Here is a 57,671-nt window from a genome sequence, read left to right on the forward strand (position 1 = left end):
CATTCGTCTCTTCAACCTCAGTTTCTAATTGAAGAACGTCAGCTTCAATCTCTGGAGTTTCAAGTTGTACTTCTTCCTCTTTCAACGGAGTTTGTATTTCATTTTGATGTACTTCAGCATGTAAATCTTCTTTTTCAACTTGATTAGCTGAAGTTTGAAGTTCTTCTTTTTCTACTAGATTAAACACATCAATTTTTTCTTGATTTTGATTGCCGAAACTTACTTTTTCGAAAATATTGCTTTCAACTTTTTCAAACGAATTTTCAAGTACATTAGAAGATTCAACTCTCATTTCTTCTATAGTTGAAGAAAGATTATAATCAGTTGCATTTTCTTCTTTTATCGGAGGCTTTTGATATCCATAAATTGGTGAAATATATTCACTTGGTCGAAATGGTGTTTTTCTTTTTGGACGAAATACAATATCGACCTTTTCTTCTTTTTCTACTTTTACTGGTTCTTCTTCACTTTTTGAGACCTGATTTTTTTCAAGTCGACTAGATAAATTACTTTTATCGAATTGATTACTTTGAAAAGTATTTCTTACAAAGTTATTACTCTGGTTATATGTAGGTTTATATTCTTTATTTAAATTGTTTAGTGACTTTTTCCAAATATCATCATTTTTTTCTTGTTTAAAAACTGTTTCAATTTTTGTTTCCTTTATCGGCTTTGGTGATGGTAATTCTTCATCTAATTCAATGGGAAATCTAAATTTTGGACGCTCTTGTAAAGCGTTTCTCTTTTTTTCGATAGAGTGTGATTGATATACTTTCTCCTTAACAGGCTTTTCTTCAAACCCTTCTTCAAACTCTTCTTCAATCTCATTAAGGCTATTCGCCTTAAAAAGGCTTTTTAACCATTTTTTCATTTTTCTCACTCTCTCTATTTCTTTTCATACCTTTTATTTTACCATGTGACATAATGACAAAAAACACATTATTATTACAAATTGCGCTAGTTCAATCATATTTCGATATCAAATATATAATTTAATCAAATTAATATTAAAATAATAATTCTTTTATTGAAAAACAGAAAAAATACTAGACCAATTCATGGCCTAGTATTTATACGAAAATATATATTATTTAGTTAAAAAAAGCTTTTCCAACTTCAGCATCAGCTTCAAGAACTAAGATTCCTTTTTCTTGCGGAGCATCAGGTAAATCAAGTTCACGTGCAGAGCAAATCATACCGAATGAATCCACTCCACGTAAATTAGCATCCTTAATGACTAATCCTGATGGCATTACTGCACCAACTTTTGCAACAACTACCTTTTGTCCTTGTTCAACATTCGGAGCACCACAAACAATTTGTAATGTATCTGTTCCAACGTCAACTTTGCAAATATTTAATTTATCAGCATTTGGATGTTTTTCTTTTTCGATTACATATCCAATAACGAATTTAGGTGAAAGGTCTAATACTAAAGTATCTTCAAACCCTTCTTTTGCAAGTAATTCATTAACCGAATTAACAATATGTTCAGTAATCGTAACGATACCATTTTCTTGAACATCTACATAAGTAGATGCCTCAAACACATTAATAGCAACCGTTTCATTCGTAACTGCACTATATACGCGTGCTATATTCCCTTTTCGTTCAACTTTACGATCTTCTGATGGAATTTGTTTTAATGTAATTAATAGCGTATCGCCGATTCCTTCTTTGTTATAAAAAATATTCACTGATTTCTTCCTTTCTATTGCTTCTTTTGTTTCCCTAGAATAAATACTGGCATTAGCTTTTCATTTTCGTAAGCAAATGACAATGATGTAATTGGTATTTTCCCACTAGCAAAGAAACTCATATTCATTTGCGCCATTATATCATAACCTATGTTATTTCGAATGTCAGCAAGGATTAGTACATCTCCATGAGGAATTCCTACTAATAATTCACCTTTTACTTTTGATTGAATTTCTTTTATAAATGTACTGTTTAGTACTCTACTCGCATCGTATCCATCATTTGTACGTACAAAATAAAAAGTATTATCTGCAACAATATCTTCTTTTACTTGAACGGGCATTTTTCTTAAATTAAATAAAGCAATAGAATGGAGCTGCTCCTTTGTATAACCTGATTTTACTAATAAATTTTCATCGATTAGTTGATACGTTTTTTCAGAATCAATAGCGTAGTAAATTCTAGTTTCTGCAGTATGCTCATCAGTTACAAATAAATTTCCTTCTTCCTTTTCTGTCGGAAACGATGTAGCTCGAATAACTGGTCGAATTTGTTCTTCTAGAAATACAGTTTCAGAGTGCATAGCAGAAAGTGCTTCTTTTACATAATAAATTAATTCATTAAAAGCCTCTTCACCTTCTGCTTCATACTTTGCTACTGCACTATTTAAAGAGACACTCATCCCTTTATTACTTTCAATCCCTTCAATTCGAAGGTCTTCTTTTTCACGATCATAGATAAAACGCCAATCTTCATTTCCAAGGCGATTTTCTATCATTTTTTTTAAGTCTAGTGTTGTTTTTTTAGCCAATTGTTTTACCTACCTTATTAGCCTCTTAATCCTTCAAGAAACTCTTCTACTTGTTCTTTTGTTTTACGATCCTTATTTACATAACGACCAATTTCTTCACCATTATTAAACGCTACAAAGCTCGGTATTCCAAAAATATCTAGATTTTGGCATACCTCAATAAATTGGTCACGATCTACGTAATAAAACGTAAAATCTTTATTTTCATCAATTATTTCTTGAAAAAACATATCTAAAAATCTGCAATCCGGACACCAATTTGCTGAAAATTGGAAAACCACTTTTTCTCCTTGTTTCGCTTGTTCGAATTGTTCAACTGATGTAATTTTTTCCATTCTTTTTCCCTCGCTTAATTCGTTTTCTTTTATTTTATCTTATTTTTATCGATATGCAAAAAGGACGACCTCAATTGTTTTCTTCTTTTCGTTTCTTGAATTCATATTGTCCAAATAGTAATTCACAAATATGTTCAAAGATTTCTGTCCTAGTAATTCGACCATTTGTAAATACCCCTACTGCCCCTTCTTTACTACGTATATCTTTTTCATTCGTATATCGTTCCATTAATACGGAGAGCTCAGTTCCATTTCTTAGCTCATTAATAAATTCGCTAGGTAATAAAATTTTTGCTCCGCTTGCTAGTATTACCTCGTTTTCATACACAAGTGCTCCCCAGTTACAAAGAAAAAGCCGATCGTTTTCTATAATGACACCACCTTCTAATCCAATACCGATTTCCGACTCACCTGCGATTCTAGCATTATATGCTCTATTTATAGCACCTTGCATAGTTTCTTGATCAGTCAAAGGTTGATTCGAAACATTTGATGGAACATTTAGTCCCTCAACTTTATACTGATTAAAAACTTTTTTAACAGCTCCTACTTTTGTGGGATTTAAAGAACCAATAATTATTTTCATTGTTTTAACTCCATTCACTAGTCAAACGCTTTATTAAGTTATATTTAATTTTAACATAATCAGGCAAGAAGTCTCCTTCCTCAAGCGTGTGAAGGACTTTAGTCCAACGGTAGGTGGGAGATGAATTGCCTTTTATTCGATAGAAAAACATATGGTTATATGCTTTGATTTTCTTATGAATTGTTCTTTGAGAAGTAGTTATATAAGGTTGAGTGGACAAATAAGACATCGTGCGAAAACCAAGCCCGTCACCCTTCCACTCGTAAAATAACTAAGGTAACGAAAGAACCTCCATTCGTTGGACATCTACCGCAGGAACTGTGGGAAGTAACGCTCGTGGAGATGAAAGGTTGCTTTCATCACGGAATCGAGAAGCCCCCACTTCAAGCGTTAGCTAAGTGGTGGGAGTGGTTCGCTATACAATAAAAAAGACACTTTCAAAATGAAAGCATCTTTCCAATTATCTCACCTAATAAAATCTATGACATATTTCCATTTTTAATCAACTATTACCTCATTCATGCCTTAAAATTCTTTACTAAGTTAACATAAAAACATTACATGCCCTAAAAAATAGTTATCATTTAACTACAAAAGTATCAATATATCGATAAATAGCATGGGCAACGCCATTTTCATCATTATTTAGAGTAGAGGTTGTACAAATTGATTTGATATCTTCTTTTGCATTCCCCATTGCAACACTATATGCGACTTTTTCGAACATTGAAATATCATTATTACTGTCGCCAATAGCCATGGATTGGTCTAATGAACCATTCAATAAAAAAACTAATTTTTCTAATGCTAATCCTTTTGATGCAAAACAACTCGTAATTTCAATATTATGCTCCGCAGAAGAAACAACCATTAACTCTTTACATTTATTAAACCGATTTCTGGCTTCTTCTAATTTTTTCATATCAAACGTACATACTAAAATATTATTAACTTCTTCATTTCGTTGTATGATTTCTTGACAATGATCAACTAATACATACCCAAACTGATCGAATTGTCTTTCCGCAACATTAACTAATTCTTTCATTTCTTCATCTAACTCAACTCTTTTAAGGCTATTAATCTCATTTTGAAAAATTTCTCTTCTTTCTTTAAGAGCATAAATGCTTTTATCTGTAAAAACTTCAAAATAATAATTTCGTTCATCAAGCCACCTTAATATCTGTTCAACATTCGTTTTTGAGATTGTAATTGATGAGATACATTCTCCGTATTTTGAATGGATTGTTGCCCCATTTGTTCCGATCACATATGGCGATATCCTGAATCTTTCACAAATTTTCTTGGCATCAAAATGAGCTCGACCAGTTGAAATAACGATTTCAATTCCATTTTCCCCTGCAAATTTAATTGCATTAATATTTTCTTCACTAATTTCATTCTCATTATTTAATAATGTTCCATCTAAATCTATTGCAATGAAACTCATTGATTATATCCCCTTTAATTTATTATGCTTTTCAGATAGTTTTATAGTGTTCAGTAATCGGTCATCACCAAAATGGCAAGCTTAAGAAGGCAATAACGATTCATTCATTACGTTATTGGCTACTTAACAAAAAAGAATTTATAGAATATAGTCCGTCGTTTTTAATTTGCTTGAATCCATTCGATTTCTTCTACTATTGAATGCTCTTTCCATTCATCTGGAAATGAATGGTCACATACTATTGCATCAACCTTTTCAAGAGAACAAACTTTACAAAATGTATCTACACCAATTTTCGAGTAATCTGTTAATAAAATCACTTGCTTCGACACTTCCACCATTTTTCGAGAAACTAACGTTTCATGGAAATGATAGTTGCTAACTCCATTTTGAGCTGAGACACCACCCGCTGAAATAAATGCCTTATCAACATTAAATTGACTTAGTAATTGTTCTGTTATACTCCCACTCATTGACTGTTGTTTTGGATCAACTATTCCACCTAGTAATAATATTTGTCCGGTAAACTTATTTTGATTTAATGATTCTGTTAACAGGGAAGATACCGGTAATGAATTAGTCAATATAGTAATGTCTTTTTTATTTTCAATACACTGAGCAAATTCAAGCATTGTTGTGCCTACATCAATCGCAATGACATCTCCATTGGAAATTTGGTCCATGGCCTTTTTACCAATTTTTACTTTCGCTTCCTGATTCACAGTCGTACGCTGCATAAAAGGAGGTTCCTCATTTTGGTATACTGTTTTAATTGCTCCACCATACACCTTTTTTAAAAGACCTTTTTCCTCTAATATCATTAAATCTCGACGAATGGTTTCTTCTGATACATTAAATTGTTCAACTAAATCGATAACTTTAACTTTTCCTTTTTTATTAAGTTCTTTTAAAATCTCGTTTTTTCTTTCCTCAGGTAAAACAGACATTTTAATCCTCCAGAAACTTTAAAAATTTATAAGATAACGCATTCTTTTTTAGGTACAATAATGTTCACATGTTCTCCTTGCTGGAACATTTCACCTCGGTGGTTAAGGTTGTCTACAAGAAATGCAGATTCTTCGGTTTCAACTTCGTATCTTAAGACATTACCAGTCATAGTAACATCTGAAATAATCCCCTTTATTCCCCAGTTTTGTTGTAAATCCATGCTGTCATTTCCTACAGCTACTAATTTTAATACTTCAGGTCGAATTGCTACATCATTTCCAATTAATTCATTACTACGTACAAGTTTATGGAAAGCTTCCATCTCATAAACATTATAATTTCCGATGAATTTTGCTACGAATTTATTTACTGGTGTTGTATAGATCTCAGAAGGTGTACCTTCTTGTACTACATTTCCATTATTCATAACAAAAATTCGATCCGACATTGTCATTGCTTCTTCTTGATCATGTGTAACAAAAATAGTCGTAATATCTAGTTCTTGTTGTATTCTTTTTAATTCTTTTTGTAAGCTTTTTCGAATTTTTGCATCTAATGCACTTAACGGTTCATCTAATAATAGTACTTTTGGTTCCATGACAAGCGCTCGAGCTAAAGCAACTCTTTGTTGTTGCCCTCCTGATAATTGGTGAGGGTATGATCCTTCTTTACCTATTAAATCAACAATTTCAATCATCTTTTTTACTCTTGCATGTATGTTTTTAGCTTTTTTCATTTTTAGACCATATGCAATATTTTCAAATACTGTCATATTTGGAAAAAGTGCATATGACTGAAATACCATACCTACCTCGCGTTGACGCGGAGATAAATTAGTTATGTTCTTCCCATCTATTAATATATTTCCTACATCGACGTCTTCCAGTCCAGCGATCGAACGTAATAAAGTACTTTTCCCGCACCCACTTTGACCTAAAAGCGTTACGAATTCTCCTTTATTTAATGTTAAGGAAATATTATTTAAGACGACTTGATTTTGATATTGTTTAGTCACTTGATCAATATTTACGTAGCTCATTTAACTTCACCTTCTATTGCAGTATTTTTTAAATGACCTTGTTTTTTTAAAATAGACCGCCTTTTATTAAATACGGCAGGATTTTTTTTAGTTTTAAACGTGAGTTTTAAGACTGTTCCAGTTAAAAGTAAAATTACCAAATAATAAGTAATAACTATGGCACTTGTTAAATGACCACTACTATTTAGTTTATCGGCAAGATAGATTTGAAGGGTTTCAAATCTTCCACCTACTAGTAAATTTGCAAATGCAAACTCACTGAATAAAAGCGCTACGGACAATAAACTTGATACTAATATTCCAGATAAAATATTCGGAAGCACAACCGTTCTAAACGCTTGAAATTTAGTTGCACCAAGTAATTCAGCTGCATCTACAAGTTGAATGGCATTTATTGTTCTAAGACTATTACGAATACCTTGATACATAAAAGGTAGAATGGTTATAAAGTAAGCTCCAACTAGTATCCATGGAGTACCGGCAATTTGTAATGGCCCATTAGAATATAGCTTAATTAACCCAACTGCTCCTACAATAGGTGGGATACCATACGGAAGCATCGCAATTGCTTGGAGAATTCCTTCAAATTTTTTAAAATATACAGTTATAATAAAGATTGTTGGGAGCATGATTGAAACACTTAAAAAGACAGTTATGATAATTAAAAATAATGTTCGTTGAAAAGCCTCAAAAAATCGTCCATCTTGAAATAATTCAATATACCAATTTAATGTATAGCTCTCAGGTAAGATTGAATGATCCCATTTAGTTGCAATTGAAAATAAAAATGTACCGACTAGTGGAATTAATAAATAGATTACAAGTAATCCAACTATTACTTTAAAAAATGTTGTTTGTAATTTCATCGTAAATCCCTCCTAATCCGACGCATCATTCTTTCATTAATCCACATCGCTCCAATCATGGTAACTGCTAGAAGGACTCCTAGTGCGCTTCCTAATTGTGGTTTTAATGTAACGTCACTTGAGACTAGTGAAGCAATTTGTAATGACAATAAATTATAATTGCTACCAACTAATGCGTAGGCTGTTGCATAAGCACCCATAGCGTTAGCAAATAAAATACTAAATGTGCCTACTATACTTGGTAATAGTACTGGAATTCCAATTCTTAGCCAAAATGATATTGTTGATCCTCCTAATAATGCAGACGCTTCTTTCCATTGTTGCTTTATTCCTTGAAAAGAAGGGTATATCAACAAAATTGCTAATGGAATCTGAAAATAAATATAGACAAGGATCAGTCCGGTCCAAGAATATAAATTAAAATCCGCAAATAGATTCCAACCGAGTTTTGCAAAAAGCAAAGTAAATAGTCCATTGTTTCCAAGTAAAATAATATATGAGAAAGAAAGAGGGATTCCTTCAAAATTTGAAGTCACATTAGCAATCATTAATAGACGATTTTGTATTTTACGTGAAAACTTTGTAAAGGAATAAGCTGTGACAACAGCTATTAGGATCGAAATCACTGCCGAAATAATTGAAATAACTATACTATTTTTGATAGCTTGTAAGTAAAACTTACTTTTAAATATAGTTATATATTGATTCATAGTTAGATGGATTCCGTCATCTGCGTAAAAACTATTCTTAAACATTGCCATCATTGGCCCTAATTCAAATCCTATTACAAACAATAAAAATGGCAATAAAAGAGCTAGTAAGTAAATCTTATGTTTTTTTATTTTTTGCAAAGCTTCTCGCTCCTTAAAATTCTTTAAACGTTAGAGAATTGGTAAAATTTTCACTAAACCAATTCCCCTTCCATAAAAATCTTCATATCATTAAAACGTCAATTAATTTCTTTATATCCGGGTAGCTGATATGAAATCATCTTATCTGATGGCTCTATATTTAAGAGCTCACAAACAAGTGGAGCAAAAGCTAACTGAGGGATTACTTCTTTATAAACATCAGGCTCAACTTTTGGACTGATGATAAAAAGTGGTACATCTCGTTCGCCCGCTGTTATTCCTCCGTGATTACCAGTTTCGCTCATTCCATGATCAGAAGTAATTAAAATGTGATACCCTTCTGACATCCAAATTGGAAGAAGTTGCGCTAACAAACTGCCTATTTTTAAAATTTGTTCACGATATTCTTTCGATTCCGATCCAAATAGTTCTCCTTTAACATCTACACCTAAAGGGTGAATGTATAAAAAGTGTGGATCATATTTTCTACGTAAAGCTTCTGCATCCATAAACACGTGACTGTCTGGATAGTCATCATCCCAATAGAATTTTCCGTATTGAATCGCTTTAGATAGATCATCTTGTTCTCGATCTTCAATAAAATTAAATGGTGCTCGATTATATAGTTCGCTTACCCAGTAATACGAAACCGCTCCATTTCTTAAACCATTTTCCTTTGTAAGATGAAAGATACTTTTTTCATTCGATAAACGAACTGCTTGATTAGATGTAATTCCATTTACAGATGAAGGTGTTCCAGTTAATAACACCTCATATAATGGGCGAGAAAGACTCGGAAGCTCCGATTTCATCTTGTATAGTGCTGCTTGATTTAATTCCACTAAATGCTGAACATATCCAAGCGCTTCGCATGCTTTGTCATATCTCATTCCATCAACAACTATAGCTATAACTTTATTTGACATTTACTAACACCTCTTCTTGCCATTTTTGAGGTAAAGTTTTTGCAGTTTCTTCCCAAGCCTTAAAATCTCTAATTGGCTTTGCATTTTTGTATTCCTCTTTTGGAACCATTTTTTCAGCTACATCCTTTGGAAGTTCAACATTACGAATTGGTCGAGCAAATCCTTTTGCTAAGTTTATTTGTCCTTCATCGCTTAGAATATATTCCCTTGTAGCCATAGCAGCATAAGGATGTTTAGCATATTTATTGATAATAGTTGAGTATCCACTAACAACTGATCCATCACTTGGGATAGATACATCAAATTGACTACGCTTAATTGCTTCAGCATAACCAAGCGCATTAAAGTCCCAAACAAGTGCTACTTCAACCTCTCCTTTTTCGATATTTGCTGGTTTAGCATCTGTTAAGCTTAATCGCCCTTGCTTAGCAAGCTTTTTAAAAAAGTCGATCCCTGGTTGGATATTTTTTTCATCTCCACCGTATGCAATAGCAGCAGCAAGTACGGCCATTTGGTTTTGTGTACCACGTTGAACATCTCCAACTGTTACTTTATAATTCCCTTTTAAAATATCGTCCCAAGATTTAGGAGGTGTTTTTACTAGTTCTTTATTTGTCAGAAAAGAAATAGTTCCTTGATATCCGACTACCCAGTCACCATTGTCATCTTTTGCCCAATCAGGAATCTCCTCCCAGTAAGATGTTTTGTATGGAATAGTTAAGTTTTTTTGTTCAGCGATTGGACCAAAAGACATTCCGACATCTCCAATATCAGCAGTAGCATTCTCTTTTTCAGATTCCATTTTTGCAATCTCTTCCGCACTAGACAAATCTGTGTCAGTATGTTTCAAATTATAATTTTTATTAACTTCATTCCAAGTTTCAACCCAGTTAGCCCATGAATCGGGCATACCTACACTATTTATTTCACCTTCTTTTTTTGCTTTTGTTTCAATTTCTTTAAGAGTTAATGAATTTGGATTTAATACAGATTGACTTTTCGTTTCCACGGCTTTTCCGCATGCTGTTAGTCCTAGAACTGTCATACCCATAACGACAACTTGCACTGCCTTGTAACTTTTCTTTTTAAATTCAGTTTTCATTTTAGATCTCCTCACATTAATGTGGTTTGTTTAATGTTTATTACTGGTTATTACGGTTTTATCATAAAACAACATCGTAAAACCCACATTAACTGTATGTTAAGAATTTATTAATAACATTAATTGAAAGACGAGTTAAGGTTCTAGGTAATAGATAAGAAAAGATGTGAAGTGTAGGGATTTGGGAAGGCAAGGTAAGGATTTTCAATAAAAAAAGAAGCCTCTTTTTAGGGCTTCTTTTTTTACTTTCTTAATAATTACGTAATGTTTCAACAGTTGTTTTATCAGTCGCTTTAACTAGCTTAACAAGTAATTCCTTTGCAGCTAAATAATCATCAACATGAATAATCGATGCCGCAGTGTGAATATAACGAGAGCAGATACCAATTACAGCAGATGGTACGCCATCGTTTGAAACATGTACTCGTCCAGCATCTGTTCCACCTTGTGAAACAAAATATTGGTAAGGAATTTTATTCGTTTCTGCAGTATCTAAAATAAATTCACGGATTCCTTTATGAGTAACCATCGTGCGGTCTAAAATTCGTAATAAAACACCTTTACCTAATTGACCGAACTCGGATTTTGATCCTGACATATCATTAGCTGGGCTTGCATCTAATGCGTAAAAGATATCAGGTTTAATCATATTTGCAGCTGTTTGTGCTCCTCTTAGTCCAACTTCTTCTTGAACAGTAGCACCTGAATATAAAATATTTGGTAATGTTTCGTTTTGAACTTCTTTTAATAATTCAATCGCAAGTCCACAACCGTAACGGTTATCCCAAGCTTTTGCCATGATTTTTTTCTCATTAGCCATAGGAGTGAACGGACATACTGGTACAATTTGTTGACCAGGACGAACGCCAATATTTAGTGCATCTTCTTTGTTATCTGCACCAATATCGATTAGCATATTTTTCATATCCATTGGTCTAGCTCTTAACTCATCGCTTAATAAATGCGGTGGAATTGAACCGATCACACCAATAACTGGTCCTTGATCTGTCATTACTTGAACTCTTTGAGCAAGCAATACTTGGTTCCACCAGCCACCTAGTGGTTGAAATCGTAACATCCCGTTTTCTGTAATTTGAGTAACCATGAAACCAACTTCATCCATATGACCTGCCACCATTACAGTAGGTCCATCTTCAGCTCCACGTTTCACTCCAAAAATACTTCCTAAACGATCTTGCACAATCTCATTTGTATATTTTTCAAGTTCTTTTCTCATGAAGTGACGAACTTCATGCTCAAATCCTGATGCACCTTGTAATTCTGTTAAAAATTTAAAAAGCTGTAGAGTGTCTTGATTCATAATTAAAGTTCCTCTCTGTACAAATCATATCTTCTTTTTTTATTTTATCTAAAAATAACACATAATACCAATGCTAACCGTTGAAATGTTGCCCCAGTTTGACTAAGATAAGTAGTAGAATATTTTTTCAAGCGCATAATACATAAATAGAGGTGGTACAAATGAAACTTAAACGCGTCTTAATCGGCTTAGGTTTAGGTGTTGCTGGTGGACTATATTTACAAAAAAAATTATCTTCACAATATATTCCAGCAGAAAAAGCATTAAAAACAATTAAACCAGTATTTCTTTCATATGGTAATGTAACTGGAACTTGGATTCATTCAGAACCAAAGTGGGCAGATTTACCTGATTATGAAGGTGATGTTTATGAAGGTGGTTTTACAGTAGTAGAATCAGATAATGACACTACAAACTATTCATTCATCATTAATGCTGTAAATGGTGAGCTAATTTCTGCTCAAATTGTTTAACAACAAAAGCCAAATTATTTGGAGCGTTCGATCGACTGTAATACTTGTCCTTCAGCGCTCCATTTTATTGCTCGAAATACATCGTCATGATAGAACGTAAACCAAGATTTTTTTTGCATACCAAAATTAACCCATTTTTCTTTTGCGTAAATAGATGTCATTGGGTAATCATCATATGCCATAACCCATAATGGTGACTGATGTGCATGTGTAGGCATTAAATCCCCCATATGCAATAATAGCTCATCTTCAGTTTCAATTTTTATAATACTGTGCCCATCGCTATGTCCACCTGTGTGAATAATTGTTATTTCATCTGTTAAAGAATATTCTTTTTCAAATGCTATTACTTGGTGCTGAATTGCTTCCCAATTTTCTTTCCAATATGTATTACTTGAACGAATATTCGGATTTCTCATTTCATCCCATTCAATTTGAGATGTGATAATTTTTGCATTCGAAAATACAGATTTGAATTCATCATTTTCAAATTTAGTTAATCCACTAGCATGATCAAAATGCAGATGCGTCATTATGACATAATCAATATCGTCTAGTTTTAAACCGTGCCTCGCTAATGATTTTTCTAACGCTGAATCCTCGGTAACGCCAAAATTTCTTTTTTGTTTCTCATTTAATTTATTAACACCGATGCCGCTATCAATGATAATGTTTAAACCATTTGTTTGAATAAATACCGGGTCAGTACGTAAAGGAATTTGGTTTTTCTCATTAACAATATATTTTTTTGACCAAAGCGCCTTTGGAACAACTCCAAACATTGCTCCACCATCTAAATGGGTATTTCCTCCAGTAAGCCACTGAATTGTACAAGTTCCAATTTTTAACTGTTCCATACTTATCCCCCTTCTTTTTTACTAGACTTAAATATTATACCACTTTTACGAATTTACTGAATATTTAAAGAGCAGGAATAGGTAAAAGAAAGGGAACAATAGTGAATATGAAATGTAAATTCGTTTTAAATTGCCTAAAAATCAACAATCATATTAAAATTTCGTGTGTTGTAGCAAAATAAAAAAACTATCATGATAAATATATCACGATAGTCTTTTGATTAGATTAATTTCTATAAGCAGCTTCAACTCGGTAAATACGGTTACCTTTTGAAGAAAACTTTTCTTCGTATTCAGTCATAATATTTCCTTCAAAATCACTTTTATGAAGATCTAAGCTTAAGAAATGCATAGTCATTCCGTAGTTCGCCATACTCATGATTGAAAACTCGAATAAATCTTGATTATCTGTTTTAAAATGAATTTCCCCATCATTTTTCAAGATTTGTTGATACATATTTAAAAATGTTTTATATGTTAATCGACGTTTTTCATGACGAACCTTTGGCCATGGATCAGAAAAGTTTAAATAAACTCGATCTATTTCCCCGTCTTCAAAGAAATCCGTTAATTTTTGAGCATCTACATTTAACAGCTTTAAGTTTGGAACTTCAGCTTCGATTAATTTATCTAATGCATCAGAAATTACACTTGTATATTTCTCAATGCCAATATAGTTAATATGAGGATTGGCTTTAGCCATACCGACCATAAAACGACCTCTACCCGTACCAACCTCGATATGAATTGGTTGATCATTTTGGAAAACTTCTTGCCATTTCCCTTTTTGTTCAGACGGATTTGGAATTACATAATGAGCATTTTCTTTAACTTGATCTGCCGCACCTGGCTTATGTCTTAATCTCATAAGATTTTACTCCCTCTCGATTTTGCAATTTATATTTACTCAAAGAAAAAACCAAGCACGATGGCACTCGGTTATTCACGTATAGTATAAAATCATTTCTTGTAACACAAACTATTTCAAGTGTACCTAATAAAAAAAGGATGTGAATTTATGCCTTTAAATCATGAACATCAATTAACAATTTTACGAGATATTTTAATGAATCATCAATCTGACTGTTGTGGAACTATATCAGAATGTGAGCAATTAGAAAGACTTGTTCAATCCTTATTAACGAACGACCAAATAACAGATGATGTAAAAAGCATGTTAAATGACGTTTATTATTATAGTCAGTCTGGAAAGTATTCTGCTGATTTAGATCAGCACATTACAAACCACCAAAATCAACTCTCTCAATGGGTGACTGATTTCAATACTTATTCCTAATCTATATGACAATTTCCGAGGAAATTTTTATTTAATTAATATCTTCTCTAGCAGGCTCTTCATTTTTTGAGTCTGCTTTTCATTTTCTCGAAGAGTATACCATTTAATCCAAATGATTGTTTGAGCGACTACATACCAAGTCATTCGATTTGATAGGTCTTCAGTTAATTTTATTCCATAATTTCGAAGCCATTTGTCCCAATCATTCTGTTCTACATAGGTGAATAAAAACATGCCCAAATCAAATGCTTTATCAGCAATGATTGCCTCATCCCAATCAATTAAATATAAATTATTTGTCTCAGTAAGTAGCCAATTATGATGATTTAAATCACTATGACAAACGACTAAATCCTCTGAATCAAAAGATGGCATATTTTCCTCTAAATATTCGATACCTTTTACTATGATCTGGCTTTGTGTAAACTCTTCAGTAAGATTACCTACGATTGTTTGTAGTAAATCCTGTGGTTCTAAAGGATTAATCCCTAGCTTGGTTAACATATATAACAATTCTTTGGAAGAATGGATACGATATAAAAATTGCGCAACCCCTTTCGCAGAGAGCTCATAAGGTTCTAAACTACGTGCAATCACCCACTCTTGAGCAGTAAGTACATCACCATTTTCTAGTCTTCTAGTCCAAACTAATTTTGGAACAAAGCCAGCTGCTGATAAAACTGCTAAAAAAGGAGAAGAATTTCGTTTTAGAAATAATCTCTTATCATTATTTTCTGCTATATACGCTTCACCAGTAAATCCACCGGCTGGCGAGATTGTCCATTCTTTTCCGAGTATTTCTTGTATATGATTATCCATTGTTCCCGTTCCTTGTTGTTATATATGTTTGTATTTAAAATTATTTTATTACAAAAAGAAAGATAGCCTATTACAATCAGCTGTAATAAGCCATCTTTTACAAGTTTACATTGTTTAATTAGAATCTGCAAGTAGTTGCTAGTATTTTACTAATACAACAGTCGAAAGCGATGGCATTGGTAATTTATTACAATCCACTTTCATCCCTTTATTAACATAATGATTATGGCCATCCCATATAAATTCCCAATTGTCTTCTTCATTTCCTAAATCAATATATATATCAGTAAGACCATTATGAAATAACACCATTATCTCTTTAACTTGGTCGATTTCTTCTAATCCGCTAATTCGGTACCCAATTAGATCTCGATGAATATTGACTGGCGTTACATACTTTTCTATTTCTTCTTTTAAAGAAAAACGGAAACTATTAAAGCGCTTTCGAATTGCGATAAATTCTTTAACTATTTCAATCGATGACGCTTCACGTTCTGCTCTTGCCCAATCAATACTATTTATTGTGTCGCCTGAATTATAACTGTTTTCGATCCCCTTTTTTGTTCGAAAAAACTCCTGGCCACTATGCAGAAACGGTACACCAAACGAAAATAATACAATACTAGTTCCAAGTAAATGCCTTTTCTTAAGTATTTCCTCATTCTCTTTCTGATTGGAAAGCTTTAATCTGTCCCACATAGTGTGATTATCATGTGATTCAACATAATTAATCGATTGATATGGCTCTTTAAATAAATTTACTTGTTTATTAATCCCAACGCTTCCTAAAAGTAAATCGGATAAGTAATCATTATGAATATTATTGCCTTGTATAAACCCTATTTCTTGAAATGAAAAAGTACTTCCTTTTATTCCATCGCGAAATTTATCATTAAAAAACCCAACCATTGATAGTTGATGACTTTGGTTTATCGTTGCTTTTCGAGAAGATGGACTTAATGATGTATTTAAATCCCAACCTTCTCCAAAAATGATTATTTCTGGTTTTAAGATTGTCAGTTCCGATACAATTTCATTCATTGTATCCGTATCCAATATTCCCATTAAATCAAACCTAAACCCATCGATGTCATATTCTTTAGTCCAATATTTTATTGATTGTAGAATAAATCGTCTAGCCATCAATCTTTCAGATGCAAAGTCATTCCCTACTCCTGTTCCATTCGATGGTAAACCACGTTCATCTTGTCTAAAATAATATCCTGGTACAATTTTTTCGAATTGGCTAGTTTGTAATTCATAAACATGATTGTAAACAACATCCATAATAATCCGTAAACCATGTTCATGATAAACTGAAATAAGTTTCTTTAATTCATTTATTCTTTCGATTGGTTCATCCGGTTTTAAACTATAACTACCTTCTGGTGCATTGAAATTCAATGGATTGTAGCCCCAATTATAGCTTTGGAAAGGGTTATTTTCATCTATTCCTTCAAAATCAAAAAATGGTAATAATTCAATATGTGTAGCTCCTAGCTTGCATAGATAATCCAAACCTGTTGGAAAACCATTGTACATCGTATCTTTTTCATGAAATCCTTGAAAAGACCCCTTTTTTTGAATCCCACTTAGTGGATGTGAAGTAAAATCTCGAATACTGGCCTCGTAAATAATACAATCAGTATACTTACTTGGTGATGTACTATTTACCTTACTAACTTTGCTACTCTTCGATAAATCAATTACTACACTATGTTTACCATTTACAGTAACTGCTTTTGCATAAGGATCGACAGCTTCTCGCCAAATCAGATTCACACATACTAAGAAATTATAAACTAATCCGTCACAATCACGATCGATTACTGCTTTCCATGTCCCTTTTCCATCTCGAACCATAGACATTTCAGTAAACTTTTCTTCTTCACCGTATTCTTGATAAATTCTTAACTTAACCTTAGAAGCAGTAGGTGCCCATAATTTGAATTGTGTAGATTTACTTGTGTAAACCGTACCTAAATCCTCCACATCATAGGCATATTTTTCATCAAAGTCCTTCGAACGAATAACTCCACCTACTTGTAAATCTGTGCGAATACCAAATTCGTCTTCAATCTCATACTTTTTTTCTAACAAAAGGACTTCAGTAGTCAAAACAGTATATTTAAAAAATCTATCAAACTCTATTCGAGATACGACAGGAAGCCTAGTTTTCCGACCATCCTCTTCAATTAGTTCAAAATATGACTGCACTGTATGTTTGTTCGATTTGGGAATAATCATTGTTATTTCTTGAAATCCATCTATATAAGCTTCAAAAGCCCTTTTAATATGAAACAACGCTATTCACCATCCAGACTATAAATTTAAAACTTTTACATAATAACTACGCATTTCGTTATTAATTAAATCGATATGATTAGTCTATTCACAAAGAGTTAAAATGGATTCAAAACAAACATGCTGTTACCATTTCGCTTTCATGCTTCTTCTGAAAGTATTCGTTAGTTTCTTCAAATATTTCTTATATTTCATCAAATTGTTCAAGATTTTAAATCTTATTTTTTACTTTAATGAAACGGATTCAGCAATATGGTAACTTGGTTTTTGGGAAGGTTGAATCTTATATAAAATGACTTCATTCACTTTAAATTTTAAAGGTTCTTCTTCCCAACTAAGTGGGATTTCAAATTCTTTATCGAACCTATCATTATATTTCTTTGCGATTGTAATATGCGGATTATATGGTCGTTTATCAATTGAAAAACCGCTTTCTTCACATATCCTACTAATTCTATTTTGTAACTCCAATAATTCAACACTATTCTCTAAACCAAACCACCATACACGTGGCTGTACTTTACTCCCAAAAATACCCAACTGATGAATAGACAAATCAAAACTTTTAAAATCGTTCAGCTCTTTTTGTAGTTGATCCATAAGCTCTACACTTTTTGTATATGTAACTGGACCTAAAAATGATAAAGTAATATGAAAATCATCTTTAAATGTCCATTTCTTTAATGGTAGTTTTGAATACCATCTTTTTGAATAATCATCTAAAATTTCTTTTATTTGTATTGGCAAAGGAACAGCAAGAAAATAATGTTCACTCAAATTACGCAATCTCCTTTTTATCTTTTATGTTGGAATCCTTTTTTAAGTATTGCATGATTCCAACTGCAACTATACTTAGAGAACCAAATAAAATATAAATTGCTTTAATAGAAAATGCCTCTGATAAAAATCCACTTATGAAAGTACAGAACCACTCTCCCAATCCTAAGCCTAAACCAGAATAAATTGTAACAGCTGTTGCTTTTAAAGAATCCGGTGCTTGATCTCTTACAAACTGGAGAGCTGCTGGAATAAATAATCCAACCGATAGTCCTTGTGTAAGACAAGATAAATAAAGAATCGAAATCGGAGGATTTGTAAAATAAAAATACCATCTTAAAGCCGATACTAAAGCGGTTGCAATTAATATATTATATATCCCAAAACGATTAATTAATCTCTTAGCTACTTGCAAAAATGGTGCTTCACTTCCTGCAGAAATTAGAAATGCAATACCAACACCTGTTAATGTTCCACCTAAAGATTGAATATATAAACCGAAGTAAGTATTATTTGCACTAATTGGTCCAAAAACTAAAAAGGCACAAATTAAAAATAATAAAAATCTTTTATTAGATAGCAAAATTGGGACTCCTTTTAAGATTGGTTCCCTTTTGCTAATTGTCGTAGCGTTAGGAATAAAAATTGAAATACCTAAGCCGACTAGAATACAAAAAGCAAATACGAAAAATATAATGACTAAACCAAAAACTTCAGCTAATCTCCCTGAAACTAATACAGCTAATGCAAAACCAATTGAGCCATATAATCGAATAGCTCCGTAATTCCCACCTATTTTTTGGACATAATTCAGTGCAATACTATCTGAAAGAGGAATTAAAGCACTTTGTGTCATCGATAACATGATGACAACAAATAAAAGCATGCCATATGAAGTGATTGAAGAATAGAAAAGTGCAATTACAATTGTGGAGATTTGCGCTATAAGCAACATTTTTTTTGGATTAAGCGTCATGTCACTAACCATTCCCCATAGAGGCTGTGAAAAAATAGCAACGATTGGTGTTAAAGACATTAATATTCCAATTTGTGAAGTTGATAAATCCAACACATTTTTAAAGTAAGAAGAAAGTAAAGGTCCTAGCGATCCTATTGCAAAAAATAAACAAAAATAATAGCCCTTAAAAATAAGTAAGATGCTATTTTTACGTGCATGTAATGTGTTCAATATTATTCTCAACTCCCAAAAAAATACATAAAAAAGGGGAGGAAATTTCTCCCCTTACTGACGAAAAATGCTCGCTTTACCTTATTGTCTCAAAAAATCGAGTCGTTTAATCAGTCTAAATCTATATTACTTAACCAATTCAGCAATCGACTGTGCATAGATTGCAATTGCTTTTAATAAATCATCAATTTCAGCATATTCGTCTTTTTGGTGGGCTACTTCTGGTTTTCCTAAGAATAATGGTCCAAAAGCTACACCTGCACTTAATGAACGTGCGTATGTGCCACCACCGATTGTTAACAATGTTGCTTCCTCACCCGTTTGCTCTTCATATACTTTTTGTAAAGTTTGAATTAATGGGTGATCTTTTGGAACATGGTGAGGCTTAGAATTTTTAATTTCATTAAATTCAAAGCTATATTTATTTCCACGTTCAGTAAGTGTTGAAATAACAAAGTCAATATCAGTTGTCACTGGATAACGTAAAGTTAACCCAAATGACCCACCATTATTTTCTTCGTATTGCATAATTCCTAAGTTAATAGTTAAATCTCCAGTAATATCATCATTAAACGCAACGCCCATGTTTTTACCACGAGAGTCACCTTTGAAGTTTTCAACGATAAACTTTAAGAATCGATCAGCATTAACATTAAATTCAAATTGATTTAAGAAGCTTGCTAATGCAATACCCGCATTCTTACCTTTATCAGGTTCCATTCCATGTACTGAAACACCTTCTACTTCTAAAACTTGGTGTCCATTTTCTTCAGAAACTTGAGCTTTACATCCTAGCTCACTAATATGTTTTGTAAATGCTTCTTGATCAAAGCTTGGTCCTGAAACGATTGCTTTTGCATAATCAGGTACCATATTTACTCTTCTACCTGAAGAGAATGAAACTAATTTATATTCACTCTCGTTATCTTCATTTAACTGCATTTGTTTGAAATTAATATCTAATATTCCCTTTTCAGCGTAAATGATTGGGAAATCTGCATCAGGTGCAAAGCCCATTGTTGGCATTTCTTCTTTTTCAAAGTAGTGATCAACACAACGCCATTGGCTTTCTTCATCTGTTCCGAGAATCATACGTACACGTTTATTAATTGGTAAACCTAATTCTTTAACAATCTTCATTGCATAATAAGCAGCCATTGTAGGACCCTTATCATCAATTGCGCCTCGTGCATAAATATTTCCATCTTTAATAATTGCATCAAATGGATCATGAGACCAGCCATCTCCAGCAGGTACAACATCTAAGTGACAAAGAATTCCTACTAGTTCTTCGCCGCTTCCCATTTCTAAGTGACCAGCAAATCCATCAACATTTTTTGGAATAAACCCGTCTTTTTCACCTAAATTTAACATGTATGTAAGTGCTTCATTAATACCTTTACCCATAGGTGCTTCTTTTGTAATTGTCGCTTCATCATAAACGCTTTCAATATTAAGAAGTTCAATCGTTTGCTTTAAATAATCATCTTTACGTTTTAAAACTTCTTCCATCCAATTAATTTGTGTCATAGAAATACCTCCTTTAATATACATAGTTTATCACCTTTTAAAATTTAAACATAATTTATTCATAAATGGAACGAAAAAAGAAGGAATATGACACTCTTTGTAGAATATATTACCTTAAACTTGCAAAATGATTACGTTTGCGCAAATTTTCATTAAATTTTTGTATTTTTTTCATAAATTTCGTTATGAAACTACTGAAAAAGAGTAAAATGAAAATATAAGCTTAACTAGTAAAATACTTAACTAACCTGTTATGAAACAATGCGGTAGGTAAAGGAGTGGTTTTTTGAATTCTGGAACTTCTCGAATGCTGACTCGAATTAAAGCCATTTACATGTACATTAGTGAAAATGGCACCGTTTCTACAAAAGACCTAGTGGAGGAGTTTGGTATTACACCTAGAACAATCCAACGAGATTTAAACATTTTAGAGTTTAATAATCTAGTTTATAGTCCAAGTAGGGGAAAATGGGCCGTAACAGGGAAAAAAGTAAAAGCTTCTTCGTAAAAAAAGAAAAACAAAAACCTATGATTGTCTTGTCTGACGTCTAATCAAGGGTTTTTGTTTTTCTTTTGGCTCTCTATTAGGGATCCGATTAAACTTTATATTTACATTTTGAATCATCTTAACCTATTTATAAGTAACACTTTATTTCTCTTCGTTTACCGACTTTAATAGGTCAATCTCTTCATCAGTCAATTCTCGATATTCACCTAACTCTAATTCTTCATCTAACTTTAAAGGACCCATCTCAAGTCTTTTTAAGTAAGTAACTTTCTTTCCTACTGCTTCAAACATTCTTTTAACTTGATGGAATTTACCTTCCATAATAACTAGTTCGATCTCAGATTCTTCACCGGATTTAAGAATTGTTAAATAACCAGGTTTCGTTAAATAACCATCCTCTAGTGTTACGCCTTTTTCAAATGCTTTAATGTCAGCTTCAGTTACTACGCCATCAATCGTTGCATAATACTTCTTTGGTACGTGTTTTTTAGGAGAAAGTAATTGATGTGCCAAATGACCATCATTCGTAATTAATAACAATCCTTCCGTATCTTTATCTAAACGTCCAACTGGAAATGGCTCGAAAATGATATCTTCATATTCTAATAATCCGATTACAGTCTCATGCTCAGAATCTTCTGTAGCAGATATAACACCTGGTGGTTTGTTCATCATTAAATAAACAAACTCTTTGTACTCTACTACTTCACCATTTACCGTTACAACTTGCTGTTCAATATCAACATGCTCTTTCGGGCTTTTTACAATATTATCTCCAACTTTTACAACACCTTGTTTTAGTAGAGACTTTACTTCTTTCCTACTGCCATATCCCATATTGGCTAAAATTTTATCAATTCTCATTAATTAGCACCTTTTCTTTCTAAAATAAAAGTTTAAGAAAACTCGCCGATTAGCGAGCTTTTTTTGCGAAGTCAAAGGCGTAGTTGCATTTATAGTTAATTCCTTACATCAGCTTCTACGTCGTTTTTCTTCTCCGCTGTCAATTTATACACTCTTAATGTGTAAAAAAAGGTGAACCACTACAAAAGAAGGTTCACCATATATTTTTATCCTCTTTTTCCAAACTTAAAACGATTCTTTAAACGAGCTCCTAAAATAATTTCAAATAAGTTTAATTTGTATGCGACACCTAAATAAACAATGGCCCCTACAATTGCTCCAATGATGACAAGGAACATTGAAATCATTCGACCATCTTTATAAGTCCACCAGAAACCTAATAAGTATTCTACAGCATAAACCGCTCCGGCCATTAAGCCAGATAAGATAATCATAAAGATGATCCTTCTAAACACTTTATTGAAAGAGAACTCCGCATTTTTACGAATATAATAGAAATTGTAAACGATTGAAAATAAATAGCCTAATGCGGTCGCTGATACCGCGCCATAAGTTTTGAATAAATGAATTAATGGTACATTTAATATAATTTTTAATATTACTCCGCCTATTAAACCAATAATCGCATATTTTTGTTTATCTAAACCTTGTAAAATGGCTACATTTACTGTGAAAAGTGAATACAATAAAGCTACTGGAGCATAAAAACCTAGTATACTTCCACCAAGTGTACTTTTTTGATAAAAAGCACTATAAATCGGTTCAGCCAAAACTGAAATCCCTACTACAGCAGGAAGTGTTAAGAAAAATACAACCTGGTAGGTTTGGGTAATTTGACTTTGTAGCTTTTTATGATTTTTATTTACGAATGCTTCAGTTATAGCGGGAACAAGTGTTAAACCAAATGCCGTTGCTAATGAAACTGGAATCATTACTAGCTTGTGACTTGTGTATGAAAACATTACATAAGTATTCTCTGCAATATCTTTTAATCCAATTGCTTCCATTGCTCTATTGTAAGTAAACTGATCAACTAATTGATATAACGGGATAGCAAGTCCGACAAACACATATGGAATTGAATAAGAAAATAATTCTTTAAACATTTCTAATTTAGTAGGATAGATTAATCCTTTTGATTTTGGAAGAAGTTCATCTAAATGAACTTTTCGCTTTCTCCAATACCATAGTAAGTTTAAAATACCACCTACAGCACCAATTGTAGCTGCAAACGTCGATAACCCAACTGCTTGAGTGATTGTTCCACCCATAACTTTTAGAATGATATAACTTCCAACTAATGTAAATACAATACGTACAATTTGTTCAATTAGCTGTGAAACAGTAGTTGGGCCTGTTGATTGATGCCCCTGAAAAAAACCTCTATACAAACTTTGAGAAGGTACTAATATTAAAGCAGTACTTACTATTCGCATAACTGAAACTACATCCTCTACACTATTACCTTTTGTATCTTTAGGTATCATAAGAGGTGCGATATAAGGTGCAATGATATATAACGTTAAAAACGAAAAAATACCTGTACATATTAAGAGTAGCTGACTTGCATGAAAAAGCCTTCTACTTGTTTCATATTCTTCAATCGCATTGTACTTTGAAACGAACTTTGCTACAGCTAACGGAACACCTGCAGTAGCTATACTGATGAACAATGTATATGGAACATAACCATAATTATATAATGCAGACCCTTTTGAACCAACTAACGCATAAAAAGGGAATGTATAGATCATTCCTAGAAATTTTATTAAAAATGTACCAGCAGTTAATATGAAGGTACCTCGTAGCAATTTTGAATCTGACATAAACTGCCTCCTACCAATTCTCGATCAAACTAACTAATCTATCTTACCATATCATCTAAAAAGAAAAAATTAAAAAATGATAAGAAGTTGGAGCTTACTTGAAATAATGGTAAACTTACTAAAAGAAATTTGTAACGAAAGTAGTGAAATAATGGTTTATGACGTGATTGTAATTGGTGGCGGAACTTCTGGTCTGATGGCTGCAATTAGCGCTGCTGAAAACAAAGCTAAAGTTCTTTTACTTGAAAAAGGAACTAAATTAGGACAAAAACTCCTTATATCAGGTGGTGGTCGTTGTAACGTAACAAATCGCTTACCTATAGAGGAAGTTATTAAACATATACCTGGAAATGGCCGATTTTTATATAGCGCATTCTCTATTTATAATAACGAGGATATCATACAGTTTTTTGAAAACATGGGAGTCGCTTTAAAAGAAGAGGATCACGGGAGAATGTTTCCTGTATCAAATGACTCAAAATCAGTATTAAATGCATTAATGCAAAAACTAAAAAAACATCATGTAGATATTCAGACCAATCGAACTGTTAAAGACGTACTCTATGAAGATGGTAAAGTAGTAGGAATCATATTGGATGATCGAACAGTCATTCACTCAAAAAGTGTTGTCCTTGCAGTAGGTGGTAAATCTGTTCCACACACAGGCTCGACAGGTGACGGATATGCTTGGGCAAAAAAAGCTGGTCATACAATAACTGAACTCTTTCCTACAGAGGTACCTATTACTTCAAGTGAAGATTTTATTCAAACTAAATCATTACAAGGCCTTGCTTTAAGAGACATTGAATTAAGTGTATTAAATCCAAAAGGCAAAAAAGTGATAGCCCATAAAATGGACATGCTCTTTACTCATTTTGGAATTTCGGGCCCTGCCGCACTACGTTGTAGCCAATTTGTATATAAAGTACAACAAAAGTTTAAAACAAAAAATGTATCGATGGCGATTGATTGTTTTCCAGAGCAAAACGAGGAATCACTTTTTCAAGACGTAAACAGTATTCTTAAAGATGAACCTAAAAAAGCGATTAAGAACGTTCTTAAAGGTTATGTACCTGAACGATATTTACTATTTCTGCTTTCAAAATGTGGAATTGATGAGGCAACTCCTTGTAATGAAATTGCTACGATGAAATTAAGAGAACTTGTCCAATTATTTAAGGGCTTTTCATTTGTAGTAAACGGAACTCTTTCAATTGAAAAAGCATTCGTTACAGGCGGTGGCGTCTCAACAAAGGAAGTTCATCCAAAAGAAATGTCATCTAAAATCATGAATGGTCTTTATTTTTGTGGAGAAATATTAGATATTCACGGTTACACTGGTGGCTATAACATAACCGCTGCATTGGTAACTGGCAGATTAGCAGGAGGATCAGCTGCGGAATATTCTCAAACGAATTTTTAAGAAATAAACAAAGGACCGAACGAATACATTGTTTCGCTAGGTCCTATAATGTTTACATATGGAAAAGCATAAGGATTGATTCTTAAGAAACTTTATAAAAGTTAAACTGTTATTCCACAAACTTATTGCCATAGTTGTATTCGAAAAACAATCAAACTGATTTTCTAGTTTTATCTTATGCTTTTCGCTTATTATATTTTTCTTTGGCACAAATCCACCGTCCCTAATTTAAGGTCAAAGGCGAGCGTTCGATTGTTCGTGTTGCAAGTTCACTAATAAATAGAATCGTCCATCCTCTTCAACATACCCATCTGCCAATTGGAAAGATTGTTTTAAGTCTTTAAAGTAAAACTTTCCAATTAAATACTTTGAAGAATACAACTCCATATGCCCATCTTTAAATTTACCAATTATTTTATCGGTAATATCAATTTTTAATGTTTTAGGCAAATCAACCCCCTCCTTTCTAACAAGCAAAGACCTCAATGAAAAAATATATGAGGTTCTACTTTAATATATGTCACAACTCCATGGTTAATATTCCTTATGCCAAAAAACATTAGCCTAAATTAAACCAATTAAATAAAAAATCCAACAAAAACGTTGGATTTCAGTAGGTAGACAAAATATCGATACAGATAAAAATTTTTTATTTGACCTCGCCTTCCCAGGCCATCATTCCACCTTCCATGTTGATCGCCTTATAGCCTAGCTCATTTAAATACTCACAAACATTCTCACTACGAACGCCTGCCTTACAAATAAAAATGTATTCAAATTCTTTATTAAAAACATCTAATTTGCTCGGAATTTGTCCCATTGGAATATGAACTGCTTCAGGAATTTTCCCATACTCAACCTCATAGTCCTCTCGTACATCTACTAAAAATAGCGTTTCTCCTGAATCTAAACGCTCTTTAACTTCATTTGCAGAAATCGTATTCATCATTGCTCATCCTTTCTTTATAGCAACATCTTAACAACTAATTATTTTCTATGCAAAAAGTAAGTTTAATTCTATCCACCTTAAAGGGGGAGGATGAGTTAGTAGAAAGGCAAAAACAAGAAATAACCAAGAAAAAACCTCAAAAGAGGTTTTTTCGAATTAACTATTTAGTTAGCAACGATATTTACTAATTTACCTGGTACAGCAATGATTTTTCGAACCGTTTTACCTTCAACTTGTTCCTTAACTGCATCATCTGATAATGCAATTTGCTCCATTTGCTCACGAGAAGCATCTTTTGCAACAAGTAATTTTGCTTTTACTTTACCATTAATTTGTACTACGATTTCAATTTCGTCTTCTACAAGCTTAGCTTCATCGTATGCTGGCCATGTAGCATATGCAATTGAATCACTATGACCTAGCTTACTCCAAAGTTCTTCACCGATATGAGGAGCAACTGGTGCTATTAATTTTACAAAACCTTCAACCATTTCTTTTGGTAATTGATCAGCTTTATATGCTTCGTTAATAAACACCATCATTTGTGAAATTGCAGTGTTAAAGCGTAAACCTTCAAAGTCCTCTGTTACTTTCTTTACTGTTTGGTGATATGTTTTTTCAAGACTGCTAGAAGTAACGCCTTCTACAATTTTATCTGAAAGCTCTTCATTATCAGTAACAAATAAACGCCATACTCGGTCTAAGAAGCGACGAGAACCATCTAATCCATTTTCTGACCAAGCGATTGATGCATCTAATGGACCCATGAACATTTCATATAAACGTAACGTATCAGCACCATGGCTAGCAACGATATCATCAGGATTTACAACGTTTCCTTTAGACTTAGACATTTTTTCATTATTTTCCCCTAAGATCATTCCTTGGTTGAATAGCTTTTGGAATGGCTCTTTTGTAGGAACTACACCTAAATCATAAAGGAATTTATGCCAGAAACGAGCGTATAGTAAGTGAAGAACTGCATGCTCTGCTCCTCCAATATATACATCAACTGGTAACCAATGCTTTAGTAATTCAGTATCTGCGATTGCTTCGTTATTATTTGGATCAATATAACGTAAGTAATACCAGCAGCTTCCGCCCCATTGTGGCATTGTATTTGTTTCACGTCTTCCTTTTTTACCTGTTACTGGATCAACTACATTAACCCAATCAGAAATATTCGCTAATGGTGACTCTCCAGTACCACTTGGGCGAATATCTTCTGTTTTCGGAAGAATTAATGGTAATTCCTCATCAGGAACAACTGTCATCGTACCATCTTCCCAGAAAATTACTGGAATTGGCTCTCCCCAATATCTTTGACGAGAGAATAACCAATCACGTAGACGATACGTAACTTTTTTCTCACCTGCTTTTGAAGAATCTAACCAATCAATTATTTTTTCAAGAGCTTCTTGTTTATTTAAACCGTTTAAGAAATCAGAGTTAACATGTTTGCCATCTCCAGCGTAAGCTTCTTTTTGAACGTCTCCACCTTCAACAACTTCAACGATTGGTAATTTAAATTTAACTGCAAATTCGTGATCGCGCTCATCATGTCCTGGTACTGCCATAACTGCACCAGTTCCATAGCTTGCAAGTACATAGTCAGCAATCCAAATTGGAAGCTTTTCGTTATTTACAGGGTTAATTGCATATGCTCCTGTGAAAACACCTGATTTATCCTTCGCTAAATCAGTTCTCTCTAGATCACTTTTCGATTTAACTGAATCGATGTATGCTTCGACAGCATCTTTTTGATCAGCTGTTGAAATTTGATTAACTAAATCATGTTCTGGAGCTAACACTACATAAGTCGCACCGAATAATGTATCAGGACGTGTTGTAAATACTGTTACTTTTTCATCGAATCCATCAACATTAAAGTAAACTTCAGCACCTTCAGAACGGCCAATCCAGTTACGTTGCATTTCTTTTAAGCTTTCTGGCCAATCTAATTCTTCTAGATCTTCTAATAATCGATCAGCATAAGCTGTGATTTTTAAGATCCATTGCTTCATTGGGCGACGCTCAACTGGATGTCCTCCGCGCTCACTTTTTCCATTGATTACTTCTTCATTAGCTAAAACTGTACCAAGAGCTGGGCACCAGTTAACTGGGATTTCATCTACATAAGCTAATCCTTTTTCAACCATTCTTAGGAAAATCCATTGAGTCCATTTGTAATAATCAGGATCAGTTGTATTAATTTCACGATCCCAATCATATGAAAATCCTAGTGCCTGAATTTGATTACGGAAAGTATTTATATTCTTTTCAGTAAACTCAGCTGGATCATTACCTGTATCTAATGCATATTGTTCTGCAGGTAGACCAAATGCATCCCAACCCATTGGATGAAGTACATTATAGCCTTGCATTCTTTTCATTCTTGAAAGGATATCAGTTGCTGTGTACCCTTCTGGATGACCTACATGTAATCCCGCCCCAGATGGATAAGGGAACATATCAAGTGCATAAAATTTCGGCTTGCTTGTATCGCCAGTTGTTTTAAACGTTTTATTTTCTAACCAATACTTCTGCCATTTCTGTTCAATAGAACCATGATTAAAACTCATATTATTGCCTCCTTTTTTCATGTATAAATGGCTCGGCTGTGGTCCTAGCGGTCTACAAATAAAAAAATCCTCCCATCCCAAAAGGGACGAGAGGATTTCCCGCGGTACCACCCAAATTAATGTAAAAATACATTCACTTGTTTCCGTAACGTGGAACACGACATTTATTACTTGGTAAAAACCGTTCACAAATGTGGCTTATGGGCGAGTTCATGAATAGAATGGATTGACTTTCACCAACCGTCAACTCTCTAAACCTCTTCATATTCACTACTATTCCCAATCATTGCCGATCATTTAGATTTAATTTATACCATTTTATTATAACCAAAGAAAAAGGTCAATTATACATTGCCTATTTTTAAGAAGCAAAAGTTTGATTATCCGCTTTTACTACTTTTTTTGCTAATCTTTCATAAAGCACAGAGAAAACCATGCTTATTACTAAAAAGACAACTAATATGATAAATAATACCTTCATATTAAAAGTATCAACAAGTGCCCCTCCAATAACTGGTCCAAGCATTCTTCCAACCGTTGCTGCACTATTTACAATCCCTTGATACATTCCTATACGATCTTTCGGAGCAAGCATATTTGCAATAGTTGGTACTGCAGGCCAGACGAACATTTCTCCAATTGTTAAAATGATCATACCTGTCATAAATATTGAGAAATGATCAGCAGTGCTCACAAGAATAGTCGAAGCGATAAAAAATCCAATTCCAAACAACATTTGCTTTCTCATACTTAACTCAAATTTACGTATCGCAGTTGATACGATTGGTTGAGCTAAGACAATAAGTGCACCATTTACAGTCCATAATAGACTATATTTTTTTAATCCAATGTGTAGATTTTGCATTTCTGAAGCAATCGTAGTTTGCCATTGAACATAAACTAACCAACATAAAACATACGCAACACAAACAATCATCAGTGCCTTCATTGAAGGAGTAAATGAAAATTTTTGTTTCTCTAATATTTCTACATGGGTTTCTTTTAATTGCTTAGGTTCACCAATATCTTTAAATCCAAATAAAGCTACTAAGAAGAAAATAATATATAATAGCAAATTAGCGGAGAAAATATAATTAATATTAGCGGCCGCAACAACTCCACCTAAAGCCGTACCAATCGCAACACCAAGATTTTGAGCTACATAAATTGCGTTAAAAGCTTTACGACCACCCTCTGGCCATGCCGCTCCAACCATCGCATACATTGATGGAAATACAATACCAACACCAAACCCTAAGATTACGAAGAAACAACTGTAATATGTCCAAGAATGATTAATAACCAAACCTAATATCGACAAAAACGTAATACTAATACCAGTAAGGATTGACCTATATCCCCCAAATTTATCAAAAAGCCAGCCCCCCAGCATATTACCAAATACACCGGCCAATGAATTAAACATTAAAATAAGCCCCGCTACAGACAAGGACTTCCCTAAATATATATGGATGTATACTGTATTGAATGGCCATAAAAAAGAATTACCTGTTACATTTAAAATCATACCGATTAACAAAAACCATAGTTTTTTTGGCATCCCTTACTCCCCTCAAAGCTGTCCCTTTTTATCTATTTTTATCTCGTTAACTCATTAATTGTAGAGGAGAATCTTCCTAGTTTCAAGAGGCACGCATTAAGTGGCGATAGATAAGAAGGACAAAAAACCTAGAAGGTATTAGAGAAGCACCATATAATCCCTAAAATTACCAAAATAAAAAGAAAAAAGGAAGGCAAACCTTCCTTTTCCTTTACACCCTATTCCCTTTTCTACCTTACCCTTGCTTTGATCTCTGTGGTTGACCTTTTTTAGCGTTATTCATTTTGACTTGATCTACTGCTGAAAGTTCACCTGAGAATTCTGTTTTCGTTTTATTCTTTGTTGTTTGTTCGGGATTACTACTTTTTGATTTCTTTTTAACCATTTTTGGTTTCCTCCCAAGGATTGCATATTCTTGAACATATTCTTGCATATTCTAGTCTCCTTTAGTGCGGAGTAATAATCATTTGATGTTGTAGCTGTGTTAATTGTCTACGTAAACGATTAAATTCATCTCTATTTTCTAAATTTGCAAGGTTTTCAACTTTTTCTAACTGCATAATTGCTTGCTCAAGCCCTGCCTGTGCTTCAGAATACTCGATTCCGTTAAAATGCTCTTGTTGCATGCCAATTTCTAATTGTTGTACTGCATAATCATAGGCTTGTTTCGCTTGTTGTACTTGTTCTTGTCCGAAATTGCGATCTGTTATTCCCAAGAAAATACCTCCTTTGAGACTTTAATGAAGTATCCGCTATGTAGGTTACCTCAAGAATAGTATTTCCGAACCTTTCAATCAGAGTACAATTATTTCTTTACAAATAAGAAAGGTTTTTCCATTTGGTTTTCTTTTTAGAGCATGATAAAATCGATAATATTGACTTAAATTAAGGGAGGGATGAGGAATGACAAAAAACAATCCTTTTCCATATACAATAGATCATAAAAGATATCACTCTTGGAATTATCATTTAAGACAACAATTTGGCGAAAAAGTATTTAAAGTTTCAATTGACGCTGGATTTGATTGTCCAAATAGAGATGGTACAGTTGCGTTTGGAGGTTGTACTTTTTGTAGCGCATCTGGTTCGGGCGACTTTGCAGGAGATCGAGCTGAAGATGTTGTAACTCAATTTCATAAAATAAAAGATAAAATGCATGAGAAATGGCAAAACGGAAAATACTTAGGCTATTTCCAAGCTTACACAAATACTCACGCACCAGTAGAAGTATTAAAACAAAAGTTCGAACCAATATTAGAGCAAGAAGGCGTTGTAGGTTTATCAATCGCAACAAGACCAGATTGTTTACCAGATGATGTTGTTGAATATCTTGCAGATTTAAATAAACGAACTTATTTATGGGTTGAATTAGGATTACAAACTGTTCACGAAAAAACTGCAAATATTATTAATCGTGCACACGATTATAAAACTTACGTAGAAGGCGTAGAAAAATTAAGAAAGCACAACATCCGTATTTGTTCACATATTATTAATGGGTTACCTCTTGAAACTCCAGAAATGATGATGGAAACAGCGATGGAGGTTGCTAAACTTGATATCCAAGGTATTAAAATTCACTTACTTCACCTACTAAAAGGTACTGCAATGATGAAGCAATATGAAAAAGGACTAGTTAAATTCATGGATTTTGACGCTTATATTAACTTAGTCGTTGATCAGCTTGAAATCATTCCAAGTGATGTAATCGTACATCGTATTACTGGAGACGGTCCACCTGACTTATTAATCGGACCAATGTGGAGCTTAAAAAAATGGGAAGTACTGAATGCAATTGATCGCGAGTTTGAACGTAGAAATAGCTGGCAAGGTAAATACGCAAATAATCGAGTACAATTAACATGATTCTAGATCGCATTTTACCGTACGCTAGAAAGCTTCTCCAATCAACTGTGAATGAAGGTGATCTTACCATTGATGCCACAATAGGTAATGGTCATGATACAGTATTTTTAGCAAAATTGGTTGGTGAAACTGGACATGTATACGGATTTGATATCCAAGAACTAGCTATTCAAAAGACGACTGAAAGAATAAATAATGAAAATTTAAGCAAACAAGTTACACTATTCCAAAGAAGTCATGCAGAAGTAAAAAAACTAATCCCAGCTTCATCACAAGAGAAATTAAAAGGTGCAATTTTTAATCTTGGTTATTTACCTGGTAGTGATAAATCAGTTGTAACTGTACCTGAGTCTACCATTTCAGCAATAGAACAAATACTTGAAATGATGGCACCAGAAGGAATTATCGTAGTTGTAATTTATCATGGTCATGAAGGCGGAGAAATTGAAAAAGATGAATTAATGAACTTTGCTCAAAACATCCCTCAAGACTTGGCACATGTATTAACTTATCGATTTATTAATCAAGCAAATAATCCTCCTTTTATATTAGCTATTGAAAAAAGAGCTTAAGAAAAACTGTCTAATTTAGACAGTTTTTTTATTTTGACCCCAATTTCTCATATTGTTTGATTTCCTCAAAACCATTATAAATACCTTAAAAATTCATTAAAAATTCATTAATGGTAAATTTTTCTTGAAAAATTGGTAAAGATAAAAAAATCAAAAAAAGAAAGAAGGTTTTCAAAATGAAAAAAGCTATTTTTGCAGGTGCAGTAGTTAGCCTTTTTACGCTAAGTACAATTACAGTAAATGCCGAAAACATCGCGGCAGCAAATTATTATGTCCATCCACATCATGATCACGATGTAACAACAGATGATGGTGAACATCATAGACATCATCACCACAAAGCAAATAAAATGTTAGAAAACCACAAAAAAGAAGTTGTTAAGTATATTTCTAATTACTTAAACCAACCTGAAGCTAATATAAATAAAGCTGTAGAGCAACATAAAATGGAAATGAAGAAATTAATATTTATCGCAGTTGTATCAAAGCTTTCAAATAAACCTTTGGAAAATATCATCGCTCAAAAAGGTAAAACAAACTCATTTAAAGAAATATTAGATAATAATAATATTAAACGTGAGCAATTTTTTGAAGAAATGAAAAGAGTTCACCGAGATATATTTACTCAAATTGAACCAACTAAAAATTAATTTAAATTAAACAGAGTGCCCCTTAAGCCATTGTACTTATTGGGCCTCTTTTTTTGTTTAAATTACTTATTTTGTAATGAAGTTTAGTAAACAGGATCAAGTTTTTTATTAAGAACATATCCCCTTTTGATAAAACATAAAATTTTTATATCTAGTAACTTTATCGACCTATAAAAATTTACAAAAAATTATTAATAATATCTAATTACGGCGTATTCATGGAATCAATTGAATATTATGTAAAGATATACCAATTTAATTGATTTGTTCATACAAACCAATTCGTAGTTGATTGAGATAAACCAACTCTAGGGGCGTGAAGAGTTGACTACAAACCTAAACAATTTGAATAGAATACTTCGTAATGTTTTTCAGTTCATTTTACGGAATTCGAATTGGATATTATTATTAATTGGACTAATTGCATTCATCAATTACTGGTCAGTTTTTTACCTTGTTTCATTATATCGAGGATTTCATACAGAATCTTCACAAGTCAATCAGATGACCCTTTGGGTAATTTATGGGTATTTTTATGGATTCTTTGGGAGTATGATTTTAATTTATGTACACTCTTTCGTCCTAAAATATATGTTGTTTTTTCGAAAAATTAAAAGTGCCATTTCGTTTATACTCTTTCATTTTGCTTATTTTATTTCGCTTATTTTTTTAATTCTATTAAACTAAGTTTCTATTTAAATAGTTACAAATCTAATACTTAAGCTGGTTTTTAATTCAATTTTGGTTTATACTTAGATTAAATTTAATGCATTGTTCGGAGGAGCCTGTCACGATTGGGATAAGTATGTAATTTACTTCCCCTATCGTGGCAGGTTCTTTTTTTATGCGTTCAGACGGGAGATGAATTTATGCTTTATGTGCAACTTGCAATTATATTGATTGCCTCTAAAGTTTTTGGGGATTTAAGTACAAAGCTTGGTCAGCCTGCAGTTTTAGGAAAGCTATTAATAGGAATTATACTAGGGCCGGCTGTTCTTGGAATCATTACTGAAACAGAAACATTACATGAAATGAGCGAAATTGGTGTCATTTTACTTATGTTTATTGCAGGTTTAGAAACTGATCTTAATGAATTTAAACGAACTGGGAAAGCTTCTTCTTATGTAGGGGTACTCGGAATACTATTCCCATTATTCTCAGGTTATCTTTATGGAATCTCCATAAACTTAAGTCAATTTGAGGCCATTTTTTTAGGACTGATTCTTTCTGCAACTAGTGTAAGTATTTCGGTGGCTACATTAAAAGAAATGGGTAAACTTAAAACAAAAGATGGAGCAACAATTTTAGGAGCTGCCGTAATTGATGATATTGTTGTCATCATAGCATTAGCATTTGTTATGAGTTTCAGTGGTAGCGCCGTTAGTTTACCAATTCTATTATTTAAAAAGTTTATATTTTTTACATTTGCCATATTAATCGGTTGGAAGATTGTCCCTTGGTTCCTAAAAAAGTTTATAAAACTAAACGTTTCAGAAACATTAATCTCTGCTGCTCTAATCGTTTGCTTCTTATTCTCAGCCTTTGCAGACCAAACAGGTATTGCTGCAATAATCGGCGCTTATATCGCAGGAATTTCGATATCCGTTACTAAGTTTAAACAAGAGGTTTTTGAAAAGGTCGAAACGATTGCTTACTCTGTTTTTGTACCTGTGTTTTTCACTTTAATAGGAGTATCAGTTCAATTCACTGGGTTAAGTCATTCGATTCCGACTATTATTATCATAAGTATTATCGCCATCTTAACGAAGCTAATTGGTGGAGCATTAGGATCAAAACTGGCTGGATTTCCAACTAAAAATTCACTCGGAATTGGTTCAGCAATGGTATCTCGTGGAGAAGTTGCATTGATTATGGCATCAACAGGTTTAGCAAATAATCTTTTAAGTAAGGAAATGTTTGCGATCCTTGTTATTGTGGTACTAATCACAACTATTGTAACTCCACCACTTATGAAGTTATTTTTTACAGAAAAAAGTGAAGTTTTTAATGTAAATGTGTAAACACGAAAAAGGATAGNNCTATCCTTTTTCGTGTTTACCTGCCTATTCTTTTTTAAACTGATTCCCTGACTCTTCTATTACTCGACTTTAACTCTTTTAATTTAAAATATAACTTTGCATTGCCATAGAAAAAGAATGATGTTAAGCCACCGTTTTTAACAATTCCTCTTCTAATTCTTTTCATCTCATCTGGTCCTGACATTTTTTTATCAGCCAAATAAATGCCTAATAATCCCTGGCATATCATTCGATGAAAACGATAGTCTTTTAAATCTTTTAAGGCTTGATCACTTTTAGTTGAAAAATACTCAATCCTATTTAACATGACATCTTTAGACGGGTAATAACTGCAGAAATTTAAATCTCCGCCTTCTTCGTCTTCCTTTTGATCAATTACATAATCTAGTAGTATATGAAGTCCTTGTACATAAGGGAAATAACTCTTATAGACTTGTTCAAATAATTTTTCAGAAATCATTTCGTTAAATGAATAAGAAACTAAACAAAAAATTCCAAGTGTTGAACCTGCGCACGCAGAGAATTCATACCATTCTAAGTCAGAAAGTTCTGGTTGATATTTTTCAAACCAATTTGTTAATCTAGGCACTCGCTCTTCTTTTTTTACATGCTTATGTATTTGTAACTTACAATAATAATCAGCAAGTTGAACTAAGTACTCTTTAATTCCCTCATAATGCTTCGATTGATTTAAACTACTTTGACACTTTGAAACTAGTGCGCGTAAATATCCACCATCGTCTTGTTCTTCTCGGAAGCGATAATACATTTGATCTGATTTTTGGCATTTTACAGCATCAATCATTGACTCATGTAGTGCTTCAAAATCAACTGGATCAAGCGAGGTACTACGATCGCATAAATTATCTAAGTAATCACTAATTGTTTGATATGCAACGATAAATTCTATTACTGGTTTTAAATTCTTTTCAGAAAGTAATGCTAAAATTGCACCACCTTCACAATGGAATGTTTTTGTATCAATACTCATTAATGCTTGTTTTCTAAGTTCTGGATCTGGGATTGTCGTTGCAAAATTTCTCCAATAGTTCAATTCCTGATGCACTAAAGGAAAAACAGCTTTATAAACTTTCGGCATTAATTGGATCGGATTTTTAGGTAGTGACATTTTTTCACTCCTCCCTATTTTTCATTAATTACATATTGGTAAAATAAGTTATACTCATATTGAAGTAAATATTATGGAGGTGAACTAAGTTGCCTTGTTGTTTAGACAATTTCAACTAAACAATCATCGTATTTTTTTTATATGCTTGGCAACGGTATAGTATGATATTACCATACAAAGGGAAGCAACCCAAAATCGAACCATCAGCTTTTATCGCTTCAACTGCAACTGTTACCGGTTCTGTCACAATTGGAGCAAATAGTAGTGTATTTTTTGGTGCAGTAATCCGTGGCGACGTTAATGATACAATCATTGGAAATGATGTAAATGTTCAAGATTTATCTGTTCTTCACCAAAGTCCAAAATGCCCTCTAATTTTAGAAGATGGCGTAACAATTGGACATAGTGTTATTTTACATAGTTGTACAGTTAAAAAGAATGCATTAGTTGGGATGGGTTCAATCGTTTTAGACGGTGCCGAAATCGGTGAAGGTGCAATGATTGGTGCAGGTAGCTTAGTTCCAGGAGGAAAAGTAATACCTCCTAACACATTAGCATTTGGTAGACCTGCTAAAGTAGTACGTGAATTAACAGAGGAAGACATCATTGATATGGATCGAATTCGTAGAGAATATATTGAAAAAGGACAATTCTATAAAAAGGTAGAAGAAGAAAATCAGGTAAAATAATTTGAGGATTTATTTACATAAAAGTGCAAAAGAGAAGGACTGGATTTAAGCCTTCTCTTTTTGTTACTTTTGTATTGGCCTAGGTTATTTATGATTTGTGGTCCTATTTGCAGTTTTTACGGGTTTTATTTGCTGTTTTGACTTTTTTAATTGTAGGTTTGATAGTTTTATTTGTAGTTTCAGCTTTTTTATTTGCACCTTCAAGGATTTATTTGCTGTTTTAGCCTTTTTATTTGCACTTTCACGTTTATTTCTATTATCCCGATTTTATTTGCATTCTCAGACAGATTTGACGATCCCAGCATACCTTATTCATCCCCGCTCCAATCCGTTTAATAAAAATTTACATATCTAAATTATTCATTTACAAAAGCTTCTATTTAAATCCATAAACCCTTTTTATAATGAAGTTAAAAAGATCAGCATAATGGAGGATGAAAAATGAGCGCTATTCTTCAAAAGATACACACATATGAATGTCAACTGTTTTATCGCGTTAATTCATTGTTCCAGAAGCGTTACTTGAATTTTTTCTTTCGTAATATTACACATCTTGGCGGAGCTACTTTTACAATTGCATCAGCATTAATTTTATTACTTTATTCCAAAGGTGAATTGCATGAAGCATCAATCTTATGTTGTTGTACCCTTTCTCTTAGCCATATTCCTGTTCATTTTCTTAAACGTTTTTATCCACGTAAAAGACCTTATCTTAAACTAGAAGGTACGTTTGTGCTAAAAAATCCTTTAAAAGATCATTCCTTCCCTTCTGGTCATACAACGGCAATTATTTCTGTTGCACTTCCTATAATGATTTATATACCATTTACGTCATTTATTTTACTTCCTTTAGTTTTGTGCGTCTCTTTCTCTCGAATTTATCTTGGCTTACATTATCCATCAGATGTGTTTTTCGGAATATTACTTGGTATATTTACTACATTTATTTCACAGTTTTTTATCTATCATTTGTGAGGAGGAGAAGTTATGAGAGTCGCTATTTTTACAGACACCTATATTCCTCAAGTGAATGGTGTTGCCAAAACTTTAAATCGATTTACAAATTACTTAAAAGATCATGGCCATTCATACCATGTGTTTGCTCCTGAGGACTACGGTTTATCATCAACGCAAGATGTAACAAGATTAAAATCTGTACCATTTAAAATTTATCCTGAATGTAAAATTTCATTTCCAAACCTTTCTAAAATGAAAAAGACGCTTAAAGAATTTAATCCGGATATTATTCATATCGCAACGCCATTTACGATTGGATTAAGTGGGCTCCATATTGCTAAAAAAATGAAAATTCCTTTAGTTGCTTCATACCATACAAATTTTGATCATTATCTTCAGTACTATAACTTAACATTCTTAGAAAATATTTTATGGAAGTATTTAGATTGGTTTCATAGACCTACTCAAAAAATATTTGTTCCTTCGAAGGATACATTCAATCATTTAGAGACAAAAGGTTTTAACAATCTCTCTATTTGGACCCATGGCGTTGACTGTTCGATCTTTCGTCCAACTTTGAATCATAATGAAATTAAACAAAAATATAATATTACTTCTAAATATACGGTTTGTTTTGTCGGAAGAATTGCACCTGAAAAGGATTTAGAAACCTTATCGAAAATAATAAACTACACTAAACAGCGTTTTAACAAAAATTTAACTTGGATAATCGTTGGAGATGGTCCAAAAAAAGAAGAAATGATTAAGAAAACTGGTACGGATCAAATTATTTATACAGGCTACCTTCAAAAAAAGGACTTAGTTGAGATATACGGAGTGTCAGATTTAATGGTCTTTCCTTCTGATACTGAAACATTTGGAAATGTAGTACTCGAAGCAATGGCGTGTGGAACACCAGTGATTGGTGCAAATGCAGGTGGAGTTAAAAATATAATTAGAGATTATTCAACTGGCGTCCTTTGTGAGCCACAAAATACCTCTTCATTTTGCCAAGCAATTGAGGATTGCTTACATGGAAACGAGATGTTAAAGCATATGTCAAAAAAAGCAAGAGATTATGCATTAACACAGGATTGGAATAGTATCTTTAATAAATTAGTACTGGAATTTGAACTAATTTTCACACCACAACCACCAATCCTCATATCTAAGAAAGCTTAGTAATTTTTCAGGCTTTTTATTTTCTGAATATTTTAAATAAAACAATAAAAAAACATGATTGATCAGTAACTCCTCAATCATCAACTTATGTGAATAATGAATAATTCAAAAACAAACAATATATATTGAGTAGTTACACTAGCGACTATTATACAGTCGCTTTTACTTTTCGTACGTACTTTTTTACTTTGTAAAATTAGGAGGACAATAGATGAATATTTCATCGTCAAATAATTTTCAACTTTATGGATTCAATAATTTAACGAAATCTTTAAGTTTCAATATGTATGATATTTGCTTTACCAAAACGAAAGAAGAACGTGAAGCATATATTCAGTACATCGATGAACAATATAACGCTGACCGTTTAACAAAAATTTTAACTGAAGTTACGCATATAATCGGAGCCCACATTTTAAATGTTGCAAAACAAGATTATGATCCTCAAGGAGCAAGTGTTACGATTCTCGTTTCAGAAGGTCCGGTTGATAATCCTTCATCTGAAACTTTTTCCGAATCACCTGGCCCATTACCGGAGTTAGTAGTAGCAGCTTTAGATAAAAGTCATATTACTGTTCATACCTACCCAGAATATCATCCGGATGATGGAATTAGTACGTTCAGAGCAGATATTGATGTATCTACTTGTGGAGAAATTTCTCCTTTAAAAGCTTTAAACTATTTAATACACCAATTTGATGCCGATATTATGACTATTGATTATCGTGTTCGAGGATTTACTCGTGATGTTAGCGGTTATAAATTATTTATTGATCACGATATAAACTCAATCCAAAATTACATTCCTCAAAAAATAAAGGACATGTATCAAATGATTGATGTGAATGTGTTCCAAGAAAATATTTTCCACACGAAATGTAAGTTGAAACAATTTAATTTAGATAATTATCTTTTTGGCTACACAAAAGAAAAATTAGACGAGGATGAAATCTCACAAATAGAAGAAAAAGTGAAGTATGAGATGGATGAAATTTTTTACGGTAAAAATTTATGGAATGGTCCTGATGTGGAGGATATTGATGGATGATGGATCACAGTAAAACACCGCTTTTAACTGAATTAGTCCGTTATGCTAAGGAAGATATAACAAGCTTTGATGTACCCGGGCATAAAAGAGGTAATTCACTGGAGGAATTAAGAGAGCTTTGGAGTGATATGGCTCTTAAAATGGATGTCAATTCTTCAAAGCGTGTTGATAACTTATCGCATCCAACAGGTGTAATCCAAGAAGCCGAAACTTTATTAGCAGATGCCTTTCATTCAGATAACGCTTATATGTTAGTAAATGGTTCGACTTCTGGAGTTCAATATATGATTATGAGCGCCCTTGAACATGGAGATAAAATTCTCCTACCAAGGAATGTACACAAATCCGCAATAAATGCATTAATCTTAGCAGGTGCTAAACCAGTATTTATTGAACCAGAAATCGATTATGAGTATGGAATTGTAAATGGCGTTTCAGTAAAATCTGTTCTTCATGCTCTAGATTTAAATTCTGATGTTAAAGCCATCCTGATTATAAATCCTACCTATTTTGGAGCAACTTCAGATTTAAATCAAATTATCGACATCGGTCATTCCAGAGGGATTCCTGTTTTAGTAGACCAAGCACATGGTGCTCACTTTTCGTTTCACCCTGATTTACCAACTAATGCTGCCCTTCTTGGTGCTGACCTTGTTACCCTTAGTTTGCATAAAACTGGTGGTGCTTTAACACAAGCATCAGTTCTACTACATAATGATGGGATCATTACAAAAAATAGGGTTCGATCTACAATAAATTTATTTCAAACAACATCTGCTTCCTATTTACTTATGTGTTCAATCGATGTTGCAAGAAAGAAATTAGTTTTAGAAGGTCAAGAGCGTTTTGAAAAATTACTCAATTTAACAAGAAAAGCTAAAGAAGAAATTAACTCCATAAAAGGATTAAAATGTATTACACAAGATTCATATCGAAATGGAGTTGGGGTATTCGATTACGATGAGTTAAAACTCGTTGTGAAAGTTTCAGATTTAGGAATGTCTGGTTTTAAAGTATATGACATGCTTGCAGAGGAATATAAAATTCAAATCGAACTTGCCGAACCTAATGTCATTTTAGCAATTATCTCGCTAGGTGATAATGAAGACACCATTCGAACCTTAATTGATGCATTAAGAGATATTAGTGACCGATATTACGGTAAACTTCCGAAACTTGAAACAGATATAAGCGTTGCATTAAAAAATCCTAAAATGGTCATGACTCCTAGAGAAGCCTACTATCATCCTAAACGTATTATTTCAATTCATGATGCTAGTGGATTAATTAGTGGTGAATCAATCATGATTTACCCTCCTGGTATCCCTCTTTGTATACCTGGTGAACTAATTTCAACCGAATTGATTCAGCATTATCTTTATTTAAAATCAGAAGGAACGATCACAATCAACGATGATGATGATCCTTATATAATAAAGGTCGTCGATCGAAGTTTGGAGGAAAATTTAATGGATTTATGGTATACAGAGAATCACCAAGAGGATACGAAGTTCTCCATAAAGGTTCAAGAACATATTCATTCTGAAAAAAGTGAATTTCAACAAATCGATTTCTTTAGAAGTGAAACATTTGGAACATTCTTTACTCTAGATGGGTATATGATGGTGACTGAAAAGGATGAATTTATCTACCATGATATGATTACGCATGTATCAATGGCCGTGAATCCAAACATTAAAAAAGTACTAATTATCGGTGGTGGCGACGGTGGTACCGCTCGTGAAGTACTACGATACCCAGGTGTGGAAGTTGTTGATATGGTAGAAATTGATGAGCGAGTAGTAAGGCTATGCCAACAATACTTACCTTTAACTGCTTCAAAATTAGATCAAGATAAAAGATTAACCTTATATTTCGAAGATGGCCTAAAGTTCGTACAAGAAGCTGATGAAGGTTATTACGATCTGATTTTGGTAGATTCAACTGATCCTATTGGACCTGGTGAGGGGCTTTTTACAGTTGCTTTCTATAACAATTGCAAACGGGTATTAAGTGAAGAAGGTATACTAATTAACCAGCATGAAAGTCCATATTACGCTAGTTACGCGCACGAAATGAAACGTGCACATTCCAAAATTAAAGAAACATTTCCGATTTCAAAAGTCTATCAATTCCATATGCCAACTTATCCATCTGGACATTGGTTATTCGGATTTGCTTCAAAAAAATACGATCCAATTAAAGACATTAAAGCTGATGAATGGAATAAGCTAGGGATTGAAACAAAATATTATAATACAGATCTACATGTTGGGTGCTTTATGCTTCCTACTTATGTAAAGAAACAATTAGATAATGAAGAGTAAGTAAAGAAACCAGCAAACTGCTGGTTTCAGACTGTTGACAAACGCTCGCTTTCTTCGTTACTTCGCCTATCTGCGGTGCTCATTACCGTCTAAGGTAAATCCGCTCCTCACCAGACTTCGTGCCTAGAAAGACAAGCGCTTGCAATCAGTNNTGAAAATCAAATTTAATGTACTTTGTCTACAAACTAAAACCAGCAAACTGCTGGTTTTTTAAATTGCAATAAAAAAAGCTGCCCCAAATTACTTTAGGAACAGCTACATTTTATTATAGTACTTCATCATCCTTCGTTCCATTTAAAGTGAAACTTGCTGTAATGTTAGCGTTTAAAGAATGAGCTACTGAGCAATATTTATCCTTTGATAATTTGATCGCTTTTCGAACTTTTTCTGTATCTAATTCTCCACCTAATATATAATGCAAGTGAATGTCAGTAAAACGCTTAGGATGCTCCTCAGCTCGCTCACCATTTACTTCAATTTCGAATGAAGTTAACTTTAATCTCATTTTTTCTAGGATTAATACGATATCAATCGCTGTACATCCTGCGACTGCATTAATTAATAGTTCAACTGGTGTAGGTGCACTATTGTCTCCACCTAAAGACTCGGAAGTATCCATTTTTATCTCATGGCCAGATGGTGCAATTCCTGAAAAGGCTAACTTGCCATCCCATTTAATACTTGTTTTCATTACCTATTTCCCCTCCAATAATTAGATCATTTCATCTATTATTTTTTCATTTCTACTACTAAATAATGTGAAAAATCTTTTGATTTTATTTTAATATCTTCTTCAATTACTTTTGCAGCATCACTAGCTCCCATTAGTTCTCCATTCACGATGGCATTTCCTTCTAATAAGACTAAATACGCTTGGCGATCCTTTTTCATTTCAAAAGTAATTTCTTCATTTTCATTTAATGCAAGCGAGTAAATATTTGCATCTTGGTGAATTTTAATTGGGGCACTTCCTTCAACAGGAGATACCATATGATACCATTTTCCTTCTCTCTCTTCCCAATCTGATATTAAGTCTCCGTAATTTGGAGTATGACCTGCCTTGTCAGGAATAATCCATAATTGAATTAATCTTAATAAATCCCTGCCCATATTGTGTTCACTGTGATACACACCCGTTCCTGCACTCATGTACTGAATATCACCACGTCCAATTTCATGTTTATTCCCCATACTATCAGCGTGAGTTAAATTCCCATTAATGACATATGTTATGATTTCCATATCACTATGTGGATGAGTACCGAATCCTCTGTGCGCTTTAATTAAATCATCATTTAATACTCTTAATACACCAAAGTTCATATTACTTGGATCATAATAATTTGCAAATGAAAAATGATGAATTGTTTTTAACCAACCGTGATCAGCGTGACCTAATTGTTTACTATTGATTTTTTCGAACATAGTTTATCGCTCCTTTTATTTTTATCTTTAATTCGAGATATTTATTAAAGAATTACCTACCTAGATATCGAATTAATCCATCTGTTTAATATGATAGTTTCTAAATCACCTTACCGAACTCTTAACTATATTGTATCAAAAAATATCTTCAATTCAAGATATTTTTTCGTAGAAAGTTTTCTATGGGAACCCATTAAATGAGTGATCATTTATTTGAGCTAAATGTAACAGTGTTCGATTAATTCTATAACGGAAAAATGGAAGACATAAGTTGTAGTTCACGTCATGGTACGGATTTAACAAGGTAGGATCACAGATCTTGATGAAATTGACTTAGATGATTGTTATATTTAGACGGTGAGTTAGTTTGCTACAATGTGAGATTGAAGATTTTGAACAAAAAACGTGATGAATTCCCTTTCTATAATATTTCAATTTAGGAGGGGTTAGCTGATTACCTGTTGTAATCTTATAGTTTAAAGTGTTAGCTTGCTTCACAAACAATCAACTCCTTGCTAAAATATAATTTATGTAAAATAGTAACAAAAACTGGAAATTTGGTAGTTAGAATGGAAGTTAAATATAAAGAAGAGGAAAGAATCTCATCTTTTTATTTAACTTAAATTTTAAAATTTTTTTATTTCCATGGATGTGTTTGAGAATATTTATAAGAAGGTTTTACACCTTTTTTATATGATTCTTTACTCGACCACATTTTGATATCTAATTTCATGTCATTTGAGCTATATGGAGTTGTAGTTCTAATATATTGGCCAGCGCTGGGAGTAGGATATCCTGATACAACATTAAGACCTTTTAAGGTATATGTTACTCCTGCTACATAAGCAGCTAAATCAAGAGCTAATTTATAGGGGCTTTTTTTACCTACAAATTTTATTAGTCCTATACCAGATATAATCATAAAGTGATCAGCTAAAGCTTCTTTTTTAGTTAGAGTATGTTCTGAAGTTTTGGTTTCTGGGTATGTATAAAAAGAAGTTTTTATTGTTTTTCCTTGAACATAATGTCCTCCTGCAACGATTGCTGTAATATCTACATATTGAGGACCAAATAATTTTAAGGAGATATAGTTTTGCTAAAAAATCATAAAATTTTTTCAATAATTGGTTTCTTTTTTTTACTTTTATACGGAGTGTATGTTACTAAAATATCAACAGTTAGTATTTTTAAATATTCACTAATTATCGGTATGTTTTTTTTAACTATTGATTTAGCGATTAATATATTTTTCAAAAAAAAGAAACAATAATTATGAAAAACTCTTTTTATTTAAAGGAGTTTTTTTATGTTTGAGAAGGTTGGTTTGTTGAAGAGAACAGCGTGGGCGGAAAGATTCCACCAGTGACATCGAAGCATGGAACGGAGACAAACCAACTGTTATTTATTAGTACTGGAAGGTATGATAAAATTTTCGGAATCATCTGACTTCATGTTAATAACCATCGATTTCATATCCGTATAAGCTTTTGTTGTTTTACTTAATGAATTTTGGTATTCAACAACTAAATATAAAAATCCATATGTGGCTTTGTTTGCTTATAATTTTCAATCCGATCTCGCATGGTACCAGTATGAAATTCGAACTTATGTCCATCTGGATCCGTAAAATAAATTGAATTTTTATCTCGTTTATCTCTGTCACGACCATTCAATATATTCACCTTAAGTTGAACTAATTTTTCATACATTTTTTCAAAAGAGTCTTCGTCTATTGTAAAAGCCAAATGGGTATATGAATGATGAATTTCATTTCTAGGAATAGCTTTCTCTTCATTTAATGCCAGCCACATTCCATTCAAATCAAAATAGGCTGTTGTTTTACCTTTCACTAAAAGAGTTGCATCAAATACATTTCTATAGAAGTCGATCGCTAAATCAAGATTAGATACCGAAAACAACAAATGATTGATCCCTTTTATCTCCATTTTCTCCCTCATTTCATTGCGATTTATTAATGTTTTTCTAAATCCTCCATTCAAACCATTTCCCATGACCTTCTGTTTCACCAATAACTTCTTCATGCTTTACCCCATCAATATAATAGTCAAGATGTAGCATTCGATCCCAAATATTGTTATAAAGATGAAACACATCTCTATTTTCACTAATAACTTCGATAGTTTTTAATAAACTTTGTTTTCCATCAACTGGAATTTGATTTGCAACATGTGTATGAAAAATACATAGAATTGAATCATTTGATAATTCGTTAACTACTTCTGGAAGGATTTTAATAGCGTCTGCTTCAATTAAATTGATTTCATTTTCCTTCCTACTTATAACGGCTTTTTCAAATAATTCTCTTCGTTCAAAATGCTCCGGCCAAATTAAAGCTTTTAACCACAAAAAGTCTTCTTCGCTTGATAAATCATTTATGTGTAAATCTATTCCATATCGATCAACAACTGGAGGCACTTCGTCTAATAATGGGAGGATAGTTTGGCCTTTTACTTTTACCTTTGAATCGATCAGAACATTCGATTTGATATTCCCATAAATCGTTTCGCTTGAGCTATAAGAATACTTATATTGATCCCATAATAATTGAAGTCCAGCACTAGTTCCGATTTCTATTAACGAGATTGGTTTATTAACCTTTTGATAAATGTAAGAGAAGCAAGGATAAAGATAAGCACAACGTCTAACTTCATTTGTTTGAACAATTTTCGTTTGAAGAAGCTGAATAATTTCGTTTCTAAATTTTTTACTAAAATCCTGAAAATATGGATAAGAATCTTCTATTTTTTTCGGTCCTTCTACAAGACTTGGATAGTAATCCTTCAACGGATGATGATTACCATTCATTAATAAATAATGAATTGAACCTAATAATAAATTAGGAATAGGCTGACCACCTTCCGCAAAAGAACACAAATCAAGTATCTCTTCGTCCTCTGCAATTTTTAAGGATAAATATTCATATAATCCACTAGAATTTTCACATTCATTTTTTGCAAATTGCTTAAAACGTTCCTTCAGCTGAAAATTCAAATTAATCATCCTTAATATTTTTATTTTTCAAACTTCTATTTACATAATTTTACCATAATATATAATTTCCTTATTGTACTATGCTTTGTTGATCTTTAATCTTAAAACTTTGAGGTGATTAATAATGATGTCTAGACCAAATTCAAACGAATATAACCCACACTTTAAAGGTTATATTGGACTAGTTCCTGAAGGGGACTTGCAAACTATTTTGAGGAAGCAGTTAGATGAATCAATCAGTTTTTTTAAAGCAATCTCTAAAGAAACATCCGAATATCGATATGCGGAAGGGAAATGGAGTATTAAGGAAGTTCTAGGACATTTAGTCGATACTGAAAGAATAATGTGCTATCGTCTTTTGGCAATTGCAAGAGGAGACCGTAACCCATTGCCATCGTTTGATGAGAATGCCTATAATGAAAATGCAAATTTTAATCGGCTTGAGCTAGAGAAAATTATTTATGAATATCAAACTGTTCGTCAGTCGACTTTATCTATGCTAGAAAACTTATCTAATGAAACATTAGAAAACGAGGGAAATGTTCTAAATCACCCGACGACACCTCGTGCTATTGCTTATATTATTGCAGGCCATGAGTTACATCATTTAAAAATCATTAATGAACGATATTTTTAAAATAGAAAGAGCAGGAAAATCCTTTTCCTGCTCTTCTTTGTAAGATTAAACAAATCTACTCTGTAATCGATTTACTTCTGCGATTACTTTTTCTTCATCAATTGTTAAGCTAATACGGTCTTTTACGATTGCTTTCCCATCAATGAATACATCACATACATCGCTACCACGTGCAGCGTATAGTAAGTGTGAATAGGCATTACTTAATGGTTGTAAATGTTCTTTATCAAATGGATAAATTGTAATAAAGTCTGCCTTTTTATTGGCTTCAAGTGAGCCAGTATGTCCCATTCCTATAGCTTCTGCGCCACCTCGAGTAGCCAAGGTTAATGCAGTTTGTGCTGAGAATTTCGTAGCATCTTTATACATTCCTTTTTGTAGCAGTGCAGCTATTCTCACTTCTTCAAACATGTCAAGATTGTTATTAGATGCTGTGCTATCCGTAGCTATACCTACTTTTACTCCAGCGTCTAATAAACCAACCACATCAGCAACCCCAGAACCTAACTTTAAATTACTAATTGGATTATGAGCAACTCGTACATCATATTCCTTTAGGATCGCTCTTTCTTCATCATTTAGCACTACACCGTGAGCCATTACTGTCGGCTGATTAAATACACCTAATTGACGAAGATGTTCCACAGGTCGGTTTGAATAACGAGTTTCAATATCTTGAATTTCATAATCTGTTTCAGATACATGAATGTGCATCATTAAATCATTTTCTTTTGCGATACGTGCACTTTCAATTAGAGCTTCTGGTGTACATGCATATGGGCTATGAGGTGCAACCATCGTTGTTAGACGGCCATCAGCAAACCTTTTGTAGTCTTTTGAAAATTGCTCAGCACCTTTAAGATTCAATCTTTGCTCTTCTTCTGTTCCAAAGCTAAATATTGAATATGAAAATGCTCCTCTAATGCCAGTTTCACCAATTGTCTCCATGACACTGTTTGGATCGATTCCATTAGGGTTAAACATATCTGAGAATGCTGTAGTTCCCGATTTAACCATTTCTAAAATACCAAGCTGTGCACTTACAGAAGCAATTTCCGTTGTATATTGTCTTTCGATTGGCCATATTTTAGTTTCTAACCAAGGCTTTAGCAGCATGTCATCTCCAATACCACGTAAAAGCGTCATAAGAATATGAGAATGTGTATTTACAAGTCCTGGCATTACCCATTTCCCTTGAAGATTAATTACTTGATCCGCATCCTTTTTTAACTCTTCAGAATGATTTCCGACATAAGTAATGAATTGATCTTGAACGATCATCATACCGTTTTCAAAGATTTTATTTTCTTGATCCATTGTAAAAAATGTTGCATTTATATAGACTGTTTTCATTATTTTTTCCTCCCTAGTCACTTTCATAATTGTGTGAAAATAAAAAAAATCCTGATTACGAAGAAGGATGTAAATAAAATTACATTCTTTTTCGTAATCAGGATTTTACGGTTCCTGGTAGAGACCCTCATACCATATCAATGAGGTTATACATTTTTGTATGTTGTTATATTAAAACATAATATACGATTAGTAAGTAATGTTCAAGGATTTCTATAATTTAACAAAAACTAATCGGGATTCCTCCTTTCAATATACACTCTATTCTAATTTCCCAAGTATTCTTATAATCTTATGCATTGAGTAGTCTAAATCAAGCAAGTCTTCCTCATCAAGCTGACCGATCCGTTCACAAAAAATATGATAAAAATCTTCCCATCGTTTTGTGACAACTTTTTTACCTTTTTCAGTAAGGATAATTTTTACACTTCGTTTATCATTCGGATCTTGAATTTTAAAAACATATTCTTTTTCTTCTAATTTCATAATTAATGGCGTCATTTGCTGTTTAGAAATGCTTATATTTTGAGCTAGCTCTGTAATTGAAATTCCATCTACTGTTTGAAACAATTCTTCTAGTATATGACTTTGCAAATGAGTTAGCTCGGATTGCTTATTCTTTAAAGTATTTTTAGAGCTTTGCTTGTTAAACTTATTAAAAACTAAAGGAAGTAGTTGGATAAACTTCTCTGCGATTTGATTTGGATTTGAATTCATTTTATTACAAACCTTTCTAGGAAAAATTTCTAAATTGACATATAGTAAATAAAAGTTTATTATTTGTCCGAGATATAATTCGATAATATCATAACTCAATAAATTAAGCCAAATTAATAAGTAAATAATTATTTACCATTTAACTAAAGGAGTGGTGTAGATGAATTCAACTGGATTAACTTTTGGTATCTATCCTCTTAGCGTAGCTGGTACACCTATAGGATTAGCTACTGGTCCTGATGATCATTATGAAAAAATAGCTACTGCACTTAAAGAGCTAAAAGGCAATACTAATCAGCTTTTACCAAGAATGTATGCAGTCTATATGGGACCAGAAACAGAAGAAAAAGTATTTAACGCTCTAAATCGATATAAAAAAGCAGGTTTATTAGGTGATTTAACAATTGGCTGCCTCATGGATCCAAGTCTATCTCTAGATTATTGGTTAGATTTTGTTCGTAAAGTAATTAAAGAGTATGGCACCTTCCTTGATTCAATTCAAATCACGAATGAACCTAATTTATCATTTATGGATGGCTCCAAACCATATGTATTAGAAGCGCTTGTACAAGGCGTTCTAACTGTAAAAGTAGAAATTGAAAAAAGCAATTTACCTATTAAAGTTGGATTTGGCTCAGTTCCTGAGGGAGAAAAGACAGTTCCACATTTTTGGGAAAATTTAATAAAAATTGGTGGGGACGAATTCATTCAATCAATTGATTATGTAGGTCATAATTTTTATGTTGATGTATTTGAGGAACCATTAAAAATTGAGGAAGTTGCTGTTTCAGTAGAAAACATACTACGTAAATTTCGAGAAATATTGGATCGTAATGGTTTCCCGTCAACTCTTCCAATCCACATTACAGAGAATGGATGGCCTACCGGCAAAAATCCATTTATACAAATCGAAAGGTCATATGAGCAACAATCAATCGTACTTGAGGTAATTATTCGAACAGTCTATTCACTGCGTCAGGAATTAAATATTACTCATTATGAATTTTTTGGTTTAAGGGATGCTGATAGTTCAAAAGACGACCTATTTCATCAATTTGGTATTATGAAGGATGATTATACGATTAAGCCTGCTTATCTCACCTTTAAAAAATTAATAAATGAATTAAGCGAGTAAAATCAATTACTTCTAAAAATTTGAATGAAGTTAGTCAATTCGTTAAGACTAAAACAACGAGAGTTTCACTTACTTTCTACTATATATATGGAGGTAATAAAATTGAGCAAAAAAAATAACCCCATCAGAAATGAAGAGCAAATGAAAATACAAGCAGACCTTAATAATCTCGATCCAGGCCATTCTGTGGATGAGCACCGTAAAATTGAAACAGCTAATATAATGTTAGCTGGAGAAGAAATCAGACAGCAAAATGAAAATCTATAAAAGAAATCCCTCAAAAGGTTATTTTGAGGGATTTCTTTATGTACATAAAAAGTTAGCTTGTATTTCGAGACGCAAGTAATAAGCACCGAAGAAAGCGAGCGTTTGTCAACAGTCTGAAACCCCTCGAATGTTTATAACGACATTCCCCTTCTTATGCCCTTTTTCTACGTATCGATGTGCTTCAACAATTTGTTCAAGCGGGTACTGTCGATCAATAACAGCTTTTAATTTATCCGCTTCAATAAGTGCTTTTATATAGTTTAAATCTTCATAGTTCATATTCGCTACACCAAGAATGGTTTTTTTATTACTAATTATATTACTCCATATAGCTTGAAAATAAACTGAAAGCTTCCATACTGCACTTAATAAATAGACCCCGTCCTTGTTAAGCAATCTTTTACAATTAGGAAAGGAGCTTTTACCTACCGTATCAAAAATAATGTCATAAGTTTTCTTACTCTTAGCAAAATCTTCATTTGTATAATCAATTACTTCATTTGCGCCTAAAGCCCTTACCAATTCTAAATTTGATGTACTACATAATGCGGTAACTTCGGTACCAAAATATTTAGCTAACTGAATTGCATATGTTCCAACACTTCCTGAAGCACCATAAATAAGTACTTTTTGTCCATTTTGAATAATACTTCTCCTTAGAAAGTGTAATGCAGTAAGCGCCCCAACAGGTACAGCTGCAGCTTGCTCAAAGGACATATTTATTGGTTTTTTAGCTAGAACACCTTCTTCATGTAAAGAGATATATTCAGCATTAGCTCCAAAAGTAAATCCACTATATCCAAAAACTTGATCACCTGTTTTAAAATTTCTTACGTTTTTGCCAACTGTGACAATTTCTCCTGCAAGCTCACAACCTGGTATTTGATTTTTCGGCTTAGTGAGGCCAAACATAAGTCGTGAAGGTAGCCAATACATAAAAGGAAAATCGGAGCTTCGAAGTTTTACATCTCCTGCGGTTACAGTTGTTGCGTGTATTTTAATTAATACCTCATCATCTTTTATTTTTGGTTTTTCAACTTCTGTTGTTTGAAGAACTTCTGGTGGACCATATTTTGTACATATAATCGCTTTCATAGGTTCCTCCATTACAAACTTTAATTGAGTCATTTAAACCTATGAAAAATGATTTTTAAGTATACCTATATGTAGAATAAAACAGTGTGAATCTAACTAAACAAAAAAGACTGAATATAGCATATGCCATATTCAGCCTTAATCATTTATTATAGACCTGCTTCAGTTTTTAAAACTTCTGCTTTATCAGTACGCTCCCAAGGAAGATCGATATCTGTACGGCCAAAGTGACCATAAGCAGCAGTTTGTTTGTAAATTGGACGACGTAGGTCAAGCATTTTAATAATTCCAGCTGGACGTAGGTCGAAGTTGTTGCGAATTACTTCAACTAATTTTTCTTCAGAAACTTTACCTGTACCAAAAGTATCAATAGCGATTGAAACTGGTTTAGCTACACCAATTGCATATGCTAATTGAACTTCAGCTTTATCAGCTAAGCCAGCAGCTACGATGTTTTTCGCAACGTAACGTGCAGCGTAAGCAGCAGAACGGTCAACTTTAGTTGCATCTTTACCAGAGAATGCGCCACCACCGTGACGAGCATATCCACCGTAAGTATCAACAATAATTTTACGACCTGTTAAACCAGCATCCCCTTGAGGTCCACCGATTACGAAACGACCTGTTGGGTTGATAAAGAATTTTGTGTTTTCATCAATTAACTCAGCTGGTACAACTGGTTTAATTACAAGTTCTTTAATATCATTTTCAATTTGAGCTTGAGTAGCTTCTGGACCATGTTGTGTTGATACAACAATTGCATCTATACGAACTGGTTTGTTGTTTTCATCATACTCAACTGTTACTTGAGTTTTACCGTCTGGACGTAAGTAAGAAACTGTTTCATTTTTTCTAACTTCAGTTAAACGGCGAGCAATTTTGTGAGATAATGAAATTGGAAGTGGCATTAATTCAGGTGTTTCATTTACAGCAAAACCGAACATTAAACCTTGGTCTCCTGCACCGATTGCTTCAATTTCTTCATCTGTCATGCTACCTTCACGAGCTTCTAACGCTTGGTCTACACCTAGAGCGATATCTGCTGATTGCTCATCGATAGAAGTTAAAACTGCACATGTATCTGCATCAAATCCGTATTTTGCACGGTCATAACCGATTTCACGGATTGTTTCGCGAACGATTTTTGGGATATCTACATAAGTAGAAGTTGTAATTTCACCTGCAACAAGTACTAAACCTGTTGTAACTGAAGTTTCCGCTGCTACACGAGCATTCGGATCATTTGCTAAAATTGCATCAAGAATTGAATCTGAGATTTGGTCACAGATTTTATCTGGATGTCCTTCTGTAACTGATTCTGAAGTAAATAAACGACGTTGTGACATTGAGTCCCCTCCTAAATTGAATGTGACGGATCTCTTTTTTCTCAACATAAGAATAAAAAGTTTGTTCCTATTCCTATGTTTCCCATTTAAGATAAAGATAACTCAGTGTAAATTACGAAATTGCCACTGTATTTAAGTTTTGAGCAAAAAAAAAGCCTTCCTCTTATCAAATATTACATGAGGAAAGGGTTCTTGGTTATTTGCCTTTCGCTCTTATCGTCCAAGACATAAAAAAAGTCTTGCATCAGGTTCAGCACCTTTCACTAAAAGTGAGGTTGCTGGGCTTCGTAGGGCCTGTATCCCTCCACCTACTCGGGATAAGAGAGTATCCGTATGAAAAGTATCATATTAAAATTTCACTTTCTTGTCAACAATTTTCATCATAACTTAAACATAATTCTACAATAACTTTATCTCTACATTCATTTCTATTTAATGGGAAATTACTAATTATTATACTTACATTTAAATAACCTACTTCATTTAATAAGTAAATTTTACTCAAATTTATTTTTTAATCAAATTCATAACACATTTTGCCAACTAATAGTATACACTATTAAAATAAATGTGTTATACTATTTATCGAGATACCTACATGGCAGACAAATTATATTTAAAGGATGGTATTAGTATATGAAGACAGTTGATGTAAACTTTGAATTAAACGAATTACTTACTAGTAATCAAGTGTATAACCAACTAAGCGTTTCGGAGTTAGTTGAAAAAGTCCTAACAAGACAAGAAGGAATTTTAACGTCAACAGGAGCAGTAAGCGTTTCAACAGGCAAATATACTGGACGTTCACCTAAAGATAAATTTATTGTTCAAGAGGCATCTGTTGAAAATTTAATCGATTGGGGTTCAGTAAATCAACCAATCTCTGCTGACGTATTCGAAAAATTATATAGCAAAGTACTTAACTACTTAAAAGATCGTAACGAATTATTCTTATTTAAAGGATTTGCTGGTGCTGACACGGAGTATCGTTTACCTATCCAAGTAATTAACGAATTTGCATGGCACAACTTATTTGCTCATCAATTATTTATTCGCCCAACTGAGCAAGAGCTTCAAACTCATGAAGCAGAATTTACAATTGTTTCTGCTCCAACATTTAAAGCAGACCCAGTAGTTGATGGAACAAATTCAGAGGCATTTGTTATTGTATCATTTGAAAAGAAAATTATCTTAATTGGTGGAACGGAATATGCTGGAGAAATGAAAAAATCTATTTTCTCAATCATGAATTTCCTATTACCACAAAATAATGTTTTACCAATGCACTGTTCTGCTAACGTAGGTAGCGAAGGCGATGTAGCATTATTCTTTGGACTTTCAGGAACTGGTAAAACTACATTATCTGCAGATGCAGACCGTAAGTTAATCGGTGATGATGAGCACGGCTGGTCAGATAATGGTGTATTCAATATTGAAGGCGGTTGCTACGCTAAATGTATCAATTTAACATTTGAAAAAGAGCCACAAATTTTCTCTGCAATTAAATTTGGTACAGTGTTAGAAAATGTTGTTGTTAAATCTGATAGCCGTTTAGCTGACTATGATGATACAACTTTAACAGAAAATACTCGTGCTGCATACCCAATGCAAGCAATTCAAAATATCATTGAGCCAAGTGTTGCTGGTCATCCGCATGCAATTATCTTTTTAACAGCTGATGCATTTGGAGTATTACCTCCAATCAGTAAACTAACAAAAGAGCAAGCTATGTACCACTTCTTAAGTGGATTTACTAGTAAATTAGCAGGTACTGAGCGTGGCGTTACTTCTCCACAAGTAACATTCTCAACATGTTTCGGATCACCATTCTTACCGCTTCCAGCTGTAGAATATGCAAAAATGCTTGGTGAAAAAATTGAAAAACATAATGTAAATGTATTCTTAGTAAACACTGGTTGGACTGGTGGAGAATATGGCGTTGGTAAACGTATGAATCTTTCTTACACAAGAGCAATGGTTCACGCTGCACTTGAAGGTGATTTAAACAATATTGAGACTACACAAGATGAGTTTTTCGGTTTAGCAATTCCAACTCATGTACCTGGTGTACCTGATAGCGTATTAGTTCCTTCAACTACTTGGGAAGACAAATCAGCTTATGATCAAAAAGCTCTTGAATTAGTAACTAAATTTAAAGAAAACTTCAAAAAATTTGAAGGCTTTGATGCTAAATTAGCTGAACTTGGTGGACCTTTAAAATAATCTAATAAAGTAAAATGTAAGGGCTGTCCAATAAGTCGGAATTTATGACTTTTTGGCAGCCTTTTTTTATTTAACAACCAGATTACTCATTAAAAGGAAATTTTTTACATTTGAAGAATAAGATTAATATAATATTGAATTTGACTGAATATCATTAATACTCACCAGTTATTTTATCGAATTAAATGGAGGATTTTAATGAGATCAATAAAGTTATTAACTCTGATTTTTTCATTTACTGCAATTTTATTAACTACCTATTTTTTAATTAATACTGGTACCTCGTCTCAAAAATTAGATAAGCATGATTCACAAACATCTAAAGAAAGTGAGCCGAATATTGAATCTTTATCCAAAAGATATTTTGAAATAACAAATTCCGACAATCAATTACTTTATGGAGTTGAATATTATTTGGTCGTATCAGTACCAGAACGTTTTAAAAACCATATAAAAAATGGTCGAATAGAAATAGAACTACCTAAAAAAGTCCAATCAATATTTGGTGTCAATATTGAAGAAATAAATAATAATGAAGTATATGAAATCATAAATAGTAGAGCCGTTTTTGATCTCAATAGTTCTATTGCTACTTCAAATATGACAATAGATCAAAAAAATACTATTAAAAATAATAATGATTTCTACACTATAAAAATATATTCTAATAAAAATAAATTAATAAAAAGCGATGTTATAAAGGTACAAAATTTTAATAAGAATTGAAAAAATTACATTAAAAAAATGAGCCGAAGATTGGCTCATTTTTTATTTTTTATCAAATATAATTAGGATCTTATTTTTCAGCAGGTCTATTCCCCATAGAAATAGAAATACGATTCCAACTGTTAATTTGATTGATTATGAATACAAGGTTTACGTATTCTTCTTCGCTAAAGTGTTTACTTACACGATTATATAGTTCTTCAGAAACACCTTTATTCGAAATTTGTGTAATATGCTCTGTTAACTCTAAAGCTGCTTTTTCTGCATCTGTGTAAAAATCGCAATCACTCCATGCACTAATACAGTATAAACGTTGTTCCGTTTCTCCTATTTCTCTCGCTTCAGAAGTATGCATGTCAAGGCAAAATGCACAACCATTTATTT

At 32.9% G+C, this 57,671-nt stretch carries 57 protein-coding genes, 2 riboswitches and 1 other annotated feature (1 of these 60 running past the window's edge); of the genes, 18 read left to right on the top strand and 39 right to left on the bottom strand.

All coding sequences use genetic code 11. From position 1 onward, the window contains the following. The 13 genes from COJ46_RS23790 to COJ46_RS23850 form a co-directional block, all read right to left on the bottom strand. A partial coding sequence (locus COJ46_RS23790) for a hypothetical protein (RefSeq protein ID WP_141540919.1) occupies positions 1 to 871 on the bottom strand: 871 nt, incomplete at its 3' end. A gap of 220 nt (positions 872 to 1,091) precedes the next feature. After that, complete coding sequence (gene ytpR, locus COJ46_RS23795) at positions 1,092 to 1,697, bottom strand: YtpR family tRNA-binding protein (RefSeq protein ID WP_097979202.1); 606 nt, start codon at positions 1,695 to 1,697, stop codon at positions 1,092 to 1,094. A 14-nt stretch (positions 1,698 to 1,711) separates the two neighbouring features. Next, positions 1,712 to 2,509 (bottom strand): DUF1444 family protein, encoded by a 798-nt coding sequence (locus COJ46_RS23800; protein ID WP_286133692.1) that lies wholly within the window; start codon positions 2,507 to 2,509, stop codon positions 1,712 to 1,714. Between the two features lie 17 nt (positions 2,510 to 2,526). Then, positions 2,527 to 2,844, bottom strand: a complete 318-nt coding sequence (locus COJ46_RS23805; RefSeq protein ID WP_056473367.1) for a thioredoxin family protein — start codon at positions 2,842 to 2,844, stop codon at positions 2,527 to 2,529. A 70-nt stretch (positions 2,845 to 2,914) separates the two neighbouring features. Beyond that, the gene (locus COJ46_RS23810) at positions 2,915 to 3,430 is read right to left on the bottom strand and encodes a DUF84 family protein (RefSeq protein ID WP_097979203.1); all 516 of its coding nucleotides are present in this window, start codon (positions 3,428 to 3,430) and stop codon (positions 2,915 to 2,917) included. Positions 3,431 to 4,010: 580 nt separating this feature from the next. Then, entirely contained in the window at positions 4,011 to 4,880 is an 870-nt protein-coding gene (locus tag COJ46_RS23815) for a Cof-type HAD-IIB family hydrolase (RefSeq protein WP_098566406.1), read from the bottom strand. 161 nt (positions 4,881 to 5,041) lie between these two features. Then, positions 5,042 to 5,827, bottom strand: coding sequence for a DeoR/GlpR family DNA-binding transcription regulator (locus COJ46_RS23820; protein WP_097979205.1), 786 nt, complete (start codon positions 5,825 to 5,827; stop codon positions 5,042 to 5,044). A gap of 26 nt (positions 5,828 to 5,853) precedes the next feature. Beyond that, the gene (locus COJ46_RS23825; protein ID WP_097979206.1) at positions 5,854 to 6,867 is read right to left on the bottom strand and encodes an ABC transporter ATP-binding protein; all 1,014 of its coding nucleotides are present in this window, start codon (positions 6,865 to 6,867) and stop codon (positions 5,854 to 5,856) included. Beyond that, entirely contained in the window at positions 6,864 to 7,733 is an 870-nt protein-coding gene (locus COJ46_RS23830; RefSeq protein ID WP_097979207.1) for an ABC transporter permease, read from the bottom strand. The genes COJ46_RS23825 and COJ46_RS23830 overlap by 4 nt, the downstream gene beginning before the upstream one ends. Next, the gene (locus COJ46_RS23835; protein WP_097979208.1) at positions 7,730 to 8,584 is read right to left on the bottom strand and encodes an ABC transporter permease; all 855 of its coding nucleotides are present in this window, start codon (positions 8,582 to 8,584) and stop codon (positions 7,730 to 7,732) included. The genes COJ46_RS23830 and COJ46_RS23835 overlap by 4 nt, the downstream gene beginning before the upstream one ends. A gap of 98 nt (positions 8,585 to 8,682) precedes the next feature. After that, complete coding sequence (locus COJ46_RS23840) at positions 8,683 to 9,510, bottom strand: alkaline phosphatase family protein (protein ID WP_097979209.1); 828 nt, start codon at positions 9,508 to 9,510, stop codon at positions 8,683 to 8,685. Beyond that, positions 9,500 to 10,612, bottom strand: coding sequence for an ABC transporter substrate-binding protein (locus COJ46_RS23845; RefSeq protein ID WP_098566407.1), 1,113 nt, complete (start codon positions 10,610 to 10,612; stop codon positions 9,500 to 9,502). The genes COJ46_RS23840 and COJ46_RS23845 overlap by 11 nt, the downstream gene beginning before the upstream one ends. Before the next feature lie 250 nt (positions 10,613 to 10,862). Next, positions 10,863 to 11,933 (bottom strand): M42 family metallopeptidase, encoded by a 1,071-nt coding sequence (locus tag COJ46_RS23850; RefSeq protein WP_097979211.1) that lies wholly within the window; start codon positions 11,931 to 11,933, stop codon positions 10,863 to 10,865. A 161-nt stretch (positions 11,934 to 12,094) separates the two neighbouring features. On the opposite strand from COJ46_RS23850, the gene COJ46_RS23855 reads away from it, so the two are divergent. After that, entirely contained in the window at positions 12,095 to 12,406 is a 312-nt protein-coding gene (locus COJ46_RS23855) for a PepSY domain-containing protein (RefSeq protein WP_056473349.1), read from the top strand. 14 nt (positions 12,407 to 12,420) lie between these two features. Here the strand turns inward: COJ46_RS23855 and COJ46_RS23860 are convergent, their stop codons facing one another. Next, positions 12,421 to 13,263: a YtnP family quorum-quenching lactonase gene (locus COJ46_RS23860; RefSeq protein WP_098566408.1), complete on the bottom strand. Its 843-nt coding sequence runs from the start codon at positions 13,261 to 13,263 to the stop codon at positions 12,421 to 12,423. A gap of 226 nt (positions 13,264 to 13,489) precedes the next feature. Next, the gene (gene trmB, locus COJ46_RS23865; RefSeq protein ID WP_098566409.1) at positions 13,490 to 14,131 is read right to left on the bottom strand and encodes a tRNA (guanosine(46)-N7)-methyltransferase TrmB; all 642 of its coding nucleotides are present in this window, start codon (positions 14,129 to 14,131) and stop codon (positions 13,490 to 13,492) included. 150 nt (positions 14,132 to 14,281) lie between these two features. On the opposite strand from trmB, the gene COJ46_RS23870 reads away from it, so the two are divergent. Continuing rightward, the gene (locus COJ46_RS23870; protein WP_056473344.1) at positions 14,282 to 14,560 is read left to right on the top strand and encodes a YtzH-like family protein; all 279 of its coding nucleotides are present in this window, start codon (positions 14,282 to 14,284) and stop codon (positions 14,558 to 14,560) included. Positions 14,561 to 14,587: 27 nt separating this feature from the next. On the opposite strand, the gene COJ46_RS23875 is transcribed toward COJ46_RS23870, so the two are convergent. The 5 genes from COJ46_RS23875 to pepV all read right to left on the bottom strand — a co-directional run bounded on the left by COJ46_RS23875 (position 14,588) and on the right by pepV (position 21,179). Further along, the gene (locus tag COJ46_RS23875) at positions 14,588 to 15,379 is read right to left on the bottom strand and encodes a phosphotransferase family protein (protein WP_176527984.1); all 792 of its coding nucleotides are present in this window, start codon (positions 15,377 to 15,379) and stop codon (positions 14,588 to 14,590) included. A gap of 138 nt (positions 15,380 to 15,517) precedes the next feature. Then, a complete protein-coding gene (gene pulA, locus COJ46_RS23880) occupies positions 15,518 to 17,683 on the bottom strand; it encodes a type I pullulanase (protein WP_098566410.1) in 2,166 nt (721 codons plus the stop codon). A gap of 225 nt (positions 17,684 to 17,908) precedes the next feature. Further along, on the bottom strand, positions 17,909 to 18,460 hold the full coding sequence (gene thpR / locus COJ46_RS23885) for an RNA 2',3'-cyclic phosphodiesterase (protein WP_176522689.1): 552 nt from the start codon (positions 18,458 to 18,460) through the stop codon (positions 17,909 to 17,911). 1 nt (position 18,461) lies between these two features. After that, positions 18,462 to 19,649 carry an MFS transporter gene (locus tag COJ46_RS23890; RefSeq protein ID WP_176522690.1) on the bottom strand — a complete coding sequence of 396 codons (1,188 nt, stop codon included), beginning with the start codon at positions 19,647 to 19,649 and terminating at the stop codon, positions 18,462 to 18,464. Positions 19,650 to 19,775: 126 nt separating this feature from the next. Continuing rightward, positions 19,776 to 21,179: a dipeptidase PepV gene (gene pepV, locus COJ46_RS23895; protein WP_097979217.1), complete on the bottom strand. Its 1,404-nt coding sequence runs from the start codon at positions 21,177 to 21,179 to the stop codon at positions 19,776 to 19,778. A 307-nt stretch (positions 21,180 to 21,486) separates the two neighbouring features. On the opposite strand from pepV, the gene COJ46_RS23900 reads away from it, so the two are divergent. Next, positions 21,487 to 21,687 carry a DeoR family transcriptional regulator gene (locus tag COJ46_RS23900; RefSeq protein WP_056473526.1) on the top strand — a complete coding sequence of 67 codons (201 nt, stop codon included), beginning with the start codon at positions 21,487 to 21,489 and terminating at the stop codon, positions 21,685 to 21,687. A 141-nt stretch (positions 21,688 to 21,828) separates the two neighbouring features. Here COJ46_RS23900 and COJ46_RS23905 read toward each other — a convergent pair whose 3' ends face one another. Continuing rightward, positions 21,829 to 22,551, bottom strand: coding sequence for a pseudouridine synthase (locus COJ46_RS23905; protein ID WP_097979218.1), 723 nt, complete (start codon positions 22,549 to 22,551; stop codon positions 21,829 to 21,831). Between the two features lie 206 nt (positions 22,552 to 22,757). Beyond that, positions 22,758 to 24,377 carry a putative polysaccharide biosynthesis protein gene (locus COJ46_RS23910; protein ID WP_097979219.1) on the bottom strand — a complete coding sequence of 540 codons (1,620 nt, stop codon included), beginning with the start codon at positions 24,375 to 24,377 and terminating at the stop codon, positions 22,758 to 22,760. Positions 24,378 to 24,528: 151 nt separating this feature from the next. Between COJ46_RS23910 and COJ46_RS23915 the strand changes: the two genes are divergently transcribed. Next, on the top strand, positions 24,529 to 25,800 hold the full coding sequence (locus tag COJ46_RS23915) for a BaiN/RdsA family NAD(P)/FAD-dependent oxidoreductase (protein ID WP_098566423.1): 1,272 nt from the start codon (positions 24,529 to 24,531) through the stop codon (positions 25,798 to 25,800). Between the two features lie 234 nt (positions 25,801 to 26,034). Here COJ46_RS23915 and COJ46_RS23920 read toward each other — a convergent pair whose 3' ends face one another. The 6 genes from COJ46_RS23920 to COJ46_RS23945 all read right to left on the bottom strand — a co-directional run bounded on the left by COJ46_RS23920 (position 26,035) and on the right by COJ46_RS23945 (position 31,602). Further along, on the bottom strand, positions 26,035 to 26,250 hold the full coding sequence (locus COJ46_RS23920; RefSeq protein ID WP_069034724.1) for a DUF2553 family protein: 216 nt from the start codon (positions 26,248 to 26,250) through the stop codon (positions 26,035 to 26,037). Positions 26,251 to 26,449: 199 nt separating this feature from the next. Then, on the bottom strand, positions 26,450 to 26,746 hold the full coding sequence (locus tag COJ46_RS23925; RefSeq protein WP_286133694.1) for a rhodanese-like domain-containing protein: 297 nt from the start codon (positions 26,744 to 26,746) through the stop codon (positions 26,450 to 26,452). 167 nt (positions 26,747 to 26,913) lie between these two features. Continuing rightward, positions 26,914 to 29,331, bottom strand: a complete 2,418-nt coding sequence (gene leuS, locus COJ46_RS23930; protein ID WP_098566411.1) for a leucine--tRNA ligase — start codon at positions 29,329 to 29,331, stop codon at positions 26,914 to 26,916. Between the two features lie 79 nt (positions 29,332 to 29,410). Further along, positions 29,411 to 29,627: a binding site (T-box leader), on the bottom strand. A gap of 65 nt (positions 29,628 to 29,692) precedes the next feature. After that, positions 29,693 to 30,892, bottom strand: coding sequence for an MDR family MFS transporter (locus tag COJ46_RS23935; protein ID WP_098566412.1), 1,200 nt, complete (start codon positions 30,890 to 30,892; stop codon positions 29,693 to 29,695). A 235-nt stretch (positions 30,893 to 31,127) separates the two neighbouring features. Continuing rightward, the gene (locus COJ46_RS23940; protein WP_098231358.1) at positions 31,128 to 31,277 is read right to left on the bottom strand and encodes a glycogen biosynthesis protein GlgD; all 150 of its coding nucleotides are present in this window, start codon (positions 31,275 to 31,277) and stop codon (positions 31,128 to 31,130) included. 61 nt (positions 31,278 to 31,338) lie between these two features. Next, a complete protein-coding gene (locus COJ46_RS23945) occupies positions 31,339 to 31,602 on the bottom strand; it encodes a DUF2524 family protein (RefSeq protein ID WP_097979245.1) in 264 nt (87 codons plus the stop codon). A gap of 193 nt (positions 31,603 to 31,795) precedes the next feature. Between COJ46_RS23945 and mnmL the strand changes: the two genes are divergently transcribed. From mnmL to COJ46_RS23965, 4 genes are all read left to right on the top strand, one after another. Next, the gene (gene mnmL, locus COJ46_RS23950) at positions 31,796 to 32,758 is read left to right on the top strand and encodes a tRNA modification radical SAM protein MnmL/YtqA (protein ID WP_097979223.1); all 963 of its coding nucleotides are present in this window, start codon (positions 31,796 to 31,798) and stop codon (positions 32,756 to 32,758) included. Further along, positions 32,755 to 33,330: a tRNA 5-(aminomethyl)-2-thiouridylate-methyltransferase MnmM gene (mnmM, locus tag COJ46_RS23955; protein WP_097979224.1), complete on the top strand. Its 576-nt coding sequence runs from the start codon at positions 32,755 to 32,757 to the stop codon at positions 33,328 to 33,330. Before mnmL ends, mnmM begins: the two co-directional genes overlap by 4 nt. A gap of 176 nt (positions 33,331 to 33,506) precedes the next feature. Beyond that, positions 33,507 to 33,980: a hypothetical protein gene (locus tag COJ46_RS23960; RefSeq protein ID WP_097979225.1), complete on the top strand. Its 474-nt coding sequence runs from the start codon at positions 33,507 to 33,509 to the stop codon at positions 33,978 to 33,980. Between the two features lie 869 nt (positions 33,981 to 34,849). Continuing rightward, positions 34,850 to 36,001, top strand: coding sequence for a cation:proton antiporter (locus COJ46_RS23965; protein ID WP_098566413.1), 1,152 nt, complete (start codon positions 34,850 to 34,852; stop codon positions 35,999 to 36,001). A 52-nt stretch (positions 36,002 to 36,053) separates the two neighbouring features. Here COJ46_RS23965 and COJ46_RS23970 read toward each other — a convergent pair whose 3' ends face one another. Further along, positions 36,054 to 37,148: a tetraprenyl-beta-curcumene synthase family protein gene (locus COJ46_RS23970; protein WP_097979227.1), complete on the bottom strand. Its 1,095-nt coding sequence runs from the start codon at positions 37,146 to 37,148 to the stop codon at positions 36,054 to 36,056. A gap of 161 nt (positions 37,149 to 37,309) precedes the next feature. On the opposite strand from COJ46_RS23970, the gene COJ46_RS23975 reads away from it, so the two are divergent. The 5 genes from COJ46_RS23975 to speE all read left to right on the top strand — a co-directional run bounded on the left by COJ46_RS23975 (position 37,310) and on the right by speE (position 43,351). Then, positions 37,310 to 37,837 carry a gamma carbonic anhydrase gene (locus COJ46_RS23975; protein WP_097979228.1) on the top strand — a complete coding sequence of 176 codons (528 nt, stop codon included), beginning with the start codon at positions 37,310 to 37,312 and terminating at the stop codon, positions 37,835 to 37,837. Between the two features lie 441 nt (positions 37,838 to 38,278). Then, positions 38,279 to 38,812 (top strand): phosphatase PAP2 family protein, encoded by a 534-nt coding sequence (locus COJ46_RS23980; protein ID WP_097979229.1) that lies wholly within the window; start codon positions 38,279 to 38,281, stop codon positions 38,810 to 38,812. A gap of 12 nt (positions 38,813 to 38,824) precedes the next feature. Further along, on the top strand, positions 38,825 to 39,976 hold the full coding sequence (locus tag COJ46_RS23985) for a glycosyltransferase family 4 protein (RefSeq protein WP_098566414.1): 1,152 nt from the start codon (positions 38,825 to 38,827) through the stop codon (positions 39,974 to 39,976). Between the two features lie 211 nt (positions 39,977 to 40,187). Further along, a complete protein-coding gene (gene speD, locus COJ46_RS23990; RefSeq protein WP_097979231.1) occupies positions 40,188 to 41,024 on the top strand; it encodes an adenosylmethionine decarboxylase in 837 nt (278 codons plus the stop codon). Continuing rightward, positions 41,021 to 43,351 (top strand): polyamine aminopropyltransferase, encoded by a 2,331-nt coding sequence (gene speE, locus COJ46_RS24820; protein ID WP_218008695.1) that lies wholly within the window; start codon positions 41,021 to 41,023, stop codon positions 43,349 to 43,351. The genes speD and speE overlap by 4 nt, the downstream gene beginning before the upstream one ends. A 265-nt stretch (positions 43,352 to 43,616) precedes the next feature. On the opposite strand, the gene COJ46_RS24005 is transcribed toward speE, so the two are convergent. From COJ46_RS24005 to COJ46_RS24025, 5 genes are all read right to left on the bottom strand, one after another. Beyond that, complete coding sequence (locus COJ46_RS24005; RefSeq protein WP_098566415.1) at positions 43,617 to 44,042, bottom strand: OsmC family protein; 426 nt, start codon at positions 44,040 to 44,042, stop codon at positions 43,617 to 43,619. Positions 44,043 to 44,080: 38 nt separating this feature from the next. Then, entirely contained in the window at positions 44,081 to 44,776 is a 696-nt protein-coding gene (locus tag COJ46_RS24010) for a pirin family protein (RefSeq protein WP_098566416.1), read from the bottom strand. A gap of 637 nt (positions 44,777 to 45,413) precedes the next feature. Next, positions 45,414 to 45,698 carry a hypothetical protein gene (locus tag COJ46_RS24015; RefSeq protein ID WP_098566417.1) on the bottom strand — a complete coding sequence of 95 codons (285 nt, stop codon included), beginning with the start codon at positions 45,696 to 45,698 and terminating at the stop codon, positions 45,414 to 45,416. A gap of 601 nt (positions 45,699 to 46,299) precedes the next feature. Further along, positions 46,300 to 46,722: a metallothiol transferase FosB gene (fosB, locus tag COJ46_RS24020; protein ID WP_098566424.1), complete on the bottom strand. Its 423-nt coding sequence runs from the start codon at positions 46,720 to 46,722 to the stop codon at positions 46,300 to 46,302. Positions 46,723 to 46,759: 37 nt separating this feature from the next. Next, positions 46,760 to 47,794 carry a DUF2332 domain-containing protein gene (locus COJ46_RS24025; protein WP_483295511.1) on the bottom strand — a complete coding sequence of 345 codons (1,035 nt, stop codon included), beginning with the start codon at positions 47,792 to 47,794 and terminating at the stop codon, positions 46,760 to 46,762. Between the two features lie 121 nt (positions 47,795 to 47,915). Here COJ46_RS24025 and COJ46_RS24030 point away from each other — a divergent pair, with 121 nt between their 5' ends. Then, positions 47,916 to 48,425 (top strand): DinB family protein, encoded by a 510-nt coding sequence (locus COJ46_RS24030; protein WP_286145543.1) that lies wholly within the window; start codon positions 47,916 to 47,918, stop codon positions 48,423 to 48,425. Positions 48,426 to 48,470: 45 nt separating this feature from the next. On the opposite strand, the gene COJ46_RS24035 is transcribed toward COJ46_RS24030, so the two are convergent. Beyond that, positions 48,471 to 49,778: an amidohydrolase family protein gene (locus COJ46_RS24035; RefSeq protein WP_097979301.1), complete on the bottom strand. Its 1,308-nt coding sequence runs from the start codon at positions 49,776 to 49,778 to the stop codon at positions 48,471 to 48,473. A gap of 74 nt (positions 49,779 to 49,852) precedes the next feature. Then, positions 49,853 to 49,952: riboswitch (purine riboswitch) on the bottom strand. Positions 49,953 to 50,039: 87 nt separating this feature from the next. Next, positions 50,040 to 50,495 (bottom strand): MarR family winged helix-turn-helix transcriptional regulator, encoded by a 456-nt coding sequence (locus COJ46_RS24040; protein WP_098566420.1) that lies wholly within the window; start codon positions 50,493 to 50,495, stop codon positions 50,040 to 50,042. 160 nt (positions 50,496 to 50,655) lie between these two features. Here COJ46_RS24040 and COJ46_RS24045 point away from each other — a divergent pair, with 160 nt between their 5' ends. Continuing rightward, a complete protein-coding gene (locus tag COJ46_RS24045) occupies positions 50,656 to 51,630 on the top strand; it encodes a hypothetical protein (RefSeq protein WP_098566421.1) in 975 nt (324 codons plus the stop codon). Positions 51,631 to 51,732: 102 nt separating this feature from the next. Continuing rightward, positions 51,733 to 51,897, top strand: coding sequence for a hypothetical protein (locus COJ46_RS24745; RefSeq protein WP_176522696.1), 165 nt, complete (start codon positions 51,733 to 51,735; stop codon positions 51,895 to 51,897). A gap of 105 nt (positions 51,898 to 52,002) precedes the next feature. Here COJ46_RS24745 and COJ46_RS24050 read toward each other — a convergent pair whose 3' ends face one another. Together COJ46_RS24050 and metK are read right to left on the bottom strand one after the other, a co-directional pair. After that, positions 52,003 to 52,992: an NAD(P)-dependent alcohol dehydrogenase gene (locus COJ46_RS24050; RefSeq protein WP_097979304.1), complete on the bottom strand. Its 990-nt coding sequence runs from the start codon at positions 52,990 to 52,992 to the stop codon at positions 52,003 to 52,005. A gap of 149 nt (positions 52,993 to 53,141) precedes the next feature. Next, positions 53,142 to 54,338 carry a methionine adenosyltransferase gene (gene metK, locus COJ46_RS24055; protein ID WP_056473295.1) on the bottom strand — a complete coding sequence of 399 codons (1,197 nt, stop codon included), beginning with the start codon at positions 54,336 to 54,338 and terminating at the stop codon, positions 53,142 to 53,144. Positions 54,339 to 54,548: 210 nt separating this feature from the next. Then, positions 54,549 to 54,662, bottom strand: a riboswitch (SAM riboswitch). A 312-nt stretch (positions 54,663 to 54,974) separates the two neighbouring features. Between metK and pckA the strand changes: the two genes are divergently transcribed. Next, positions 54,975 to 56,561 carry a phosphoenolpyruvate carboxykinase (ATP) gene (gene pckA / locus COJ46_RS24060; RefSeq protein ID WP_097979305.1) on the top strand — a complete coding sequence of 529 codons (1,587 nt, stop codon included), beginning with the start codon at positions 54,975 to 54,977 and terminating at the stop codon, positions 56,559 to 56,561. Between the two features lie 198 nt (positions 56,562 to 56,759). Next, positions 56,760 to 57,287 carry a hypothetical protein gene (locus COJ46_RS24065; RefSeq protein WP_097979306.1) on the top strand — a complete coding sequence of 176 codons (528 nt, stop codon included), beginning with the start codon at positions 56,760 to 56,762 and terminating at the stop codon, positions 57,285 to 57,287. 70 nt (positions 57,288 to 57,357) lie between these two features. Here the strand turns inward: COJ46_RS24065 and COJ46_RS24070 are convergent, their stop codons facing one another. Then, positions 57,358 to 57,671, bottom strand: partial view of a carboxymuconolactone decarboxylase family protein gene (locus tag COJ46_RS24070; RefSeq protein WP_097979307.1) — the 3' portion only. The gene runs 130 nt beyond the window's last position; 314 of the gene's 444 nt are visible here — the last part of the coding sequence; the start codon falls outside the window, past its right edge — the gene reads right to left on this strand; its stop codon occupies positions 57,358 to 57,360.

This window comes from Bacillus sp. AFS077874 (assembly GCF_002566505.1).
Taxonomy (GTDB): Bacteria; Bacillota; Bacilli; order Bacillales; family Bacillaceae_G; genus Gottfriedia.

Coding starts and splice junctions, on each gene's coding strand:
- COJ46_RS23805 (WP_056473367.1), bottom strand. CDS start 2,844: ATGGAAAAAATTACATCAGTTGAACAATTCGAACAAGCGAAACAAGGA.
- COJ46_RS23810 (WP_097979203.1), bottom strand. CDS start 3,430: ATGAAAATAATTATTGGTTCTTTAAATCCCACAAAAGTAGGAGCTGTT.
- COJ46_RS23815 (WP_098566406.1), bottom strand. CDS start 4,880: ATGAGTTTCATTGCAATAGATTTAGATGGAACATTATTAAATAATGAG.
- COJ46_RS23820 (WP_097979205.1), bottom strand. CDS start 5,827: ATGTCTGTTTTACCTGAGGAAAGAAAAAACGAGATTTTAAAAGAACTT.
- COJ46_RS23825 (WP_097979206.1), bottom strand. CDS start 6,867: ATGAGCTACGTAAATATTGATCAAGTGACTAAACAATATCAAAATCAA.
- COJ46_RS23830 (WP_097979207.1), bottom strand. CDS start 7,733: ATGAAATTACAAACAACATTTTTTAAAGTAATAGTTGGATTACTTGTA.
- COJ46_RS23840 (WP_097979209.1), bottom strand. CDS start 9,510: ATGTCAAATAAAGTTATAGCTATAGTTGTTGATGGAATGAGATATGAC.
- COJ46_RS23845 (WP_098566407.1), bottom strand. CDS start 10,612: ATGAAAACTGAATTTAAAAAGAAAAGTTACAAGGCAGTGCAAGTTGTC.
- COJ46_RS23850 (WP_097979211.1), bottom strand. CDS start 11,933: ATGAATCAAGACACTCTACAGCTTTTTAAATTTTTAACAGAATTACAA.
- COJ46_RS23855 (WP_056473349.1), top strand. CDS start 12,095: ATGAAACTTAAACGCGTCTTAATCGGCTTAGGTTTAGGTGTTGCTGGT.
- COJ46_RS23860 (WP_098566408.1), bottom strand. CDS start 13,263: ATGGAACAGTTAAAAATTGGAACTTGTACAATTCAGTGGCTTACTGGA.
- trmB (WP_098566409.1), bottom strand. CDS start 14,131: ATGAGATTAAGACATAAGCCAGGTGCGGCAGATCAAGTTAAAGAAAAT.
- COJ46_RS23870 (WP_056473344.1), top strand. CDS start 14,282: ATGCCTTTAAATCATGAACATCAATTAACAATTTTACGAGATATTTTA.
- COJ46_RS23875 (WP_176527984.1), bottom strand. CDS start 15,379: ATGGATAATCATATACAAGAAATACTCGGAAAAGAATGGACAATCTCG.
- pepV (WP_097979217.1), bottom strand. CDS start 21,179: ATGACACAAATTAATTGGATGGAAGAAGTTTTAAAACGTAAAGATGAT.
- COJ46_RS23900 (WP_056473526.1), top strand. CDS start 21,487: ATGCTGACTCGAATTAAAGCCATTTACATGTACATTAGTGAAAATGGC.
- COJ46_RS23905 (WP_097979218.1), bottom strand. CDS start 22,551: ATGAGAATTGATAAAATTTTAGCCAATATGGGATATGGCAGTAGGAAA.
- COJ46_RS23910 (WP_097979219.1), bottom strand. CDS start 24,377: ATGTCAGATTCAAAATTGCTACGAGGTACCTTCATATTAACTGCTGGT.
- COJ46_RS23915 (WP_098566423.1), top strand. CDS start 24,529: ATGGTTTATGACGTGATTGTAATTGGTGGCGGAACTTCTGGTCTGATG.
- COJ46_RS23925 (WP_286133694.1), bottom strand. CDS start 26,746: ATGAATACGATTTCTGCAAATGAAGTTAAAGAGCGTTTAGATTCAGGA.
- leuS (WP_098566411.1), bottom strand. CDS start 29,331: ATGAGTTTTAATCATGGTTCTATTGAACAGAAATGGCAGAAGTATTGG.
- COJ46_RS23935 (WP_098566412.1), bottom strand. CDS start 30,892: ATGCCAAAAAAACTATGGTTTTTGTTAATCGGTATGATTTTAAATGTA.
- COJ46_RS23940 (WP_098231358.1), bottom strand. CDS start 31,277: ATGGTTAAAAAGAAATCAAAAAGTAGTAATCCCGAACAAACAACAAAG.
- mnmL (WP_097979223.1), top strand. CDS start 31,796: ATGACAAAAAACAATCCTTTTCCATATACAATAGATCATAAAAGATAT.
- mnmM (WP_097979224.1), top strand. CDS start 32,755: ATGATTCTAGATCGCATTTTACCGTACGCTAGAAAGCTTCTCCAATCA.
- COJ46_RS23960 (WP_097979225.1), top strand. CDS start 33,507: ATGAAAAAAGCTATTTTTGCAGGTGCAGTAGTTAGCCTTTTTACGCTA.
- COJ46_RS23965 (WP_098566413.1), top strand. CDS start 34,850: ATGCTTTATGTGCAACTTGCAATTATATTGATTGCCTCTAAAGTTTTT.
- COJ46_RS23970 (WP_097979227.1), bottom strand. CDS start 37,148: ATGTCACTACCTAAAAATCCGATCCAATTAATGCCGAAAGTTTATAAA.
- COJ46_RS23975 (WP_097979228.1), top strand. CDS start 37,310: ATGATATTACCATACAAAGGGAAGCAACCCAAAATCGAACCATCAGCT.
- COJ46_RS23980 (WP_097979229.1), top strand. CDS start 38,279: ATGAGCGCTATTCTTCAAAAGATACACACATATGAATGTCAACTGTTT.
- COJ46_RS23985 (WP_098566414.1), top strand. CDS start 38,825: ATGAGAGTCGCTATTTTTACAGACACCTATATTCCTCAAGTGAATGGT.
- speD (WP_097979231.1), top strand. CDS start 40,188: ATGAATATTTCATCGTCAAATAATTTTCAACTTTATGGATTCAATAAT.
- speE (WP_218008695.1), top strand. CDS start 41,021: ATGATGGATCACAGTAAAACACCGCTTTTAACTGAATTAGTCCGTTAT.
- COJ46_RS24005 (WP_098566415.1), bottom strand. CDS start 44,042: ATGAAAACAAGTATTAAATGGGATGGCAAGTTAGCCTTTTCAGGAATT.
- COJ46_RS24010 (WP_098566416.1), bottom strand. CDS start 44,776: ATGTTCGAAAAAATCAATAGTAAACAATTAGGTCACGCTGATCACGGT.
- COJ46_RS24015 (WP_098566417.1), bottom strand. CDS start 45,698: ATGATTATATCTGGTATAGGACTAATAAAATTTGTAGGTAAAAAAAGC.
- fosB (WP_098566424.1), bottom strand. CDS start 46,722: ATGGAGATAAAAGGGATCAATCATTTGTTGTTTTCGGTATCTAATCTT.
- COJ46_RS24030 (WP_286145543.1), top strand. CDS start 47,916: ATGTCTAGACCAAATTCAAACGAATATAACCCACACTTTAAAGGTTAT.
- COJ46_RS24035 (WP_097979301.1), bottom strand. CDS start 49,778: ATGAAAACAGTCTATATAAATGCAACATTTTTTACAATGGATCAAGAA.
- COJ46_RS24040 (WP_098566420.1), bottom strand. CDS start 50,495: ATGAATTCAAATCCAAATCAAATCGCAGAGAAGTTTATCCAACTACTT.
- COJ46_RS24045 (WP_098566421.1), top strand. CDS start 50,656: ATGAATTCAACTGGATTAACTTTTGGTATCTATCCTCTTAGCGTAGCT.
- COJ46_RS24050 (WP_097979304.1), bottom strand. CDS start 52,992: ATGAAAGCGATTATATGTACAAAATATGGTCCACCAGAAGTTCTTCAA.
- metK (WP_056473295.1), bottom strand. CDS start 54,338: ATGTCACAACGTCGTTTATTTACTTCAGAATCAGTTACAGAAGGACAT.
- pckA (WP_097979305.1), top strand. CDS start 54,975: ATGAAGACAGTTGATGTAAACTTTGAATTAAACGAATTACTTACTAGT.
- COJ46_RS24065 (WP_097979306.1), top strand. CDS start 56,760: ATGAGATCAATAAAGTTATTAACTCTGATTTTTTCATTTACTGCAATT.